Raw genomic sequence first — 53,150 nt, forward strand, 5'->3', positions numbered from 1 at the left:
TTTCAGCGTGACGTTGGCCACGCCGTTGCTCCAGCTGCCGCCGCTGGTGTTCGGCGACAACCGGCTGTTGGCGGTCTTGAACATCGTGCTGCCGGAGATGCCGGCAAGATTGAACTTGGCCGCCGTGCCGAGGTCCAGCAAGGCGAAGTTGCCGGTGTAGTTCTGCGTCGTGCCGCCGCTGGCGTTCTGTGCCGTCAGCGTGAAGCCGAGCGTGAAGTTCTCGTCGAGGTAGGTGAACGCGGACGCCGTGGCGCAGCCCTGGTCGGCGCGGTTGACGACGTTGGGTATGGCGGCCGTGGCGGCGAAGCCGGCCGGGATGAAGCGGCCGACGTTGCCGCTCGTCGCACCGATGACGTTGCCGGCACCGAGGTAGCTGCCGTCGGCTACCGCGGGCGTCAGCGTGATGATGCCGACCTCGGGCCACGCGAAGGTAGTGCCGGTCGCGACACCGTTGCTGAAGCCGCCAAACGCGCTCGGGTTGCTCAAGGCTGGCGCGTTGCCGCCAGCGGGCTGCACCAGCGTGGCGGTCAGCGTCACGCCTTCGGGCGTCGTCTCCCGGCCGTAGTTGGGCGTCGTGTTGCCGTTTGCATCCACCGCCGTCACGGTCGCCGAGAACGGTTTGCCGGCCGGCATGAAGGCACTGCCCGCCGCCGACGAGGCGCCGGGGTTGTTGCCCGGGCTGGCGATGGCCGCGGTTGCGCAGGAACCCGCGGCGTAGCTCGTACAGCGGATCGCCGACGTCACGAAGCCCGCCGGCTTCACGACGAAGGCATTGCTGGCGCCGTTCAGGGCCGCCAGCAGCGAGCCGCCCGCCGCCTTGCTTGCCAGGAGCGTGACCCGGCCGACGTCCGCGTAGTTGAAGCTGAAGTTCGCATTGCCATTGGCGTCGAACGTCATCGGCACCGCAGTGCTGGCACTGCTGCCGCCATTGGCGTTGCCGGCCACGGCGACAGCAGCATTGCCGGTCAGCGTCATGCGATTGCCGCTGGAACAGGTCGTCGGGTCGTTGCACTGCACGCCCCAGTTCACCGTGGTCGAGCCGCTCAACGCCGCTTCGCAGGCCTGGGTGGTCGTGTTCGTCTTGACGGCCCGCAGCACCCAGCCCCCGGAGGCTGTGCCCGCGGTCTGGCTGGGCACGGTGGCGCTGGCGCCGCCGGCAGTGGCCGCGATGATGAAGCCCGCAGAGTTGAACGTGGTGGTGCAGCTGTTGGCGGCACTGCAGCTGGTGCCGTCGACGCAGCATCTGCGTGCCGAGGTGGCCGGCAAGGTCTCTCCGGACAGGGTCACCGTCGCGGTACCGCCATTGCTCGCATTGGGGTAGGCCAGCGTGGTGGTTGCAGTGCCGCTGGCACCGAAGGTGACGGTGCCCGTGCCGAGCGTGCCGGCCGTCGTCGAGAGCGCCGCCGACTGACCACCGAAGCCGGTGACCGGATTCGTGCAGGGGCTCGAGGTGTCGGCGCAGGCGGTGACCGTCACGGTCGAGGCCTGGCACGCCACGCCGGCGCTCGGCGCCGAGAGCTCGTAGTGCTCGACCACGGGTGCCCAGCCGGGGCGGGGGTAGAAGGTCGCGCGGCCGTTGACGGTGGCGGTGCCGTCGGTGGTGGCCAGGATCATGCTCGTGTCGACCTGGTGCTGCAGGTAGTAGCCCGTGTAGTTCGTCGCCTCGAAGCTGATCGCCGATGCATTGGCGAGACCTGCGCGCAGGCAGAACGTGGCGTCGGCCGGGTAGGGGGCTGTCGCGCTATAGGCATTGAGCTTGAGGATGAAGTTGTTGTGGCGCAGGTAGTAGCCGGGGTAGTTCACCGACTCGAAGGACCAGCAGGCGGCGTTCGTGATGCCGGTGCGGGCGATGAAGGTGCTGTCGCTCTTTGTCAGTGAATCACTGCTGGCCGAAACCGGATTGATGTAGCCGAGGAAGTTGGAATGGCGGATGTAGGAGCCCGGCACGTCATAGGACTCGAAGCTGTAGCGGGTGCCCGCGACCAGCGTGGGGGCCGTGCCCGCGCACAGCGGCGGCATCGCGTAGGTGGAGTTGTTGGTGACGCAGCTGCTGGTGCAGCTGCTGCCGCAGCAGACGCTGTTGACGTTGCTCTGGTAGCCCAGCGTGATGCTGGCGCTGCCGGTGGACTTGGCGCACGACGACGCGACGGCGTTCTGTGCGAAGGTGATGGTGCCGGTGCTGGTGGTGATGGTGCCCGTGACGGCGGCGCCGTAGCCGACCGAGACGTTGCCCGCACCGCCCGTGATGTTGCCGCCGACGATGGAGCCTTGGCCCGTCGTGATCGTGCCGGTGCTGCTGACGTTGCCGTTGACCCGCGTCTGATAGCCGATGTCCACGGCACCGGAGCCGGCGCTGACGTTGCCGGCCACGACGGCGCTCTGCCCGACGGAGATGCTGCCGCTGCCAGTCACGCCGCCGGAGATCGTCGTGGACTGGCTGATGGTGATGGTGCCGCTGCCGGCCGACAGGTTGCCGCCGATGCTGCCGCTCTGCGGCGTCGTGATCGTGCCGGTGCCGCTGGTGGACAGGTTGCCGGAGACGGTCGTCTGGTAGGCCAGCGAAATGTTGCCGCCGTTGGCCGTCAGGTTGCCGGTGATGACGACGTTGCCGCCGCCCGCGTCGTTGACGCTGCCGGCCGTGATGTTGGCGGTGATCTTGGCCTGGTAGCCCAGCGTCAGCGTGCCGTTGACGACGAGGTTGAGGTCGCTGGCTGCGCCGGCTGTGTTGATCTGCGAGGTGTCGGTGCCGAAGTTGCCGGTGATGGTGATGGTGGCCGGCTTGGTGCCGTTGATGGCGACCGTGTCGCCGTAGGCAAGGTTGAACGCGGCGCAGCTGTAGCTGCCGTTGCTGCCGCTGCAGCCGGCCGGCATGCTGCCCGGAAAGGTGTAGGCAGTCGCGCCTGCCAGCGTGGGCACGAAGAACACGGCGAGGAATGCGTTCAGCCAGCGCTTCATTTGTTCACGCTCAGGTTGCGGCTGAGCTGGCGCTCGGCGTAGGTGGGCTCGGTCGTGCCCGTGTTCGGGCAGGCGCCGCTGGCGGTGATGTTGCAGGCCGTCGAGAGCAGCGTGTAGAAGGCCAGCACTTGGCCGTCGTCGGTGACCGTGCCGCTGGTTGGCGTGCGGGTGCAGGTGACGGTGACGGTGAAGTCGGCGAGCTTGTCGGGCAGCGCAAAGCTGCGCGTCGTGAACGGGCAGGCCGGCCAGCCGCTGGTGCGCAGAATCTGCTGGCTGCCCAGCTCCAGCCCGGCGAACGCCGCCTGGTAGGCCTTGGCCGCGGCCAGTTCGCCGGCCGAGCCCATCTGCTGGCGCTGGCTCAAGCTGGCCAGCGCCACGCCCAGGGCGGCCAGCGCCACCAGGATGAAGAGCATGGACATCATCGTGAAGCCGCGGTCTCTCATGGGTCAGGGCAGGTTGTCGACGTGGACGGTGTGGTACAGCGTGATGGTCTCGCCGTTGGCGCTGAGCTGGATGCTCAGCGTCACCAGCGCATAGCGGGCGGTGATGGTGGGCGTGCTGTAGCTGAAGCTGCAACTCTGCACGTGCTGGGCCAGCACGGCGGCGCTGCCGCCGCCCGGCGGCGGGTCGGGTTGGGTGCTGAGGAAGCCGTAGCCGGTGTAGCGCGTCAGCGTGCCGGCCGTCGTGTCGCAGCGGTAGGTGACCGGCTGCTCGATGGCGTAGACCCGGTAGGGCGGTGCCTGCAGCGAGTTGGGTAGAGCGGCGCCGGAGATGGCCACGCTGGTGGCGTTGCCGGCCGCCGTCGACGAGACGCGCACGTTGGCGAGCGTGTAGGCGTCGGCATCGGGCACGCCGTTGCCGAGGTTGTACCAGGCCAGACGCTGGTTGCCGCTGGCCAGGCGCAGCGCCGGGCCGACGATGGCGAAGCTGGTGTCGACCGTGCCGAACAGCAGCGGGTCGCCGGCCTCGGTGCCGACGGCGTAGCGCGCCGCGCCGCTGACGGGGATCAACTCCACGCTGTTGCCGGTGATGCGCACGCTGTTGGGCAGTGCGGCGGTCAGGTCGCGGCCGATGCGGCGCAGCGCTGTATCGGCCTCGTCGCCCAGCCGCGCCCGCGTGGCGGATGCGAAGTACGCCGTGATGGACGGCACGATGAAGATGGCCACCATCGCGATGACGACGCCGCTGATGGCGATCACCATGACCGCCTCGATCAGCGTGAAGCCGCGGGCGCTGGCCTGCCGGTGCGCCGGACCGGCTTCAGTACGGCGATTGCGGCGCATAGCGGGTTCGCCAGCCTTGCAGCACGGTGCTGCTGCTGTCGGGGCCGGAGACCGTGACGGTGATCTGCAGCGCGTCGCCGCTGGCGGCGTTCAGCGAGTCCAGCGTGGCGGCGGCCACGGTGACGCTGGCGGTGTAGCCCGACAGGCCGGTGACGGTTGCGTTGTTCAAGTCGCGGATGCCGGCCATCGAGAAGCCGTTGTAGTCGTTGACGTTGTCGAAGTAGGTCGGGCCGTAGCGCGTCTCGCCGGACTCGGGCCCGATGTTCTCGGCCAGCGAGGCGCAGCCGGCCGCCGAACCGGCCGTCTCGACGTTGGCATCGTCCGGGTCGCACCACGTGAACGGCATCAGCTGCACCTCGCGCAGCAGCGACTCGGCGATGGCGAGCTGCTGGCGGCGGATCATCGGGTCGGCGCTGGCGGTCGTGGCCGTGACGAAGACGCGCAGCATCGCGGCCAGCGCGATGCCGACGACGGCGATGAACATCAGCAGCTCGATCAGCGTGAGACCCTGGGCCCGGCGGTGGCGATGCATGCGTTTCATGCTAGCCCAGGGGCGCCGTCGTCAAAGGGTCAAGGAGCGGGGTGGATCAGGCCCGTGTCAGTCTCGATGACATAGGCCTGGCTGTAGCTGCCGCTGGCGACCGTGACGGTCAGGCTGGCTGCGGTGCTCGTCGCCGTCGCACCGCTGTTGCCGCTGTTGAACGTCACGGTGCGGCTGCCACCTTCGGCGATGCAGGGCGACTCGGTGGCCGGGCAGGGCAGGGAATCCAGGCTGGCACCGCCGCCGTAGGCCCAGCTGACGCCGGTGCCGGTGATGGTGGCGACGATGGGCCGGCGCTGCTGCAGGGACAGCCTCAGCATGGCCTGGTGGCGTGCCATCAGGTCGTCGCCAAAAGAACGCAGCCGCCACAGCGTCGTGTCCAGCACTTTCGGGAGGGCGAACACCGCCAGGGCGGCCGTGATCACGATGACGAGGATGAGCTCGATCAGCGTGAAGCCACGCGAGCTGCGTGGCAGGGGCATCAGGAGATGCCGGTCACGGTGAAGTTGGCGGTCTTGCCGTTGGCGGTCAACACGCAGGTGGAGACGGTGGTGTCGACTGCTGCGGCGGAGTCCGTCGTGACCGAATAGCCCGTCGGCAGCGCGCCGCCTTGCAGTGCGGGGACGATGTCCGAGCACTTAGCGACGGGCACGGTCTTGTTGGTTGCCGCCGTGCCAGTCTCGCCCTTGGCCTTGCGGCTGGCGTAGTTGATGGCAGAAGCAGAGCTCAGTGCGCCGGCCACGCCATTGACGGCCGCCTGCTTGGCGTCGTCGTCGACGTTGACGAACTTCGGCAGCGCCACGGCGGCCAGTACGCCCAGGATCACGATGACCATCACCAGCTCGATGAGCGTGAAACCAGCTTGTTGAGTCTTGTTCATGGAGAGTCCTTCCTGCGCTGAGCGCTGTCGTCCGGGAGTGCGCCAACTATCGGTCAGCCAGACCTCAAACGACAGTGAATTGCGCACGGCTTGACCCTCGCCCGCCCTGGCAGCCTGCAAACCGTTGCAAGCTTCACACGCCGTGCCTGTCAGCGGCCTTGCGCGGCCTGTCCGAGGTTCCACAGAGGCAGGAACACGCCCAGCGCCAGCACCAGCACCAGCGCCCCGATGATGGCCAGCAAGATCGGCTCGATGGCGGCGGAGAGGCCCTTGATGGCGTAGTCGGTCTCGCGTTCGTACATCTGCGCGATCTCGGTCATCAGCGTGTCCAGCTCGCCGGTTTCCTCGCCAACTGCAATCATTTGCAGCACGATGGGCGTGAAGACACCGGTTGCCGTCGCGCAACGCGAGATGCTCTCGCCGCGCTCCACACCGTCGCGCATCTGCTCGATGCGGGCCCCGATGTAGGCGTTGTCCACCGTCTGCGCCACGACCGTCATGGCCTGGCTGATGGGCACGCCCGAACTGCTCGCCAGTGCGAAGCTGCGCGCGAAGCGGGCCAGCGTCGCCTTTAGCACGATGTCGCCCGCGATGGGCAGGCGCAGCTTGAAACGGTCCCAGGCGTAGCGACCGCTGGCCGTGGCGATCCAGTTGCGCCAGGCCAGCGCCAGCCCGATGCCGGTGGCGGCGACCAGGGGCCACCAGGTCACCGTCCAGCCCGAGAAGCCTAGCAGGATGCGCGTCATCAGCGGCAGCTCGGCCTTGAAGTGGGCGAAGACGTCGGCGAACTTGGGCAGCACGAAGAGGTTGATGACGACCAGCGCGATGGCCATCGCGAAGATCACCATCGTGGGATAGCGCAGCGCCTGCTTGATGCGGGCGCGGATGTCGAGCTCGAACTCCAGGTGCGCGGCCAGGCGCTGGAAGACCTCGGTCAGCCGCCCGGTCAGCTCGCCGACGCGCGTCATCGCGATGTAGAAGGGGCTGAACACCGTCGGGTGGCGGGCGAAGGCCGTGGCCAGTTCGCGTCCCTGATCCAGGCTGGCGCGCACGTCCTGCAGCAGGCTGATGATGCCCGGGTGATCGGTCGACGCCTCCAGGCCGGCCAGCGAGCGCAGGATGGGCACGCCGGCCTTCTGCAGCGTGTAGAACTGGCGCGTCAGCACCAGTGCGTCTTCCTGCGTGACGGGCTTGGCCAGCAGCGCCTGCAGCCAGCCGCCGCCGGCGACGCTGACGGCGTCCTGCGTCGGCTCGATGCTGACGGGGATGACGCCGCCGGCCATCAACTGCGCCGCGACGGCGTCGCTGGTGGCGGCATCGACGATGCCTTCGACGAGCTCACCACGACCGTTGCGGCCCTTGAACGCGAAGTTGCTCATTCAGTGTCGACGCTGATGCGTACGGCTTCAGCCAGCGAGGTCTTGCCTTCGCACACGAGCGCCAGACTGCGATCGGCCAGTGTCTTGCCCCGCAGCGAGCGGCGCGCCGCGGCGAGGAAGGCGCCGGCATCGCTGCGCTGGATGGCCAGCGCCATGTCGGGGTCCAGCTCCAGCATCTCGTAGATGCCGCGGCGGCCCTGCGTGCCGGTGCCGTGGCATTCGGCGCAGCCGCGGCCCTTGACGCTCTGCACGGGGCCGAGCGGCTCGCCGTTCAGCGTCTGCACCTCGTTGACCCAGGCCTGCTCCTGCGGCGTGGCCTGGTGCGGCTCGGCGCAATGCCTGCAGACACCGCGCAGCAGCCGCTGTGCCAGCACGGCCTGCAGCGACGTGGCGACCATGAAGGGCGGGGCAGCCATGTCCAGCAGCCGGAACGGCGTGGAGACGGTGTCCTTGGTGTGCAGCGTGCTGAGCAGCAGGTGGCCGGTGATGGCCGCGCGCAGGCCGATCTCGGCCGTCTCGGCGTCGCGCATCTCGCCGACGAGGATGACATCGGGGTCCTGCCGCAGCGCGGCGCGCAGCACCTTGGCGAAGTCGAGGTCGATCTTGTCGTTGACCTGCACCTGCGTCAGGCCCGGCAGCCGGTACTCGATGGGGTCTTCGGCCGTGATGATCTTGAGCTTCTCGGCATCCAGCTCGGCCAGCGCCGCGTACAGCGTGGACGTCTTGCCGGAGCCGGTCGGGCCGGTGACGAGGATCATCCCGGAGTCGCGCGCCAGCAGCTCGCGGAAGCGTTTGAGCATGTCGTCGGGCATGCCGATCTGGTCCAGCCGGCGCAGCGCCGAGCCCTGGCCCAGCAGGCGCATGACGACGGACTCGCCGTACTGGCTGGGCATGGTGGACAGCCGGACGTCCAGCGTGCGGTCCGACAGTCGCAGCGTGAAGCGGCCGTCCTGCGGCAGGCGCTTCTCGGAGATGTCGAGGCCGGCCATGAGCTTGAGCCGCTGGGCCAGCGCGGGGGCGATGCGCTTGTCGGCCTGCGTCAGCGTCTGCAGGATGCCGTCGACACGGTTGCGGATCAGCAGCTCGCCTTCCTGCGGCTCGATGTGCACGTCGGACGCGCCGGCGCGCGTCGCGTCCTCGAACACCGACTGCAGCAGCCGCACGACCGGTGCGCCCTCCTGGCCGACGCTGGCCTGCAGCGTGCCGAAGTCCACCGCATCGCCGATGTCCTTCTCCAGTGCCTTCGCCAGGCCGGTGATCTCGTCGCTGCGGCGGTAATGCTTGTCGAAGACGGCGGCGAGCTGGCTGTCGGCGACCACGGCCATGGCCAGGCGGCGCTTCAGGATCTTGGCCAGCTCGTCGAAGCCGAACAGGTCGAGCGGGTCGGCCATCGCGACGAGCAGCGTGTCGCCGCGCTCTTCCAGCACCAGCGCACGGAAGCGCCGTGCCGGCGTCTCTGGCAACAGCCGCACCAGCTCGGTCTTCAGGGGGAAGGTCTTGAGGTTCACGAACGGCGCGCGCAGCTGGCGGGCCAGCACGTGGGCCAGCGCTTCCTCGGTGATGAGGTTGGCCTCGATGAGGATGCGGCCCAGCTTCTTGCCGGTGGCGCGCTGCAGTTCCAGCGCCTGGCCCAGCTGTTCGGCCGAGATCAGCTGCTGCTCGACGAGAACGTCGCCGAGGCGGAGCTTCGGGCGGGGAGCGGCGGCGGTCTCGGCGGGTTCGGTCATGTGTTGCTCGTGGCGTGCACTTCAGCGATGGTCGTGACGCCCTGCAGCACCTTGACGATGCCGTCCTGGCGCAGCGAGCGCAGGCCTTCGGCCAGCGCGGTGTTGAACAGTTCCTCCGCCCGCGCGCCGGTCTGGATCATGCGGCGCAGGTTGCGCGACACGGTCAGCAGCTCGTGCAGTCCGGCGCGGCCCTTGAAGCCAGTGTGGCCGCAGGTGGGGCAGCCCGCGCTGGTGAACTTCATGAGCCGGCCGTCCTTGCCGTGATTCTTGACCCACTCGGCCGCCAGCGCGGCGCGACCGGGCCGCGCGTCGTTGGGGAAAACGTGCAGATAGTCATCCAGCAGCTCGCCCAGTTCGGCCTCGCTCATCGGCTCGCTGGTCTGGCAGGCCGTGCACGAGCGCCGCACGAGTCGCTGCGCCAGCACGGCCAGCAGCGAGTCGGCGAAGTTGAACGGGTCCATGCCCATGTCCAGCAGCCGCGTGATGGTCTCGGCGGCGCTGTTGGTGTGCAGCGTGGACATCACCAGGTGGCCGGTCAGCGACGCCTCCACGGCGATCTCGGCGGTCTCCTGGTCGCGGATCTCGCCGACCATGATGACGTCCGGGTCGGCGCGCAGGAAGGCACGCAGCGCTTTGGCGAAGGTCCAGTCGATGCGCGGGTTGACCTGCACCTGGCGCAGGCCCGCCTGGGTGATTTCGACGGGGTCCTCGGCCGTCCAGATCTTGCGGTCGGGCGTGTTGATGTGGCTGAGCGCCGAGTGCAGCGTCGTCGTCTTGCCGGAGCCCGTCGGGCCCACGCACAGCACCATGCCGTAGGGGCGGGCAGCGGCGGCCTTGAGAGCCGCGAGGTTGGCCGGCGTCAGGCCCAGGCGCTCCAGCGGGATGGGGCGGCTGCTGGCCAGGATGCGCATGACGACGTCTTCCAGCCCATTGTTGGTCGGGATGGTGGCCACGCGCAGCTCCAGCCGGTGCTGGGCCGAGAAGCGCGCGAAGTTGATCTTGCCGTCCTGTGGCTTGCGGCGCTCGGAGATGTCGAGGTCGCACATGATCTTGATGCGCGCGATCATGGCGTTGCGGTAGGTGTGCGGCAGCTCCAGGTAGGGCTGCAGCACGCCGTCGCGGCGGAAGCGGATCTTGAGCTTCTCGCGCCCCGGGTAGGTCTCGATGTGGATGTCGGACACGCCCTGGTTGTGCGCCTCGATGATCATCGTGTTGATGAGCCGCACCAGGCTGTTGTCGCTCTGCTCGATGGCCGATTCTTCTTCCTTGGCCGAGCGCTCGCTGCTGTCGCGCTCCAGGCTCTCGATGAGCTTGTTGGAGCTCTCCAGCGCGAAGTCGGGCTGGAAGTCCGGCAGCGTGTCGGCCTTGCCACTGACGCCGCGGTGCAGCGATTCGGCGCCGAAGCGGTCGAAGGTGGTCGGGATCGCGAACTGCAGCGTGCCCACGCGGGTCAGCGTCGGCACGACCTTGAGCTGGGTGATGAACTCCACCTCGTCGATGGCCTCGCGGCGCGTCGGGTCCTCCATCGCGACGATGAGGCGGCCGTCTCGCAGCACCAGCGGCAGCATTTCCAGCCGCTTGGCCACGGCATAGGGCAGCTTGCGAACCGCATCGGGTTCGATGGCGAAGCGCTCCACGTCGACAACCGGATAGCCCATCTTGCGTGCCAGCGCCGACTGCAGCTGCGCGCGCGTGATGACGCCCTTGCGCACCAACAGCTCGCCCAGCGGCACGGAGCGATCGTCGCGCTGCTGCACGAGCGCCAGCTCCAACTGCTCGGGCGTGACCAGCTCCAGCGCCAGCAGCGCCTCGCCGATGCGCACCATCGGCATCCTGGCCTGCTGCTCGATCGCTTGCAGCAACTGCTCCGTCGTGACGATGTGCTGCTCGACAAGGATGTCACCCACGCGCCGCTGGCGCAGGCCCGTCTGCTCGACGGCGGCGGCAGCCAGTTGTTCCTGCGTGACGAGCTGCTCCTTCAGCAGCAGGTCGCCGATGCGTTCGCCGATCTCGAAATGGGACAGCACCTCGCGCGGGATGAAGACGCGGCGCACCGAGTCGTCACTGTCGGACAGCGGCGGAAACAGGAACAGCCCCAGTTTGTCGTGCTGGTAGCCGATGGTGACGCCCTTGAGCTCGTCACCCCCGTTGAAGACGAGGCGGAAGTCGCTGCGTGGCCGCTGGTCCACGCTCAACGGTGCGTTCAGGTCACTGTCGTCGCGTGGCGGCACGGCGATGGCGCGCATCAGCTTGATGGCGCGGAACTGGCTGAACTTCAGCGGCATGCTGTTGCGCGCCGGCGGCACATTGATGCGCACGATGCGCTCGCTCGCCTCGAGTTCCAGCAACTGCCCGTTGCTGCGACTGTTGTTCAGGCCGAGGATTTCGCAGGCCTCGGGGCCTTGCTGGACTTGCGGTTGCGGATAGGCCGCGTAGGGGGGGCTGGGCCACAGGAAGCCCGCGGGCGAGCCACCGCTGGCCTCGGCGTCGCCATGGGGCCAGGGCAATGGCTCGGACGTGTCGGTCATGGCCGCTGATTATGGAGGGCGGGCGCCGCATGCAAGCCCCAAAAACAGCCTGGTGCGGCGCCATTCCGGACAATGGCGGGATGAACATCCTGCTCACAGGTTTCGAGCCCTTCGGCGGCGAGGCGATCAACCCGTCCTGGGAGGTGGCGCGCGCGCTGGACGGCCAGGTCATCGCCAGCGCCACGGTGCAGGCGCGCTGCCTGCCGACAAGCTTTGGCGGAGCGCCCGAGGCGCTGGTCAGGGCGCTGGCGGAGCTCCGGCCGGTGCTGGTCGTCGCACTGGGCCAGGCCAGCGGTCGCAGCGAGGTTTCCATCGAGCGCGTGGCCGTCAACCTCATCGACGCGCGCATTGCCGACAACGATGGGCAGCGACCTCAGGACGTGCCTGTGCGTGCCGATGCGCCGGCCGCCTACTTCTCGACGCTGCCCATCAAGGCCATGCGCGACGCGCTGCGGGCCGCGGGCCACCCGGCCGGGTTGTCGCTGTCGGCCGGCGCCTTCGTCTGCAACCAGGTCTTCTACGAGCTTCAGCACCGGCTGGCCGGCCAGGGCGTGCCCAGTGGCTTCATCCACCTGCCGGCGCTGCCCGAGCAGGCGGCGCGCACGCAGCCCACCATGCCCAGCATGGGCCTGGCGGCGCAGATCGACGCGATCCGGTTGGCGCTGGCCGTCACGCTGGCGGGCGAGGGCGCTGTTGCGGCAAGGCCAGACGAGGGCGCGCCGACGAGCTGAATCAGTCTTCCGAGTAGTGGCGCCAGCGCGCGCTGGCCTGGCGCATCAACTCCACCTGGCGGGCGAAGCGGCGGCAGTTGCCACAGATGCGGTGATGCAGGCGAAGCGACAACCGCTCGGCCAGCGGCATGCTGCGGTCCTCGGCCTTCAGGATGATCTCGGTGGCCTCGCGGCAGGTGATCTTCAGCTTGATCAAGTCGCCCCTCCGGCGGCGGGCGCGCCAAACCAGCCCAACTGCAGACATTCCCGCAGCCGCAACCGGGCTCGGTGCAGTATGACCCACAGGTTGGTCGGCGTGATCGCGAGTTCCTTACAGATCTCGTCGGACTCCAGCTCCAGCCACTCGCGCATCATGAAGAGTCGCCCCTGCTGGCCCGGAAGCTTCTCGACGCAGGCCTCCAGCACCTTCATGAAATCCAGCTGGCGCAGCGCGTCCTCGGGGTTGCCCCAGTCGTGCTGCATCTCGCGCCAGTGGCCGTCGGCGGCGAACAGCAGGTCGTCGAGGTCCTCGCCATCGTCGCTGCTGGCCGTGGTGGACATCTCGCGGCTGTTCCTGCGGATCTGGTCGACCAGCTTGTGCTTGAGGATGCCGATGAGCCAGGTCTTGAGCTGGCTGTTGCCGGCGAAGGCCTGCGGCTTCTCGAGAGCGGCCAGCACCGTTTCGGATACCGCGTCCTCCGCCCAGGCCGGGTTGCGCAACTGCAGCCGCGCATACTTCAGCAGCACGGGGCGAAGGACTTCGATCTGGCTGCAGTAGTCCGCTGATGCGGTTTGAGCGGTCATGGCTAGAACAAAAAACGCGGTCAGTGTAAGGACCGGACGGTGTCTTGCGACTTCGATCTCGCCGCCGCATCATCGGCCGCCTTTCACCCCTCAACCTTTTGGAGACCTGTCTCATGAAGAACCAAGCCCTCGTGTCCTCCGCCCTCGCCGCCGCCCTGGCCATGGGCCTCGTCGCCCAGGCCCAGGCCGCCGATTCCGCCAAGGAAAAGTGCTACGGCGTCGCCAAGGCCGGCCAGAACGACTGTGCCACCGCCGCCCACTCCTGCGCCGGCCAGTCCAAGGCCGACAAGGACGCCACCGAGTGGAAGTACGTGGCCAAGGGCAGCTGCGAAAAGGAAGGCGGCTCGACCAAGGCGCCTGCCAAGAAGTAAGTCAGGATGGCGCCAGACCGGGACGCCTGCGTCGGCATCGGCTGGCGCCAGCCGCACTACGAGACCTTGCTGGCCGAGCGTCCGCCGCTCGGCTTCATCGAGGTCCACTCCGAGAACTTCTTCGCCGATGGTGGTATCGCGCTCGCCGTCCTGGACGCCGGCCGCGCGGCCTACGACGTCAGCCTGCACGGCGTGGGCCTGGCGCTGGGTTCGGCGGCCGGGCTGGATGCGGCGCACGTCGAGCGTCTGGCCCGCCTCGCCGAGCGCGTGCAGCCGCGCTGGGTGTCCGACCATGCCTGCTTCGCGCGCGTCGGTTCGGGGCTGCACGCGGCGGACCTGCTGCCCATCCCGTTCACGGAAGAATCCCTCGCGCTGATGACCCGCCATGTGCAGCAGGTGCAGGAGCGCCTGCGCCGGCCGATGCTGGTCGAGAACCTCAGTGCCTACGTCGGCTGGGCCGGTGACACGCTGGCCGAACCAGAGTTCTTCAACGAGTTGACGCGGCGCAGCGGCTGCGGCCTGCTGCTGGACGTCAACAACCTGTTCGTCAACGCGCGCAACGCCGGCCAAGCGCCGGACGCCGCCGCGCGCGAGGCCATGCGTTGGGTCGATGCGATTCGCCCGGGGAGCGTCGGCGAGATTCACCTTGCCGGCCACTGCGAGACCGACGGCGGCCTCGTCATCGACGATCACGGCAGCCGCGTGCGCGACGAGGTCTGGCAGATCTACGAGCACGCCATCCGCCGCTTCGGGCCGACGCCGACGCTCATCGAGTGGGACACCGCCGTGCCAGTGCTGGACGTGCTGCTGACCGAGGCCCATCGGGCGAGGGCGCTGCAGCGATGAAGGCCGAGCAACAGGCTTTCGTCGACACGCTGCTGGGTCGTGGTGACGCGCCGGCTGGCCTCATCGGCGGCGAGCGGGGCCTCGCGGCCTACCGGAACAACATGCGCGCGCTGGCCGCTCAGGCGCTGGCCGTACCGTTCAGTCGACTGCGCGAGGCGCTGGGCGACGACGAATTCGCGTCGCTGTCCTGGACCTTCTGGCGTGCCCACCCACCCGAGAGCGGTGACCTGGGCCGGTGGGGCGGGGCGCTTGAGGCCTTCCTCATCGAGCGCGCTGGCGAGGACTCGGGCCTGCCCGACCTGGCACGGCTGGACTGGGCTTCTCACCAGGCCGAGCGTGCTGCCGATGCCACGCTGGATGCCGAGTCGCTGGCGCTGCTCGGCACGACGGCGCCTGAACAGTTGTGGCTGGTGCTGAGGCCAGGCGTGGCGCTGCTGGCGCAGCGCAGCGGGCCGCTGCTCGTCTGGCGCGATGGCTGGCGCGCCGTGTCACAGGCCGTCTCAGACGCCGAAGCCGTGTTCCTGCGGGCGCTGCTCGACGGCGTGAATCTTTCCGAGGCTTTGGTGAAAGGTTCGGCCGCGGCAACCGACTTCGACTTCGGCGCCTGGCTGCAAGCCGCGCTGAAGAACGCCTGGCTGCAAGGAGTCAGGACGACACCACCGAACCGGACCGCGACACCATGAAAGCCCTGATCTCAGCCGCCCTGCGCACCTTCACCGACCCGGGCCTGCAGCCCACGCGCATGCCGGTGCTGCTGGACACGCTGGTCAATCGTCTGCAGTCGCTGGCGTTGCTGGCCGCACGGTTTTATGTCGCCAAGATCTTCTTCTTCTCGGGGCTGACCAAGCTGCGCGACTGGTCGTCCACGCTGGCCTTGTTCAACGATTACTACCAGGTGCCGTTGCTGCCGCCCGCGCTAGCCGCCTACATGGGCACTGCAGGCGAACTGGCGATTCCGGTTCTGTTGGTTCTGGGCCTGGCGGGCCGCTTCGCCGGCGCAGGGCTGTTCGTCGTGAACCTGATGGCGGCGCTGTCGTTGCCGGCCGACGATTTCTCCCCGGCCGCCGAGGCGCAGCACACGCTGTGGGGTGTGCTGGCCGTTGTCATCGCGCTGTGGGGCGCAGGTCGCTGGTCTGTCGACCGCTGGCTGGCTACTCGCGCAGCCTGAAGCTGAGGATGATGACCGGCGGCACGCGGCCGTCGGTATCGCGCGGCAGCGTTTCGGCCTTGTCGATGGCGCGCAGCACGGCACGGTCCCACTCGGCATCACCACTGGCCTTGATGATCTTGCTACCGAGGATGCGGCCGTCCGGCGCCAGCGCGACCTGCACGTCGGCGGTCGGGTTGGTAGCGCCGTCGTCCGAGTAAATGATCAGCGGCCGGACCTTGCCCTTCACGCGGCCCACCCAGCCGGCCGACGGTGCGGCGTTCTGAGCGGCGTTGCCGGTCGAGCCTGGCGTGCCGCCGGCCATGCCCAGGATGCGGCGCAGGTTCTCCTGACGCAGTGCCTCGCGCTTGGCATCGGCGTCCTTGGCGGCCTTCGCCTCCTTGGCATCCTTTGCGGTCTTCTCGTCCTTGAGCTTCTTGCGGTCTTGCTCTTCCTTGGCCGCCTTGTCCTTCGCGAGCTTGTCGGCCTTCTCCTTGGCCTCCTTTGCCGCCTTCTCGCGCTCAAGCTTGACCTGCTCTTCGCGGGCCTGCTCTTCCTTGCGCTTCTTGTCCTTGGCGATGGCGATCTCGGCCTCACGCTGCTGCTCGGCGGCTTCTTCCTCGGCGCGCTGCTGCTGGGCCTTCAGGTCAGGCTTGGGGGCTTCGGGTTCCGGCTGGGCCGGCGCTTCCTCGCGCGGCGCGGCAACCTGCGGCACGGTCGACCACAGCTCGGCCTCGAAGGCCGGCTCGGAGTCGCTGTGCCAGTGCAGGCCGTAACTGAGCGCGAGGATCAGCAGGCCGTGGGCGATCAGCGCGAAGACGAGGCCGCGGCCGATGCCTTCGACTTCAGGGGGACGCAGCGTCGCAGCGGTCATGTCGACGTCTTGTTCACTTCGCCGAGGCGCCGCTCTTCACGGCGAGGCCCACGCGCTGCACGCCGGCGCGTTGCAGCGTGTCCATGACCTGCACGACGGCCTCGTACTTGACGTTCTTGTCTGCCGAGATGACGACGGGGCTGGCCGCGTCGCCGTTCTGGGCCTTCTTCACGCGCTCGGCCAGCCGGTTCACCGGGATGGACTCCGGTTCCAGCTGGTCGACCTTGATCTTCAGCTTCTCGTCGGTGCCGACGATGACCTGGATGACGTGCTCGGGTTGCTGCTTGCTCTTGCCGACGCTGGGCAGCTCGACGAGGCCGGTCGTGATCAGCGGTGCGCTGACCATGAAGATGATGAGCAGCACCAGCATCACGTCGATGAACGGGACCATGTTGATCTCGTTCATCGTGCGGCGCTTGGCACCGCCACGGGGAGAGAGGGCGGCCATCAGTGCTGCGTCGCGTTGCGTTGCAGGATGTTGGAGAACTCGTCGATGAAGGTCTCCAGCGTGATGGCGCTGCGGTCGATCTGGCGCGCGAACCGGTTGTAGGCCAGCACGGCGGGGATTGCAGCGAACAGGCCGATGGCCGTGGCGACCAGCGCCTCGGCAATGCCTGGCGCGACGGTGGCCAGCGTGACCTGGGTCAGGTTGGACAGGCCGACGAAGGCGTGCATGATCCCCCAGATGGTGCCGAACAGGCCCACGTACGGCGACACGGAGCCGACCGATGCGAGGAAGGACAGGTTGCTTTCCATCGCATCGAGCTCGCGCTGGAAGCTGGCGCGCATCGCGCGGCGGGCGGCGTCCAGCAGCGAGTCGGCGTCGGTGACGCGCTTCTCGCGCAGCTTCATGAATTCGCGCATGCCGGACGCGAAGATGCGCTCCAGCGGTGCGCCGTCGGTGCGGTTTCCGACCGACTGGTAGAGGTCGTTGAGGTTCTTGCCGCTCCAGAACTCGGCCTCGAAGGCGTCGTTGCGGCGCTTGATCTGGCCCAGGCCGATCAGCTTGCCGAAGATGACGCTCCAGCTCGCGAGCGACACGAGCAGCAGGCCCGCGATGACGAGCTGCACGGCAAAGCTGGCGTGCAGGATCAGGGAGACGATGGACAGGTCTTGGTTCATGGAGCGATCGCTGAAATGACAGCGTCTGGGAGGCGTTGGGGTTTCAGGTCTTGGGCACGCACGCAGCCGATGCGGATCTCGCCTTCGGCCAACAACGTGTCACCCCGCAGTGCGCGTTGACGCACGACAAGGCTGGCACGGCCGGCGGGTTCGGGGTCGACGGTGATGGTCAGCAGGTCGTCCAGCCGAGCCGGCGCCAGGTAGCGCAGGCTGGTGGCGGCAACGACGAACATGACACCGGTCTCCTCGCGCAGCTGATGCTGCTCGACGCCGGCCGAGCGCAGCCACTCGGTGCGGGCGCGCTCGAAGAACTTCAGGTAGTTCGCGTAGAACACGATGCCGCCAGCGTCGGTGTCTTCCCAGTAGACGCGGACGGGGAATTCAAAGCCCGGCGCCGCACGGCCGCCCGAAGGCGCCGGAGCCCCCTTGGGGGGCAGGCAGCGAAGCGAACGTGGGGGCACTGGATTCATGACAGCACCTCGCGCAGGCGGGCGACGGCTTCGCGCAGGTCGTCGATGGATGACGCGAACGACAGGCGCATCCAGCGTTGCGGGTCGGCGAGGCCGAAGTCGCGGCCGGGCGTCAACGCGACTTGGGCCTGCTGCAGCAGTTCGTGGGCGAAGGTCCAGCTGTCGGCGTGATGGCGGCTGACGTCCATCCAAGCGTAGAAGGCGCCATCGGGTGCAACGGGCACGGTCAGGCCCAGTTCGTTGAGGGCCGGCACGATGTAGTCGCGGCGCTGCTTCAGCACGGCGCGACGGCGTTCGAACTCGACGATGGAGTCAGGCTCGAAGCAAGCGAGGGCGGCCATCTGCGACAGCGTGGACGGGCAGATGTACAAGTTCTGCGCCAGCCGCTCGATGGCCGGCACCAGGGCAGGGGGCAGCACAAGCCAGCCCAGACGCCAGCCGGTCATGCCGAAGTACTTGGAGAAGCTGTTGACGGAGACGATGTCGTCGCCGAGCGCGAGTGCCGTGTGGCCGAAGTGTTCTTCGTAGCTCAGCGGCAGGTAGATCTCGTCGACGACCGTGATGCCGCCGCGCTCGCGCACAAAGCCGGCGATGTCGGCCAACACCTCGGGTGCGATGGACGTGCCGGTGGGGTTGCTCGGCGAGGCCAGCAGCACGCCGCGCGTGGCCGGTGCCCAGGCGTCGCGGACTTGCGCCGCATCGAGCTGGAAGCGACCTGCTGCTGTGGTGGGCAGCAGCCGCGGCGTGGCGTCGGCCGCCGTCACGAAGTGGCGGTTGCACGGGTAGCAGGGGTCGGGCATCAGCACCTCGTCGCCCTGCTCGAAGAGCGCCAGGCAGGCGAGCTGCAGGCCGGCCGACGCACCGGCCGTGATGGCGATGCGCTCGGGCGAAACGATCAGGCCGAATCGCTGCAGGTACCAGCGCGAGATGGCCTCGCGCAGCGCCGGCAGGCCCAGTGCGTCGGTGTAGGGCGTGGGGCCTTGGGCGATGCGGGCAGCAGCCTCGCGCACGGCGGGTGCCGCGCCGAAGTCGGGCTCACCGATGTTCAACCGGATCATGCGCCGGCCGCCCTGGACCGGATCGCACAGCGGCCCGGCCGCGACGCGCGCCGCGGCCTTGGCCAGCTCCATCACGTAGAAAGGCTCGATGCGGTCGAGCCGACCTGCCAGCTTCATCAGCTCGTCGTCAGCGCTTGGTCGTCACCTCGAGCGGCCGGAGATCGCCGGCCGCACGGTCCAGCACGCCATTGACGTACTTGTGGCCGTCGGTGCCGCCGAAGGACTTGGCCAGCTCGACCGCCTCGTTGATCGCGACGCGATAGGGAATGTCGATGCAGTGCTTGAGCTCGTAGGCACCGATCATCAGGATGCCATGCTCGATGGGCGACAGCTCGGTGGTCTTGCGGTCGACGTGGCGGGCGAGGATGGCGTCCAGGTCGGCCGCCTCGTGTACGCAGCCACCCAGCAGCGCCTCGTAGTGCTTCAGGTCGAGCTTGGCGTAGCCTTCCTGCTCGCGACCCAGCGCGATGATGGCGCCGATGTCCTCGCCGGTCAGCAGCCACTGGTAGAGGCCTTGCAGCGCGGCCTCGCGCGAGCGACGGCGGGCTGACTTGACGGGCGCCTTCTTGCCGGCGGGTTTGTTGGCCGTCTTGGATGCGGTCTTCTGGGGGGCGTTCACTCGATTTCTTTCAGCAGGTTGGCCATCTCGACGGCGACGCGTGCGGCGTCGCGGCCCTTGGGCTCAGCACGGGCCCAGGCCTGGGCTTCGTTTTCGACGGTCAGGATCGCGTTGGCAATCGGGATGCCGTGGTCCAGGCCGACACGGGTCACGGCGGAGCCGCTCTCGTTGGCGACCAGCTCGAAGTGGTAGGTCTCGCCGCGGATGATGCAGCCCAGCGCGATGAGCGCGTCGTAGTCATTCGTTTCGGCCAGCGCCTGCAGCGCCAGCGGCACTTCCAGCGCGCCGGGCACGGTCACATGGCGGATGGCCTCGGCCGGCACGCCCAGCACGGACAGTTCGGCCAGACAGGCGCTGGCCAGCGCGCCGGTGATGGCGTCATTGAAACGCGCCTGGACGATGGCGATGGTCAGTTCGCTGCCATCGAGGGCGCCTTCGAAGCCGGGCAGGCCTTGGTCGGAGTCTTGCATCGCGGATTTCTCGTTTCAGCAGGAGGGGGGAGCGATGAAGCCGGTCACTTCCAGCCCGTAGCCGACCATGCTGGGCATGCGACGCGGGCTGCCCAGCAGCTTCATGTGGTGCACGCCCAGCGCCTTCAGGATCTGGGCGCCGACGCCGTAGGTGCGCAGGTCCATCGCGCTCTTGACCGGCGCGGCGGCGTTCTCGACGCGGGCACGCGCCAGCACGCTAGCCGCGTCCTCGCCGCAGTTGAGCAGCACGACGACGCCGGCGGCGCTGGCCTTCACGGCGGCGAGTGCCGCGGGAAGGCCCCATGAGTGCCCGCAGGAGCCGGCCTCGAGCAGGTCCATCACAGAGAGCGGCTCGTGCACGCGCACGAGGACTTCGTCGGTGGCCACCCAAGCGCCATGGCTCAGCGCAAGGTGCGTGCCACCGGTGCGATCAGTGAAGACGTGGCAGTCGAACTCGCCCTGCGCCGTGTTCAGCCGGCGTTCGGCGACGCGGGTGACCAAGCTTTCGTGGCGGCTGCGGTATTCAATGAGGTCGGCGATGGTGCCGATCTTCAGGCCGTGCTCGGCGGCGAAGACCTCCAGGTCCGGCAGGCGCGCCATCGTGCCGTCGTCCTTCATGATCTCGCAGATCACGGAGGTGGCGGACAGGCCAGCCATGCGGGCCAGGTCGCAGCCGGCCTCGGTATGGCCGGCGCGCATCAGCACGCCGCCGTCCTGCGCCTGCAGCGGGAAGATGTGGCCAGGCTGGACGAGGTCGCTGGCCTTGGCGTCAGGTGCGACGGCAGCCTGCACGGTGCGGGCGCGGTCGGCGGCGGAAATGCCGGTCGTGACGCCGGTGGCGGCCTCGATGGAGACGGTGAAGGCGGTGCCGTGTTGGGCGCCGTTGCGGCGCGTCATCGGCGGCAGCTGCAGGCGCTCGCAGTGCTCGCGTGGCAGCGTCAGGCAGATCAGGCCGCGGCCGTACTTGGCCATGAAGTTGATGGCTTCGGGCGTGACGAGATCCGCCGCCAGCACGAGATCACCTTCGTTCTCACGATCTTCCTCGTCGACGAGGATGACCATGCGGCCAGCGGCCAGTTCGGCGACCAGCTCGGGAATGGGAGAGATGGGCATAACCGAGGATTGTAGGTGGCGACCCTAGGTTGGGCGTAAGCGAAGGCGCAGATCCTGGCCGACGGGTGTGGCTTCGACGAGGCGCCAGCGCGGGGCGTCGCCCAGCTGTGCCAGCGGCGACAGCGCGGCGAGCGGCCGGCCTTCGCCGATCAGCATTGGAGCCTGGTAGACGAGCAGTTCGTCGACGAGGCCGGCGTCGAGAAAAGCGCCCGACAGCGTCGGGCCGGCTTCGACGTGCAGTTCATTGATGCCTTGCCGGCCCAGCTCAGCCAACAGCGCTGGCAGATCGGCGCGGCCAGGGCCGATGGCGCGGGCTTCCCCGGGCTGCTGCAGGATGCGCGCGTCGGCGGGCAGGCGGCCTTGCGGGTCGAGCACGAGGCGCAGCGGCTGCTTGTCGGTCGGCACGAGGCGGACGTCCAGCCGCGGGTCGTCTGCCAGCACGGTGCCGATGCCGGTCAGCACGGCGCCGGCACGCCGGCGCCAGGCATGGCCGTCGGTGCGCGCGGCTTCACCCGTGATCCATTGGCTGCGACCGTCGGGCAGCGCGGTGCGGCCGTCCAGCGAGATGGCCGACTTCAGCCGCACGAACGGCCGGCCGCGCTGCATGCGCGAGAAGAACCCGATGTTGAGTTCGCGGGCTGCGTCGGCCGTTGCGGTATCGGCCAGCTCGACGGCGATGCCGGCGGCACGCAGTCGCGTTAGCCCCTGTCCGGCCACCAGCGGGTTCGGGTCTTCTACGGCGACGACGACGCGGCCGATGCCGGCGGCGATCAGCGCGTCGCAGCATGGCGGCGTGCGACCGTGGTGAGAGCAGGGTTCCAACGTGACGATCGCGGTCGCACCTCGCACGTCGTGGCTGCGCATAGCTGCATCGCGCAGCGCCATGACCTCGGCGTGCGCCTGGCCAGCGGCCTGCGTGTGGCCGGCACCGAGTTCGCGGCCGTCTGGCGCGAGGATGACGCAGCCGACGCGCGGATTGGGGTCGCTGAGGCCAATGGCCTGCGCAGCCAGCGCCAGCGCGCGCTGCAGGGCTGCGGAGATGTCGGGAGCGGGCATCCGCCCAGTCTAGCTAGCGGGCAGCGGGGGCTGGAGCTGGTAGGTCGAATAGTCGACGAAGCGGCTCGCGGTGGTATCGGCTGGCAACAGCGGGCAGGCGGACTTGCCGGGGACGACGAGGAAGTTCTGCCGTGCCAGCGAGTAGGTGACAGCGCGGTAGGTCTCGGGGTGCTCCTCGTTGTCGATGAGGAAGCCAGGGTCGTTGAGGTTGACCACGGGGACGGTCTTGTAGGTGTAGCCGTTGCCGTTGTAGTCGCCGCTGTAGCGGCAGACCTTGTACTGCCCGTCGTCGGTGCCGATGCTCAACCCGCTGATCAGCACCTGTCCCCACCAGTTGCGCTGCGAGTTGGGGTAGACGACGCAGCTGTAGTTCACCATCGTCTGGTTGGGGGTGCTGACCGACGGCGAGTCGTTGAAACATTCGGGGCTCGGCGAATAGTCACTGCCGCCCGGCGCCAGCGATTTGCCATCGGCAGTCTTGAACTGGCTGGCGATCAGCGTCGGGGCGATCGTCAGCGACGGCAACGCGCTGGCTTCGGGATTCGATGGGTCGGGCGTGGCGAGTTGGGAGAAGCGGACCGTGCCGCTCACCAGATAGCCGATCGTGTTGTTGTCGCAGGAGTCCAGGCCGTTGGCGGTCTGCGTGCTCAGCTGGCACCTGCTGGTGATGACACCGGTCACGTTGTTGAAGATCCAGACCCGTGTGCTGTTGATGCTGGGTTGGAAGGCGCTGCTGCCGTTGCCCAGGTCCCTGGCGCCCTGCGGAATGACGGGATTGCGCTTGTCAGGCTGGCGCACGCCGTTGGTGGGAGGGGTGACGCCCAGCGCCAGGCCGTAGACCGGGTCGGTCTGGGAGATGATGGTGTCGAGAAAGATCGACTGGTCCGTGCCCGAGCGGTCCGTCCAGGCCACCGTGACCCTGACGGTCTTGGCCTGAGGTTCCGTCGAATCCTTGACCAGCGGCATCACCTGGCGCGTGATGGAGAACGTGGTGTTGCTGTTGTCCAGCGGCGCGTACCTCGACTCCAACGCGACAACGTCGTGGTCGTAGTCCTTGACGCCCGATGCTGCGTCGGCCGGCTTGTTCAAGATTGAGAAAGACCGCAGCTTGGCCACTTCTGTCTGGGCGATGCGCATGGCGTCGCCGCGCTGCTTGGCAAGGTCGCCGCTGCGGCGCAGGTTCCCCAGCAGGCCAACCAGCGCCACCATGCCGAAGGACATGACGAGCAGAGCCACCAGCGCTTCGATCAGCGTGACGCCACGCTGCGGCCGCTGGTTGCGTGGGGGGTAGGTTCGCAGAAACTTCATGGCCGTCAGTCGCTCCAGCCGCCAGGGATGCGCACATAGCTACCCATGTGATTGCGCAGCAGGTCGGCCACGGACTGCTGGTAGACGACATCCATGGTCCCTGAGGCCGTCATGTCGCCACCAACCAGCACCATGCCGTTGACCAGCGACGACATGGCGCCGGCATTGCTCCAGTTCAGCGTCCCCTTGGCAACCAGCATGCCGTTGATCTGCATGGGACCGCTCAGCGTGACATTGCCGTTGGCGATGATGAGCACGGGGTCCGCCAGACTGCCCAGGGTCATGTTGCTGCTGAGGGTCATGTCTCCCTCGATCCAGAGCATGCGGTGGCCCGCTTTATAGGCTGTATCGATGTCGCTGGTGCAGTCTCCGTCGCAGGTCACGGGGCGCGCGGCTGGATGCGACTTGTAGCGGCTGACGCTGGCGCCCATGAACATCTTGAACACGTCTTCAGCCGTCGCACCGTTCAAGGTGGCGTCATTCTCCAGAACGACCTGGCTGGGGGCCGTTCCGGGCACACTTTCGAGCCGGCTGCTGGCCTTGTCGGGCCATGTGCCTCCCAGCGTCGCCAGCAGCCCGGATGTGCGCGCATCGCTGTTGTGCAGTCCGAGGTTGGCGCCGGCGGATTGCAGATTGCCGCCGACAGTCAGCGCCGAAGCGGGCGGGTTGCGCACGGCACTCACGAGCCCCAGCTGAACGGTCAGCACAATTCGAGCCAGCTGGTTGTTGCTGATGGAGGCCCATGTAGTCATGCCGGTGTTGCAGCGATCGACCACGGCGTCCGTGCAGCCCGTTACCTGTAAAGGCACCGTGCCGCCGCGACTGCTGTGGCCGAAAGCGACGCCAAAGCTGGGTGTGAAGCCGGTGGCGTTCGTCCCTGGTTGCGTCGTGTGTACGGCATTGGATGCCGGGCAACGGCAGGCCCAGCCGTCGCTGGCAACGTCGCGTGCGCAATCGATGATGCCCCGGCTCTCCGTCGATATTGAGGAGATGCTGCGATCAGCGGCGCTGACCATCAGGTACTTGTCGGCGAACCGCTGCCCCCCGCTGGTGACAGGTTTGCAGGCGCTATCCACGGCGTTGCCATTGAGCTGGGCCAGTGTCCACTCGACACCTGCTTCCGCGGCTTCCTGAGACAGGCTGGCGCGGTAGTAGCTGCTCGCCATGCGTTGTTCGAACAGCAGGCTGCGGTTGGCGTAAGCCGCCAGCAACGCCATGACGAGAAACAACACCATCACGATGATCAGCGTCGCGGCCCCCTGCTGGCCTGCGGGCAATGGGCGGGTGATCGATTTCATGCCGGGCACGCCCCGATGATCTGGTCGGCCCGCAGGCGCTCGAATCCCGAGAGCGTGCGCTTGACGTTGCTGTCGTGGGCCGCCTCGGCAACGATCGTGAAGCTGACCTCGCGCACCACATGCTTGGGGCAGTCCGAGGCGCCGGCTGTTGGAGGGTTGCAGGGCTTGTCGCAGAAGTCGCCGACGCTGGTGGACTGCGAGTCATCGACGTCGATGGTGAAGTCAGTGATCTTGACGCTGTCGGGGTCAGTGATCGGCTGCCAGTTGGGCTGGCCAGCGGTCAGGCCGATCATGAGGTAAAGCACCTTGCTGGATTTGTCCCACTTGAAGCCGAAATGTTCGGCGTCGCGAAGCGTACCGGTGGGGCTGTAGGTTGCACGGGCATATTGATAGGTCAACGACCGAACTGCGTCGCTGTCCGTCTTGACCATGTCCAGGAACTGGTTGGGGGTCGCCATCGCCGCGGGTTGCTCGCCCAGCGTTCCGACCGCCGACGGCGGAGCCCAGACGCCCAGTGCGGCGTTGCCGCGGAAGCCGGCTCGCCTCAGGTCCTGCTGCAGCAGATCGGCCGCCGTGCGCAGATCCTGCTGGATCTGGGTTTCCAGCATCAGCCGCCGATGCTCGTTGATCTGGTTGACGGCCACGATAGAAGCGCCGGCCGCGACGATGAGGCCAACGGTGATGCCCACCATCAACTCGACAAGACCCAAGCCGCGCTGGCGCCGAATTGTCAGCCGCATGTTGGAAACCCGCTGATGGTGCCCCCGGGTGAGCAGATGCGCACACGGCCGGCATTGTTGTACTGGACGGCAAGCTGCGCGCCCGTTCGCGCGCCGGTCACGGTGACAGCCAGGTTCTGTACATCGGTCAAATGCTTCTGCCGAAGGAAGCTGACCACGCCGATCGTTCCCTGCCAGGTGGCGCTGGCGGCGAAACTCACCGAGTTGCTTCGTGGCAGCAACAACTGACGCAACACGACCCCGTCGCCGACCGGGCATGCCTTGGCGTAACTGCATCTACAGTTGTCGTTCGTGCCCGTGCTGAGACGGATGCAACTGCCAAAGTCAGCGATTCCCGACGGCACGGCCTCGACGTGGATGTTCAGCATCTGGTCAACGACGTTGGCTTCCGAACGCGCGTACGTAAAGATGTCAGCGATCTCGCCAGCCGTGGCGATGACGCGGCGGCGCTCCATGAAGCTGGTCATTGAAGGGACTGCCACTGCGAGGATGACCCCGAGCACAGCCACGCCGATGAGCATCTCGACCAGCGTGACGCCGGCGCGCGAACGAGAGGCGGCAAGGTGCTTCATCGTCAGCGTGGCCAGCAGACGGTGGAGGTGTCGCGGTTGTCCGAGCCGGTCGCCAAATAACTGAAGACCGAACCCTCCAGCTTGATGCTCAACGTGGCGCAGTCCTTGGCATCTGCCGCCTGCGCGCTGCCGGTCTTGGGCGCTACCGTGACCTGATAGCCGGTTGCCGAGGCGGCCAGCGCAGGTTGCGCGAAGTCGTAATAGTTGGAGCCGGTGGAGTTGATGTTCAACACATCAAGCGTGCTGGCGTAGGCCGCGTTATTGGAGCGATATCGCTCCTGAGCCTGCACAACCGATGTCAGCACGGCGACCGCGTCGGCGCGGCGACTGCGCTGGAGGAAGGACAGCAGGGACGGGTAGGCGATTGAAGCCAGGATGCCGGCGATCACGACGGCGATCATCAGCTCCATGAGCGTGAATCCCCTGATATGGCTTTGAGTCGTGGATCGCATTGCGGTCGAATTTTGAGTGGGCGCGCTCTGACGAAAAGTTACAACAATGCCGTTCGTCGCTTTGCGCCTACCGCTGGTCGCCATCCACCACGAACAAGGGGATCAGGCGCACTTGCTCATGCCGGAAAGCTTGACACCGGTGGAGCAATTCCGCACCCGGCCGGTGATGGCCACGACCTGGCGGATGCCGGCGCCGCTGTCGAGATTCAGCTCGATGCTGCCGGTCTGGGTGACGAGCCCCTGGCGGTGCTGGAACTGCAGCGTCTCGGCGTTGCTGCGCAGGCGCATCTGCTTGCCGGCCGGCAGCCATTCGGCCTTGATGATGTTGCTGCTCGGCACCTTGCAGACGGCCTGGCCACCGGCGCAGTCGCAGTCGTTGGCGGCGCCGGTGTGCAGCACGTAGCAGGATTCGGCACCCTTGCGGCTGATGCGGAAGTGGACCGACTCGCCCAGCCGCGCTGCCTCGCTGCGGGCAAAGCGCAGGTCGCTCGCCAGGGCCTCGGAGGTGGCGCGCAGCGTACGCTCCTGGCGCATCTTGCCGAGGCTGGGAATAGCCTGGCTCAGCAGGGCGGCCCCGATGCCGACGCAGACGCACAGTTCGACGAGCGTGAAGCCGAGGTTGCGACGGCGGCTGGTGGCGGTACGGTTCATGAAGGCTCCCTGCGGTTCGTTGGCGATGAACGAACTCTAGGAAGCGGGCCGCCGTAGGTCTCTCCCCCTTAGGGCGGAGCGAAGGGGGATGAGGAGGGGCGCATCCCCCGGGCCTCCCCCTGAAGAGGGATAGGGAAACCCCGGATCAGATCTCGCGGATCAGCTGGCGGAACTCGTCGACGTCCTCGAAGCTGCGATAGACGGACGCAAAGCGAACGTAGGCGACCTTGTCGATGCGCTTGAGCTCGCGCATGACCAGCTCACCCAGCCGCGTCGACGCGATCTCGCGCGCGCCGCTGGCGAGCAGTTTCTCCTCGATGCGGTTGATGGCCGCGTCGATCTGCTCGACGCTGACCGGCCGCTTGCGCAGCGCCAGCTGCATGGAGGCGCGCAGTTTGGTGGCATCGAAGTCGGCGCGCCGTCCGTCCTTCTTGACGACCGAGGGCAGGGCGATGTCGGCCCGCTCATAGGTCGTGAAGCGCTTGTCGCAGGACAGGCAGCGGCGCCGGCGCCGGACGACGTCGCCCTCGTCCGATTCCCGGGTCTCGGCGACCTGGGTCTCGGTGTGAGAGCAGAACGGGCAGCGCATCGGCCTGAATCAACCGCGGTAGACCGGGAAGGCGGCCGTCAGCGCAGCGACCTTCTCGCGCACGGCGGCCAGGTTGGCCTCGTCGTGCGGCTTGTCCAGCACGTCGGCGATCAGGTGAGCCGTGGCGCGGACCTGTTCTTCCTTGAAGCCACGCGTCGTCATGGCCGGCGTGCCCAGGCGGATGCCGCTGGTGACCATGGGCTTCTGCGGGTCGTTGGGAATGCCGTTCTTGTTACAGGTCATGTGGGCGGCGCCCAGGATGGCCTCGGCTTCTTTGCCGGTCAGGTTCTTGGGGCGCAGGTCCACAAGCATGACGTGGCTTTCGGTGCCGCCCGAGACGATGCGCAGGCCGCGCTCGATCAGCGTCTCGGCCAGCACCTTGGCGTTCTTGACGACCTGTTCCTGGTAGGCCTTGAACTCGGGCGTCAGCGCCTCTTTGAAGGCCACTGCCTTGCCGGCGATGACGTGCATCAGCGGGCCGCCCTGGATGCCGGGGAAGATGGCCGAGTTGATCTTCTTGGCGATGTCTTCCTTGTTCGTCAGGATGATGCCGCCGCGTGGGCCGCGCAGGCTCTTGTGCGTGGTGGACGTGACGACGTCGGCGTGGGGCAGGGGGTTGGGGTAGACGCCCGCGGCGATCAGGCCGGCGTAGTGGGCCATGTCGACCATGAAGTAGGCGCCGATCTCCTTGGCGATCCTGCCGAAGCGCTCGAAGTCGATGCGCAGCGAGTAGGCGGATGCGCCGGCGATGATGAGCTTGGGCTTCTTCTCGCGGGCCAGGGCTTCCATCGCGTCGTAGTCGATGGCCTCGTTGGCGTCCAGGCCGTAGCTGATGACGTTGAACCACTTGCCGCTCATGTTCAGCGACATGCCGTGCGTCAGGTGGCCACCTTCGGCCAGGCTCATGCCCATGATCGTGTCGCCCGGCTGCAGCAGCGCGAAGAACACGCCCTGGTTGGCCTGCGAGCCGCTGTTGGGCTGCACGTTGGCGAATTCGGCGCCGAACAGTTGCTTCACGCGGTCGATGGCCAGTTGCTCGGCGACATCAACGTACTCACAGCCACCGTAGTAGCGCTTGCCGGGATAGCCCTCGGCGTACTTGTTGGTCAGCTGGCTGCCCTGGGCTTCCATGACGGCCGGCGAGGTGTAGTTCTCGCTGGCAATCAGCTCGATATGGTCCTCCTGGCGACGCGTCTCGTTCTGGACGGCGGTCCAGAGTTCGGGGTCGACCAGGGCGAGGGTGGAGGTGGTGCGGTCAAACATGGCTCGTGTTCCGAAGGTCAGGCGGTAAATCCCGGGCGCTCACGAGCTGGCGTGACGAACCGGGCTGCCCAGGCGAACGGCTGAAAGCGGGGAGACATCGATCTCGACCGCCTCACGCTCCCCGGTGGTGGCCCACCTCGGGTCAGCTTGTGACCCTGATCGCCAGTCGCGTGAGCCGCCAGTGTAAGTCAGCGGAGCAGGGCCACCTGCGCAGATTCACCGCCGACGGGCGCCGAGGCCACTTCCCGTTGCGGGCGGACTGCAGTGCCGGCCGGCACCGCGCGACCGGCAGCGACGGCTTTCAGCAGATCCTGCTCGGCCAGCACGCGGTTGGCGTAGCCGGAGTCCTCCGCGAGGTTGGCGGCGCCGACGTAGTAGCGCAGGCCTTCCTCCAGGCTGCCGGCACGCTGGATGCATTCCTTCAGCACCTGGACGCCGACACGCAGGTTGGTCACCGGGTCGAATGCGGCGAGCGTGCCGCCGAAGGCTTCGTACTTGTCGTCATGGACGCGGGTCATCACCTGCATGAGCCCCTGAGCGCCGACATTGCTCTGGGCGAAAGGGTTGAAGCGCGACTCGATGGCCATGACGGCCAGGATCAGCGTCGGTTCCACCTTGGCGCGGTTGCCAACGGCCCAGGCTTCTTGCACCAGGCGGCTGATAGGTTCGGGCGCCACGCTGTAGCGGCGCGCCAGCCACAGCGCCACGGCCGCCTGCTGGCGACTGAGTTCCTTGGGGTCGGTGGCCGTCGCACGGGCGATGGCATCGGGCTCGGCAGCAGCCAGCAGCGTGTTGCCCTCAGCCTCGGCACGGGCTTCGTGGCGGGCGTTCAACCAGCCCAGCGCCGCTGTCTCCAACTGGGCGCGCAAGGCCGCCTGGCTGGTGAAGACCAGCAGCACCGACACCACCGCCAGCCCGACCAGGGCCAGCGTGTTGTGGCTGACCACGAGCAGACCGTTGCCGATGTCCCGGATGAACAGCGACGCCGAATCCCGCGTGAGGCGAGCCAGGCTGATGATGTCTTGACGTGTCGTCATGCGACTCCTTGGTGTCGCAGCCCGCCACAGGCTGCCGCAGGCGCGGCGGTCCGGGTGGAGCGACGGTGATAATTTCTGGCCGTCATTGCGAGGTCCGTGGCGTCTGCTCGCCCGGTGGACCCGGCCAGTTGGGCTTCCGTAGAAACCCGAAGCGGGCGGATTTTAGGGTTTGAAGATAACCCGTCAAGGCTATTTTGGCCGATCAAAACTACTTTTAGTTATGAAATACAGCGACCTGCGGGACTTCATTGCCGGCTTGGAAGGCCTCGGCGAGCTCAAGCGTGTCCGTGAAAAAGTCTCGCCCGTGCTGGAGATGACGGCTCTCAGCGACCGCGTGCTGCGGGCTGGCGGGCCGGCGCTGCTGTTCGAGGCGCCGGAGGGCTATTCCACCCCGGCCTTGACCAATCTTTTCGGGACAACGCGTCGCGTCGCACTCGGCATGGGCGCTGAGTCTCTGGCCGATTTGAGGGATGTGGGCCGGGTGCTGGCCAGCCTCAAGGAACCCGAGCCGCCCAAGAGCCTGAAGGACGCCGGCAAGCTGCTGCAGATGGCCAAGGCGCTGTGGGACATGAAACCCGCCGTGCAGCGGCGCGCGGCCTGCCAGGAGGAGGTGTTCGAGGGCGCCGACATCGACCTCGGCCGCCTGCCCATCCAGAAATGCTGGCCGGACGACGCTTCCCCCCTGATCACGTGGGGTCTGGTCATCACCCGGGGCCCGACGCGCACGCGCCAGAACCTGGGCATCTACCGCCAGCAACTGATCGGCCCGCGCCAGGTCATCATGCGCTGGCTGGCCCACCGGGGGGGGGCGCTGGATTTCCGCGACTTCGCGCTGGCGAATCCCGGCCAGCCGTTTCCCATCGCCGTCGCGCTGGGCGCCGACCCGGCGACCATCCTCGGCGCCGTGACGCCGGTGCCGGACAGCCTGTCCGAATATCAGTTCGCCGGTCTGCTGCGCGGCTCGCGGACGGAACTGGTCAACACCGGTGTCAGCAAGGATCAGCCGCTGCAGGCGCCGGCCTCGGCTGAGATCGTGCTGGAAGGTCACATCCCCGCGGCGCCCGCCGGCTTCACCGGCGTCAGCGCCCACGGCGTGCCGCTGAAGGAGAAAGGCGGCTACCTGCACGCGCTGGAGGGCCCATTCGGGGACCACACCGGCTATTACAACGAGCAGGACTGGTTCCCCGTCTTCGAGATCACGCGCCAGACCCAGCGCGCCAACCCGATCTACCACTCCACCTACACCGGCAAGCCGCCCGACGAGCCGGCCATCCTGGGCGTGGCGCTGAACGAAGTCTTCGTGCCCATCCTGCAGAAGCAGTTCCCGGAGATCGTCGACTTCTACCTGCCGCCGGAGGGCTGCAGCTACCGGATGGCGGTCGTTTCCATCAAGAAGTCCTACCCCGGCCACGCCAAGCGGCTGATGTTCGGCATCTGGAGCTTCCTGCGCCAGTTCATGTACACGAAGTTCATCGTGGTCGTGGACGACGACATCGACACGCGCAACTGGCAGGAAGTGATCTGGGCCATCACGACGCGCATGGACCCGGTGCGGGACACGACGCTGGTGGACAACACGCCCATCGACTACCTCGACTTCGCGTCGCCCGTCAGCGGCCTGGGCGGCAAGATGGGGCTGGACGCGACCAACAAGTGGCCCGGCGAGACCGACCGCGAATGGGGCCGCGGCATCACGCTGCCGCCCGAGGTCACGGCCCGCGCTGAAGCGCTATTCGGGCAACTCTTCTTGAAGGCCTGAGAGCGCTCGCCTATCGTTGAATTGCCTTTTCAGGCACAACCTCTGGCGCAATCCCTTGCGCGCCAGGAGCCCGGCGGCAGATACCCGCTGAGCCCCAAGGTGGCCTCGCCACCCACCCCGCCCGGCCGTTCAAGCCCGGCGGGGTTTCTATTTTTACTAGCGCCCGGCCCACCAGGCCAGCGTCTCGTAGACGACGTAGCGCACGCGCTCGAACCCGCCCGTCGACGGGCACCAGTCGTCAAAGCTGATCGCGCCCTCCGGGCGCAGCCCCACCGGCGCCGGGCGCACGCTGATGCCCAGCGGCACGGCTTCGGCCTCGAAGGCCCGCATCGCCCGGCCCATGTGCTCCTCGTGGGTCACGAGCAGGATGTGCCTGACGCCGGCCTTGGCCAGCAGCGGCAGCGTGTTGGCAGCGTTCTCCCGCGTGTCCCGCGACTGCCCCTCGGCCCAGCGCAGCGGCATGCCGTAGTCCGTGGCAACCACGCGGGCAACGATGCTGGCCTCGGACTGGTGCAGGTCGGTGGCCGTCCAGCCGATTCCTCCTGAAAACCCCAGCGGCCAGCCGCTGCGCCGGGCCAGCCACACGCCATAGGCCAGCCGCTCGCCGGTGATCTCGTTGGCGCGCGCATAGCCGAACTCGGGGACCTGGCGGCGCACGCCGCCGCCCAGCACCAGCACGGCGCCATCGCCTTGGCCGCGCAAGGCGTCGACCTCGGCCGGCTTCAGCAGCGGCGGCTGGCCGGCTGCCCGGCTCAGCCATTCGCCCGCCACCTCCGTGGCCGACAGCCACACCAGCGCCAGCGCCATACCCAGCATCCAGCCGCCGCCGCGCCGTCCTCGCTTCAGGCGCCAGCCGCCCCAGGCGGCCAGCAACAGCATGGGTGCCGGCGGCAGCATGGCCGCGAGCAGCAGGGTCTTGAATCCGGAGTAGTCAAAGGCGAGGCTCACGCTTGCATCATCGTCGACATCAATAATGCATCCGCTGTGATGACCTCTTCCCGCTCCCCCGTTCGCATCGCCCTTTGGACCCTCGTGGGTCTATCGGCGCTGATTTCCCTGTTGCTGCTGATCGTGACCCTGGCCCTGCCAGGCTGGGTCGCCGACCGCGGCGTGGCGCTGGCCAGCGAGGCGCTGGGTCGGCCGGTCAAGGTCGGGCAGGCGCATTTCCAGCCCTGGCGCTTGGCCGTGGTCGTGGACGACCTGAGCATCGGCAGCCCTGCGGCCGGCCAGCCGCCGCTGTTCACGCTCGGCAGGCTGGACGCGGCCTTGTCGCTGCGTTCGCTGTTGCGCGGCCACGCCGTCGTCGAATCACTGACGCTGACCAAGCCCGAACTGCGGCTGGCACGCGTATCGGAAGGCCACTACGACATCGACGACCTGCTGCAGCGCTTCGCCGCCAAGCCGGGCGCACCCGAGGGCGAAAGCCCCGAGTTCGCCGTCTACAACATCGAGCTGACCGAGGGCCGCCTGCTGTTCGACGACCGGCCCGTGCAGCGCAAGCACGAGCTCGCCGCGCTGCACCTGGCCCTGCCGTTCGTGTCGACGCTGGAAGCCGACGTCAAGGTCAAGGTGCTGCCCCACCTGAGCGGCAAGCTCGACGGCGTCGCCTTCGACAGCCGCGCCGAGGCGCTGCCCTTCGAGGACGATGCCAGCGGCCGGCTGTCGTTCAAGCTGGCTGGCCTGGACCTGGCGCCGCTGGCGGCCTATCTGCCCGCGAGCCTGCCGCTGCGGCTTGCCGGCGGCACGCTGGATGTCGACCTGGCGCTGGACTTTGCCGAGCAGCCCAAGCAGCCGCCCGGCGTCAAGCTCAGCGGCGGCTTGCAGCTGCATGAGCTGTCGCTGACCCAGCCCGACGGCCAGCCACTGTTCAATCTCAAGCGTCTGAGCCTGCCGCTGGCCGACGTGCAACCGTTGCGCCGCCAGCTGAGCTTTGGCCTCATCCAGCTTGAGGAGCCCAGCGCCTGGCTGCGGCCGCTGCCGGCGTCCGGGCAGGGCAGCAATGGTGGCGGGGCTGCAGCGCCTTGGCAGGTCAACCTCGCCGGCGTCGAGGTGACGGACGGCCGCTTGTCGGCCCGAGAGCTTGGGCTGGAAGCCATCCAGCTCAAGCTCGGCCCCGCGGCCTGGCCGCTGAAGGGGGCGGCCCAGCTGGACGCCAGCCTGCGCCTGGCTGAAAACGGGGGGGCGCTGAGCACGCAGGCCAAGCTGTCGCCGGACGCACTGGACGCCCAGGCCGACCTGCAGGGCCTGGCCGTCGAGCGCCTGTCCGCCTGGCTGCCGCTGCCCGGCGGAGCCAGGCTCGCCGCCAGCCTGTCTGGCAAGGCCGAGCTCCGCGTGAAGGACCCGCTGGCCAGCGGCGCCGCCGACCGCGCGAAGCTGACGCTGCGGGAGCTGCAGGTCAGCGACGGCAAGCTGAGCCTGGCCGCCAAGCCGGTGCTGACGCTGGCTGGCGCCCAGCTTGACCAGGCCGACGTCGACCCCGCCGCCCGCACGCTCCGTCTGAGCGTGCTCAAGCTCGACACGCCGCGCGCCCAGCTGGCCCGCGCCGGCGATGGCAGGCTCAACATCGACGCACTGCGGTCGCCTGAGACCCCGGCATCGACCGCCGCCCCAACCTGGAAGATCCAGCTCGCCGGCCTGCAGGTCGACCGCGGCGGCCTGCGCTGGCGCGACGCCGCCGTGCCCGCCGGTGTGGCGCCGGTTGCGCTGGCCGTCGAGCCGCTGAAGCTGCAGCTCGGCGCGCTCGCCTGGCCGGCCACGGCGCCGGTGCAGGCCCAGATGACGATGCAGCTCGCCGCGCTGGGCGCCAACGACCAGCCCGTGCCGGCCAGTGCCGGCAGCCTGCAGTGGACGGGCCGCGTGGGCCTGGCGCCGTTGTCGGCCACCGGCAACCTGCAGGCGCAGGCATTGCCGCTGCAACTGCTGAACGCCTACCTCGACCCCGCCTGGGGATTGCATCTGCAGCGCGCCGAGCTGGGGCTGAAGGCCGAGCTGAACACCAGCCAGCAGGCCGACGGTGCCTGGCAGGCCACGCTGGGCGGCGATGTGCGCGTGGGGCCGCTGGCGCTGCTGCAGACCCGTGTCGTCGACGGCCAGCGCGTTGTCGGCGAAGACCTGCTGAGCTGGCAGGCGCTGCAGCTTGCCGGCCTCAAGGTTGCGCTGGCACCCGGCGCGCCGCCGCGCATGAGCGCGAAAGAGGCGGCGCTGGATGACGCCTACGCCCGCCTCATCGTCAACGAGCAGGGGCGCTTCAATCTGCGTGACATCGGGCCGGCCGAGGCCGCATCCGCGGCAGCCGCAGCGGCGTCAGCACCCGCGCCGGCGGCCTCGGCGCCACAGCCCGAGTTCGCCGTGGAGAGCATCCGCGTCAACCGCGGCACGGTGGACTTCAACGACCACTTCGTGAAGCCCAACTACAGCGCCCGGCTGACCGACCTGCAAGGCTCGCTCGGCGCCTTCTCGTCCGTCGGCACCGCGATGGCGCCGCTGACCGTGCGCGGCAAGGTCGCCGGCACGGGCCTGCTGGAGATCGACGGCCAGCTCAAGCCCGGCGCGCCGCTGGCCATGGACGTGCAGGCCAACGCGACCGACATCGAGCTGGCGCCCCTGTCCACCTACGCAGGCAAGTACGCCGGCTATGCGATCGAGCGCGGCAAGCTGTCGGCCAAGCTGAACTACAAGGTCGAGCCCGGCGGCCAGCTGGTGGCCAGCAACCAGATCATCCTGAACCAGCTGACCTTCGGCGACCGCGTCGAAAGCCCGGACGCGACCAGCCTGCCGGTGCGCTTTGCCGTCGCGCTGCTGAAGGACCGTAACGGCGTCATCGACGTGAACCTGCCGGTCAGCGGCTCGCTGAACGACCCCGAGTTCAGCGTCGGCGGCCTGGTCTGGAAGCTGTTCCTGAACCTGATCGGCAAGGCGCTGACGTCGCCGTTCTCGCTGTTCACCGGCAGCGATTCACCCGAGGAGGCGCAGATCGCCTTCGCACCCGGCACTGCCGAGCTGGCCGCGACCGACAAGCTCGATCGCCTCGCGAAGACGCTGGCCGACAAGCCCGGTGTGCAGCTGACGCTGACCGGCTGGGCCGACGCCGAGACCGAGGTGCCCGCCGTGCGCGAGCTGCGCCTGGCCGCGGCGCTGAAGGCCGAGAACGCTGCCACGCCCGATGCCGCGCTGAAGCGCCTCTACGCCGCCACCAAGTTGCCCAACAAACCTCGCAACGTGCTGGGCCTCGCCAAGGATCTGCCGCCAGCCGAGATGCGCGGCCTGCTGATGGCCAGCTACGACGTGGACGACGAGGCCCTGCGCCAGCTCGCCGTGGCGCGCGCCGTGGCCGTGCGCGACGCGTTGCTGGCCCGCGGGGCGCCCAACGCCCGCGTGTTCCTTGCTGCCCCCAAGCTTTGCAACGGGGCTTGCGAGAGCGGTTGGCGCCCCCACGTCGAGCTGTCCCTCGGCGCCCAATGAAAGTCAACCCATGAATCTCGAACGCATCACCCTTGCCGGCGGCTGCTTCTGGTGCCTGGAAGCCGTCTACGAGCGCGTGCGCGGCGTGCACCGCGTCGAAAGCGGCTACAGCAACGGTCAGGGCCCGGCGCCCAGCTACGAGCAGGTCTGCAGCGGCCACACTGGTTTCGCCGAAGTCGTGCGCCTGGACTTCGACCCCGCCGAGGTGTCGTTGCGCGAGTTGCTGGAGGTCTTCTTCACCATCCACGACCCGACGACGCTGAACCGCCAGGGCGCGGACGTCGGCACGCAATACCGCTCGGCCATCTACTGGCATACCGAGACGCAGCGCCAGCTGGTGCAAGAGGTTCTGAAAGAGGCCGACGACCATCACGTCGGCCGAGTCGTTACCGAGCTGCAGCCCGAGGCCAACTACCACGCGGCCGAGGCCTACCACCAGCACTACTACGCCCGCAACCCGGACCAGGGCTACTGCGCCTTCGTCGTCGCCGGCAAGGTGGACAAGTTCCTGTCCAGCTTCAAGCGGCTGGTCAAGTGATGCTGGCCTGGGGGGGGCTGGTTCATCAGTACGCGGGGACGGCGGAGCCCATCCGCTATGCCGATTTCGCGCTGGGACCGGGCCGACACCTGCTGCTGCGCGGCGCGTCGGGCTCGGGCAAGTCGACGCTGCTGGCTCTGCTGTCCGGCCTGCTTCGCGTGCAGCAAGGCGAGTTGGAGGTCGCCGGCACGTCCCTGTCGGGTCTGAGCCCGCGCGCGCTGGATGCTTGGCGCGGCGCGACGCTGGGCGTCGTGCCGCAGCGGCTGCACCTCAGCGAGGCGCTGACCGTGGCCGAGAACCTGGCGCTGCCGGCATTGGCGGCAGGGCAGGGGGCCGACATCGCCCGCGCAGAAGAGCTGCTGACGGCGCTCGACATCGCCGAACTGGCCGGCCGACGCCCCCACCAGCTCAGCGTCGGCCAGGCGCAACGCGTGGCGCTGGCCCGCGCACTGATGCGCCGCCCCAAACTGCTGCTGGCCGACGAACCCAGCGCCAGCCTCGACGACGAGCACGCGCTGCACATGCTGGCACTGCTGCTGGACACGGCCGAGCGCGAGGGCTGCACGCTGATCATCGCCAGCCATGACGGCCGCGTCATCGAGGCGCTGGGCGCGCGGGAGGACGTGGCCGAGGTCGTGCTGCGCGGCAAGCTGCCGGCCGACCGACCGGCCCTGCCGACAGGCAATCGGACGACGTTCTGGCTGGACGAGGGCTCGCGATGATCCGCCTCGCCTGGCGCTATCTGTGGTCCAGCCCGCTGACGACCGCGCTGAACCTGCTGCTGTTGACATTGGGCCTCGCGGCCGTGACCTTCGTGCTGCGCGCCAGCGCCCAGGTCGAGGCGGGGCTCAAGCGCGACCTGGCCGGCATCGACCTCGTCGTCGGCGCCAAGGGCAGCCCGATACAGATCATGCTGGCGGGTGTCTTCCACCTGGATTCGCCGACCGGGAACATCCCGCTCGCGACGCTGGACGCGTTGAAGCGGCAGCCCCTCGTCGCCCAGGCTGTGCCGCTCTCGCTGGGGGACTCATTCCACGGCTACCGCATCGCCGGCACCACGCCTGACTACCTGGACCTTTATGGCGGCCTGATCTCCGCAGGAGCGCTCTGGACGAAACCGATGCAGGCGGTGCTGGGCGCGGAGGTTGCGCGCACGAGCGGACTGAAGGTCGGGGATCATTTCGCCGGCAGCCACGGCCTCGCAGAAGGGGGGGGCGCGCATGGCGAGCACCAGTTCGAGGTCGTTGGCCTGTTGGCGGAGTCGGGCAGCGTCCTGGACCGGCTGGTGCTGACCGACATCGCGTCGGTGTGGGAGGTCCATGGCGACCACCATGACGCCCACGACGAAGACGGGCCTCAAGAGATCACGCTGGCGCTGGTGCGTTACCGCAGCCCGCTGGCCGCGGTCATGCTGCCGCGCTGGGTCAATGCGCAGGACGGCCTGCAGTCCGCCGCGCCGGCGCTGGAAACGGCCCGCCTGATGCGCATGGTGGGTGCGGGCACGGAGGTGCTGCGCGGCTTCGGCATCGTGCTGCTGGTGGCGGCCGGGCTGTCGGTGTGGGTTGCGCTGCTGCATGCGGTGCGCGCGCGGCAGGGTGACCTGGCGATGCTGCGCATGCTGGGCGCACCGGCCTCCCGCGTTGCGACGCTGATCGCGCTGGAGGCGCTGTTGCTGGCCGGCCTGGCGACCGTGCTGGGGCTCGCTGCCGGGCATGGCCTCGTCGCGCTGCTGGAAAGGTTGCTGGCCGAGCGGCAGTCGCTTCGATTGGGGCCGCTGGGTGTCAGCGAGGCCGAATGGCTGGTGCCGCTGCTGGCCGGCGGCATGGCACTGATCGCGTCGGCTTGGCCGGCCTGGCGGGCTTATCGCCTGGATGTCACGACGCTGCTGCAAGCTCCGCGCTGAACCCCGACAATCCGCCCACCATGAAGTACACGCCTGTCCTCGCCCTTTGCCTGGCTGCCGCCGCGGCCTTCGCGCAGACCCCGCCCGTCCTCGGCCAGGGCCCCGGCTATCACGATCCGCGCAGCCCCTTCAAGCCGCTGGAGGAGCGCGCCGACATCGTGTCGTGGAAGCTGTTGTCCCAGGTCACGGCCAAGGCCGAGAAGAAGAAAATCGTGCCGACCTTCCCGGCCGCCGTTCAGGCGCTGGACCGCAAGACGGTCAAGGTGCAGGGCTTCATGATGCCGCTGGAGGCGGGCGACAAGCAGCAGCATTTCCTGCTGTCTTCCGTGCCGACGACCTGCTCGTTCTGCGTGCCGGCCGGGCCCGAAGGCCTGGTCGAGGTGCGCACGAAGAAACCGGTGCGCTACACGCTGGAACCGGTCGTCGTCGAGGGCCAGTTGGCCGTGCTGATGGACGATCCCTACGGCCTCTACTACCGCGTGGAAGACGGCAACGCCGTCAACTGACCTCGGCGCTCAGGGCGCCAGGCGTTCTCGCAACCAACGGTCGCCATCCGCCGTGAACACCAGCCGGTCGTGCAGCCGCGAGCGGCGCCCCTGCCAGAACTCGAAACGTTCCGGTACCAGGCGGTAACCGCCCCAGTGCGGCGGCCGCTCGGGGTTGAGTCCATGCTGGACGGCCGCCTTGGCCGCATTGGCCACCAGCACGGCGCGCGAGCTGATGACGCGGCTCTGCGGCGAGGCCCAGGCGCCCAGGCGCGAGTCCAGCGGGCGGCTCTTGAAGTAATCGTCCGATTCCTGCGCCGACGTCTTCTCGACCTTGCCCTCGATGCGCACGACGCGCTCCATCTCCACCCAGTGGAACTGCAGCGCCGCGAAAGGCAGATGTGCTAACTCTTCGCCCTTGCGGCTTTCGTAGTTCGTGAACCAGACGAAGCCGCGCGCGTCGCAGCCCTTCAGCAGCACGACGCGCGTTGACGGCCGGCCGTTGGCGCCGACGGTGGCCACCGTCATCGCCGTGGGTTCGGACACGTCGTGCGCGATGGCCTCGTCCATCCAGCGGTTGAACAGCGCCAGCGGACCGTCCGCGGCCTCGGCCTCGTCCAGTTCCCCCAATTCGTAGCTCTTTCGGAAATCACTCAGCTTGCTCATGACCCGAAGTATGCAGACCTTCCCTTAGGTGAACGTCCCAGTTTCTCAATGGCTGACCCGACCGGCATGCTTGTGGCACTGCAGCATGATGAACAGGCCCTCCTGATGATCAAACGACGCCCCGCCGTCGTGGTGCTGGCCGCAGGACGAGGTTCACGCTTTCGTGGCCCTGGCCACAAGCTGGAACAGACGCTGGCCGGTACGCCTGGCGCAGACACCTTGCTGGCGCGCACGCTGCGCCATGCCATCTCCACGCAACTTCCGGTTGTCGTCGTGACGACACCTGCGCTCGCGCCCTCCGTGCACAAGCTCATCGCCGCGCGCGACGTCGTGACGCTGCCCGAGCGCGACGCCGACGGCCGACCGAACCCCATCGGCATGGGGCATTCCATCGTCGCCGGCGTCAGCGCCACGGGCGACGCCGACGGCTGGCTCATCCTGCCGGCCGACATGCCGCTGGTGCAGCCAGCCACGATCTCGGCTGTCGCCGCGGGGCTGGCGCGCTATCCCGTCTGCTACGCGCAATACCGCGGCATGCAGGGGCACCCCGTCGGCTTCAGCACCGAGCTGTACTCCGAGCTGATGGCCTTGCAGGGTGACGAAGGCGCGCGGCGCATCGTCGCGCGCTATCCGGCCCAGCCGATCGATGTCGACGATCCCGGCGTGCACATCGACGTGGATACCGCGGAAGACCTCGCGCGGCTGCTCAGCTGAGCGCTACAGCGGCGCGCACAGCCCGTGCTGTGCCGCCAGATGCGCCTGGCGCTCAAGTTCCAGGTCCCGGATGCCATGTTCGCGCAAACCCTGGACGGTTCGCAGCAGATAGTCCAGCGTCGTGCCATAGCGGCCTCGGGCGTGCTGGAAGATGTGCAGCAGTTCCGGCTCGCGCAGCGGTCCGGTCCAGTTGGGGCTCTGGCGTGACAGCGTGAAAGCCAGCGCGCGCAGCCGGCCTGCTGCCGTCTCGCAGTTCAGCCAGCGCGGCTCGTAGACGCCGTTGGGCATCTCACGTGCCCACAGGCGGGGCAGCACATCCTCGCCGAGGGCGCGGGGGATGCGGTAGACCAACCCACGGCAGCTGCCGCCCGAGATCAGTGCCAGCACCAGCCCCGGTTCCTGCGGCGATCCGCGGTTCACACGCGAGCGCATCCGCAGTACGCGGTGGTAGCCCAGCACCTTGGCCTGCACGGCCTGGGCATACTCGAACTCAGGCCGCCAGATCAGCGACCCGTAGGCGAACAGCAGCAGGTCGTCGCCGCTGGCTCGCCACTCGGTGGTCGTTCGCTGCAGCAGATGGGCGCTGCGCGCCGGACCGTGAGGAATGTGGATTGCCTGTGAAGCCATCGCCGATCATCTTGTCACGGAGAACGGTCGACAAAGCGTGAAAGCGCTTGCCCGATGTTGCTCTGGTACCCAGGCCGTAACCCGCGAGTCCTTGTGGGCAAGTAATATGGTTACCTAAATTTCCAAGGGCCGGTTACGAGAGTCCCAGGAGACCCAGCATGAAATCCACACTGAACGAAGTCACCCAGCGCATCCGCGAGCGCAGCGCCAAGCTGCGCGGCGACTACCTGGCCCGCATCGCCCAGCTCAACAACCGCCAGCGCGGTTTCGAGCGCATGGGTTGCGCCAACGTCGCCCACGCCGTCGCGGCATTGCCCACCAACGACAAGCTGCGCATCGTTGCCGAGAAGGCGCCGCACCTCGGCGTCGTCACGGCCTACAACGACATGTTGTCGGCCCACCAGCCGTACGAGAACTATCCGGCGCAGATCCGCGCCGAAGCCCATCGCCTGGGCGCCACCGTGCAGGTTGCTGGCGGCGTGCCGGCCATGTGCGACGGCGTCACGCAAGGCCTGCCCGGCATGGAGCTGAGCCTGTTCTCGCGCGACACCATCGCCATGGCCACCGCCATCGCGCTGACGCACGACGTTTTCGACGCAGCGCTGCTGCTGGGCATCTGCGACAAGATCGTGCCGGGCTTGCTGATCGGTGCGCTGCACTTCGGTCATCTGCCCTGCGTTTTCGTGCCGGCTGGCCCCATGGGTACCGGCATTTCCAACAGCGACAAGGCCAAGGTCCGCGAGCTGTACGCCCAGGGCAAGGTCGGCCGCGACGAGCTGCTGAAGAGCGAATCCGCGGCCTATCACAGCGCCGGCACCTGCACCTTCTACGGCACGGCCAACAGCAACCAGATGCTGCTGGAGGCCATGGGCCTGCATGTGCCCGGCAGCGCCTTCGTGCATCCGCACGACGACCTCCGCACCGCACTGACGCGCGAGGCCGTCGGCACGGCGCTGAAGATCAGTGGCCGCCTGGCCGGACACGCTGCCAAGCCGATCGGCCACATCGTCGACGAGCGCTGCATCGTCAACGCGATGGTCGCGCTGCTGGCAACGGGCGGGTCGACCAACCACCTAATCCACTGGGTGGCTGTTGCTCGTTCAGCGGGCATCCTCATCGACTGGACGGACTTCTCGGACCTCTCCGGCGTCGTGCCGCTGCTGGCCCGCGTCTACCCGAACGGTAGCGCCGACGTGAACCAGTTCCAGGCCGCTGGCGGCCCGAGCTTCGTCATCCGCGAGCTGCTGGACGCCGGCCTCATGCACGAGGACGTCCTCTCGGTCGGTGGCGACAACCTGCGCCCCTACGGCACCGTACCGCGCGCCGTGGGGCAGGGCGGCGAGGTCATCCGAGAAGCTTTGCCGGCCACGAGTGCCGACGACAGCGTCGTCCGGGGTGCTGCCGCGCCGTTCAGCGCCACGGGTGGTCTGAAGCTTCTGGCCGGCAACCTGGGCCGGGCCGTCATCAAGTCCTCGGCCGTGCCGGAGGACCGCCACACCATCGAGGCGCCCTGCCGCATCTTCACGACGCAGGAAGCCATGCTGGCCGCTTTCAAGAACGGCGAGCTGGAGAAGGATGTCGTCGTCGTCGTGCGTTTCCAGGGGCCGCATGCCAACGGCATGCCCGAGCTGCACAAGCTGACGCCGCCGCTGGCCGTGCTGCAGGGCAAGGGCTTCCGCGTTGCACTGGTGACGGACGGCCGCATGAGCGGCGCGTCGGGCAAGGTGCCGGCGGCCATCCACGTCAGCCCCGAGGCGCTGGCCGGCGGCCCGCTGGCCAAGCTGCGCGACGGCGACGTCGTGCGCGTCTGCGCCGTCAATGGCGTGCTGGCGGCGCTGGTCGATGAGGCGGAATGGAATGCCCGTGACAACGTCAAGCTCGACCCTGCGGAAGCCGATGTCAACGCCCACGGTCTGGGCCGCGAACTCTTCGCGGGTCTGCGACGCAACGTGCTGAGTGCCGAAGAGGGCGCCATCACTTGGTTGTGAGAATTGAAGAATGCTTGAAACCCTGAGCCTGGCCAGCCACGGCCCCGTCATCCCCGTCATCGTCATCCAGCGCCTGGAAGACGCCGTGCCGCTGGCCGAAGCGCTGGTCGCCGGCGGCGTCAAGGTGCTCGAAGTGACGCTGCGTACCCCCGTCGCGCTGCAGGCCATGGAACTCATGGCCAAGGTGCCCGGCGCCATCGTTGGCGCCGGCACGCTGCGCACGCCGCAGGACGTGACCAACGCGAAGAACGCCGGCTGCGTTTTCGGCGTCAGCCCTGGCTACACCGACGCGCTGGCCTCAGCCTGCAAGGCCGAGGGCCTGCCCCTGCTGCCGGGCGTGTCCACTGCTTCTGAAGTCATGCAGGCCAACTCGGCCGGCTTCAACTTCCTGAAGCTGTTCCCGGCGACTGCCGTAGGCGGCGTGAATCTGCTGAAGGCGCTGGCCGGCCCGTTCCCGGACGTGGCCTTCTGCCCCACCGGTGGCATCTCGCTGCAGACGGCGCCCGACTTCCTGAAGCTGCCCAACGTCAAGGTCTGCGGTGGCTCCTGGCTCACGCCGCAGGACGCCATCGACGCCAAGGACTGGGCGCGCATCACGCAGTTGGCGGCCGAGGCCTCAGCCCTGCGGTAGGTCGAACAGCAGGCAGGTCGTGCTCGCGTGCGCGTACAGCCTGCCGTCATGGCCGACGAGCTCGGCCTCCGACGTCGTCACCTGCCGGCCGCGGTGCACCACGCGGCCGATGGCGCGCACAAGCGGTACCTGGTCGTTCAGCGCGCGCACGAGGTTGACCTTGAACTCCAGCGTCGTGTAGCCGCGCCCCACGGGCAGCGTCGTATGCACGGCGCAGCCCAGCGCGGAGTCCAGCAGCGTCGCGAACCAGCCGCCATGCACGCTGCCCAGCGGGTTGTAGTGCTTGAACTGCGGGCGCCCCTGGAAGACGGCTTCGCCATCGGCAACCGAGATCAGCAGGAAGTCCATCGTCCCGCTGATCGGTGCGCGCGGTGCCAGGCCGTCCACCATGGCCTGCATCTGCTGCAGCCCGGTCTTGCCAGCCAGCATGGCGCGTGAGGCGAGCCCGGTCTCGCGTTGCACGCGCTTCAGCACGGCGGCCTCGTCGGCGCGCCAGCGGGCGAGGATGTCGTCGGGAGAGTCGGCAGAGGTCATTGTGGCTCAGCGGGAGTTGAGCCGTCGATTCTGCGCAAGAGCGCCAACCGGCGCTGTCGCCTGGGTTCAGGCAGCCAGGCGCATCGGGTGGCTGGCCGCACGCCGCTGCGGCGCTGCGCGACGCAACTCGTCCAGCACCGGCCCCTGCCATGGCAGCAGGTAGACCAGCGTGGCCAGTGTTGCGCGCCGGCGCGACGACAGCAGCGGCCGGCCGCGGTCGTCCAGCAGCAGCACGTTGGAGCGCACGCTGAGCGGGTCGGCCTGTGCGACCGTGCCTTCGCCGAGTTCGACCCAGTCCCACTCCAGCCAGGCGCTGACGTCGGCATAGCGCCTTTCCCAGCGCGTCGTGCCCCCCACAGCAGGCTCGCCGCCGGCCGTGCGGACCACGCGGGTCTGGGCATGATGAACATCTGCAGCGGCGCTGGACAGCGCGGCCACGGGCCAGCAGACGCTGCCTTCGGGCAGCCGGATCAGGGTCGACATGGGTAATACCTCACGGTCGTGCGATTCGAACGGGAGTGCAGTCTGTGTTCACCGGGCAGGCGCAACAAGCTGGCAGACTTGGCAGGTATGGGCGCTCCGGAAATGAACTATCAACAGCTGATCGATGTCGGCTTGAGCGAGGACTTTGAGAGCTTCGAGAGGCGCCTCGTGGCCACGGCCGATGCGATGGGGTTCCCGATGATTTCCGGCGCCCTCATGCGGGGTGGGTTGAGTAGCGAAGGTGTCGAGGGCCGTACATTCGGCAACATCCCCGAAGGCCATGCGAACGCGGCAAAGGACATGGGTGACGCCCTGCGCGATCCCGTGCTAGATCGGCTGATGTCCCAGCCGCTGCCAGTCGTCTATGACCAGAACACATATGTCGCCGCGGGCGTCGGCGAGCTGTGGGAGACCCAGGCGCCTTACGGCTACAAGACCGGCATCGCCGTGAAGCTGCATTTGCCGGAGAACAAGACCTTCCTGCTCGGCGTCGATCGCGACGAGGCGCTGCCCAACGCAGCCGGCGGGTTGATGCAGGTGATCGGCGGGCTGCAGTTGCTGGCCTCGCATGCGATGGTGGCGGCGGATCGGCTGTTGAGTCGTAGATTGAACGAACGCGCGGTGATCCCGCTGCCGAAGCTAACCAAGCGAGAAATGGACGTGCTGAGCTGGACGGCCCAAGGCAAAACGGCCTGGGAGGTCAGCGTCATCCTCAGCATGAGCGAGAAGACAGTGAACTTCCATCTTGGCAACACGATGCGCAAGTTGGGCGTGAATTCCAAGCACCAGGCGGTGATCAAGTGCATGGCAGCTGGCATTCTTTGAGGCGCGCAACCTAGCAGGGTTGCCAGGTTTCTAGGGGGGCAAAAACAGGGACAGTCCGGGTCAGCGATTACCCGTCAACGTCCTTGCTGGAGCCCCAAATGAGCCTGATCGACATCGTCCTCGAAGCCCTCGCAATTCCCCGCTTCGGCTTTTAAATGTTGTGCGTGGCTCTCTCACTTTCCGATGAGGCTGCGCAACCTGAAATCCTTTCAGAGTCCGCCCGTCTGACCCAAAGCAAGCCGTCCGGACTCGACGACACCGTGTCCATCTCCTCCGAAACTTACGCCCGTCTTTTGAGCCTCGCCGACCAGGCGCCGCTCGAATGCCTGCCGCTGACCTCGCGGACGCTCGATCGGGCAAAGACTCTCGGCTACAACCAGATCGGCCAGATCCGCACGACGCCCACCAGCCGGCTCGTGGGTGATCTGGGTGAAGAGCGCGCCGAGGAACTGCAGCGCGCGCTGCATGACTTCGGCATGCGCCAGCCCGGCGCGGTCGACGCTCCGGTCTGAGTTGAATCGTGGCCTCAGGCCCGCTTGGCGGCGCGCCTGAGTTCCACCGCCTCCGGCAGCGCCCGCGTCTCGTTCGCGGCCAGCCGGAAGATGCGCAGCGCGGCGCTGACTTGTTCAGTGTCGTCCAGCATCTGCGTCGCGGCGCGCGCCAACTGTTCCACCATGCTGGCGTTCTGCTGCGTGATGCCGTCGAGCTGACGGATGGCGCCGTGCACCTCGGCCACGCCGCGCATCTGAGCATGTGCCCCCTGGTCGATGTGTGCGATGAGCGCCGTGAAGGCGTCGACTTGCGCCAGCGTCGCGTCGATGCTCTCGCGCGCAGCGCGCGTCTGTGCCTCTCCGGCCTGCACGCGCCTCGTGGAGTCGTCGATCAACGATTTGATCTCGCGCGCGGCCGTCGAGCTGCGTTGTGCCAGCGCGCGCACCTCGCCGGCCACGACGGCGAAGCCCTTGCCATGCTCGCCGGCGCGAGCGGCCTCGACGGCCGCGTTCAGCGCCAGCAGGTTGGTCTGGAAGGCGATGCTGTCGATCAGCTGCACGATCTCGCCGATGCGTCCTGACGATCCGGCGATGCCACCCATCGTGTCGGTCACCGAGTGCACGACGTCGGCGCTGCGGCGCGACACCTCGTGCAGCTCGCCGGCCACGCCGCTGGCCGCAGCGGTTTCCGACGTCGTGCCCCGCACCGTCTCGGCGATCTGCTCCATGCTGGCCGCCGTCTGCTGCAGGTTGCTGGCCTGCGCCTCCGTGCGCTGGGCCAGGTCGCGGTTGCCCTGTGCGATCTCGTCGCTGACGTTGCGGATACGGTCCACCTCGTGCCGTGTGTCGATGACCATCGCGCACAGGTTGACGGACACCTGGGCCAGCGCGGTCTCCAGGTCGCGTGTCAGCGCACTGCCGCTGGCTTGCAGCTTCGTGGAAAGATCCCCGGCCGCCAGCGCGTGCGCAAAGTCAAGCGCGGGCTGAAATGCGGCCTGCAGTCGCGCGTGACGCAGCTTGGCGAGCACGGTTGCCGTGATGGCGGCAGCACCTGCCGCAGCCCATGGACCGCCGAATGCGAAAGCGGCAACTGCCACGCCGGCCGACACCAGCGGCGCCGCTACGCCCACCAGCCACGGCAGGCGCCGCCCCAGTCGATGCGAAACACCGGCCAGGCCGGGGCGGATCAGCTCGCCGCCCTCGAGCCGATGGCGCAACTGGCCGTCGGCCTTCTCCTGCCGCATGACGGCGTAGAGGCCCTCGGCCTGCTCGATCTGTGTCCGCGTTGGCTGCGAACGCACGGACAGATAGGCCACCGGCTGGCCGCCGTCCAGCAATGGCGTCACGTTGGCCATGACCCAGTAGTGGTCACCGTTCTTGCGGCGGTTCTTGACGACGCCCGACCACGGGCGCCCGGCCTGGATCGTGGCCCACATGTCGCGAAAGGCTTCCTCCGGCACGTCCGGGTGGCGCAGGATGTTGTGCGGCTGGCCCAGCAGTTCCTCCAGCGCGTAGCCACTCGTTTCGACGAAGACGGCGTTGGCGTGCAGGATGCGGCCCTTGAGATCGGTCGTCGAGACCAGTGTGCGGCCCGCAGGGAAGGAATATTCGCGTTGGGTGACGGCTTGATGTCGCATGTTTCGGTCCTCTGACATGCGAGCATCGGGGGCTTGCGCCGCTGACCCGTTGATCTGGCGCAAGCGCGCCGCCGCTGCCCCGTGCCACCCATGCAAGACCGTGACATCCCTCTCGAAACCTGGCCGCGCCGCGCCGCGTTGGAACACTTCCGCCGCATGGCGCAGCCGGCCTTCAGCGTCACCGTGCCGGTGGATGTGACCGGCCTGCGCGAGCGCGCCGCCGCCCACGGCGCGACACCCTGGCTGGCCTACCACCACGCCGCGCTGGAGGCGGCCAACGGCGTCGATAGCATGCGCCAGACGCTGATCGCCGACGGCCGCGGCGTGCGCGAGTTCGCGACCATCCATGCCAGCACGACCGTGCTGCGCGACGACGGCAGCTTTGGCTTCCTGACGCTGCCACGCGAGGCGTCGCTGGTCGCCTTCGCTGCGCGCGCCCGGCCCAACATCGAGCGCGTGCGCCGTGCCAGCGGCGACCTGTTCGCCGCCGACGATCCCGGCGACGTCCGCGAGGAGACGCTGGTCCACATGACCGCGCTGCCGTGGATGGCCTTCACGGCCTTCACGCACGCCCGCGGCCAGGGCGACGACCGGCCCAAGGTGGCATTCGGCCGCTTCACCGAGCAGGGCGGCCGGCTGCTGATGCCGGTGGCCGTCGACGTGCACCACGCGCTGTGCGATGGCCTGCACGTGGGCCGCTTCTTCGAGCGGTTCCAGGCGAATCTGGACGCGATTTAGGCGACGCTGTCGAAACCGTCGCCCGCCAGTCGTCGTGGATGGCAACCGCCCGGAAGGAAATCACATGGCAACCGCCCGGAAGGAAATCACATGGCAACCGACGACAAGGTCAAAGGCCCGGCCTCCTATTTCCCGTCCATCGAGAAGGCCTACGGCCAGCCCATTGCCCACTGGCAGCAGGTCATCAAGGACGCAGGCCCGCTCAAGCACATGGAGCTGGTCAACAAGCTCAAGGCCGAGCACGCGATGGGCCACGGCCACGCCAACGCGCTGGTGGCGTACTTCGTGGCGAAGAAGTAGGGGCGGTGGCTCAGCCGTCGATCGTGACGATCACCGGCGCGTGATCGCTAGGGCGCTCGTTCTTGCGCGGCAGCTTGTCGATCTCGCAGGCGGTCACGCGGGCCTTGAGCGCCGGGCTGACGAGGATGTGGTCGATGCGCAGCCCCTGGTTCTTGCGGAAGGCCAGGTTGCGGTAGTCCCACCAGCTCCAGCTCTTGGCCGGCTGCTCGAACAGGCGGAAGGCGTCAGTCAGCCCCAGCGCGAGGAGCTGCTGGAAGTGTTCGCGCTCCTCGGGCGTGCAGTGGATCTGGCCGGCCCAGGCGACCGGGTCGTAGACGTCGCGGTCTTCCGGGGCGATGTTGAAGTCGCCCATCAGCACCAGCTCCGGATGCCGCTTCATTTCCTCGGCGAGCCAGGTGCGCAGGCCAGTCAGCCAGTTCATCTTGTAGGTGAACTTGTCGCTGTCCGGCGCCTGGCCGTTGGGGAAATAGCCGCCGATGACGCGCACGCCGCCCACCGTGCCGGCGATGACGCGGGCCTGCTCGTCGGCAAAGCCGGCAATGTTCTTGACGACGTCATCGGCGCGCTCGCGGCTGATCAGCGCGACGCCGTTGTAGGTCTTCTGGCCGAACCACTGCACCTGCCAGCCGGCGGCGCCGAAGTCGGCGGTGGGGAACTTGTCGTCGGTGAGCTTGGTCTCCTGCAGCACCAGCGCGTCGACGGGATGGGCGGCCAGCCAGTCCAGCACCTGGGGCAGGCGGACGGCGAGGGAATTGACGTTCCAGGTGGCGAACTTCTTCATCGCGGGCATTTCAAGGCTTCGGGTTGGCCGGCATTGTGACGGGCACGAGCTCCGCCACCACGTGCGCCAGCAGGCGCTGCAGCCGGCCGAGGCGGCGCAGGTCGCGGTGGTAGCCGACGAAGACGTCCCGTCCCGGCGGCGGGTCGGCGTCGAAATCGGCACGCACCAGGCCGGGGTGGCGGTCGCCCAGCAGCCGCGGCAGCACGGCCCAGCCGCAGCCTGCGGCGCACAGCGCGGCCTGCACCGTGCGGTTGTTGCTGCGCATCGCCACCTGGGCATGGGGCAGCACGCGCTGCAGCCACTGCACGTCCGGCATCTGGCCGAAGGCCGTGTCCATCGTCACGAGGTTCAGCCCCGTGCCGTGGCCCCAGTTCGGCGTCGGCAGGCCCGGGGCGCCGTAGAGCGCGTACTGCAGCGTCATCAAGCGCCGCTGCACGACGTCGGCACCCTCGAAAGCGCGGATGCGGAACACCAGGTCGGCCTCGCGGCGAGCCAGGTTGTAGAGCCGCGCGTCAGTGATCAGCTCGATGCAGACGCGCGGATGCCGCTCGCGAAAGCGCGCGAACACTGGCGCCAGCACGTGCAGGCCGAACCAGTCCGACGACGACACGCGCAGCAGCCCTTCGGGTTCGTCGCCCTGGCCGGCCAGTCGGCGCGCGAAGCCCAGGGCCTCGTCCTCCATGCGCTCGGCATGCGCCAGCACCTGCTCGCCGAGGTCGGTCAGCACGAAACCGTCGGCGCTGCGCTGGAACAGCGGCGTGCCCAGACGGTCCTCGAAGGCCTTGAGCCGCCGTCCCATCGTCGGCTGCGTCTGCCCGAGCGCGCGCGCAGCGCCGCCCAGTGAGCCGGCGCGGGCGACGGCGAGAAAGACCTTGATGTCGTCCCAGTCCATCCGCATGAGCATACGAAATTGCATGATCAGCGTGCAATTTCTTTGGTTTCCATTCGACATCGCATGAACAAAACTGCTGTTCATCCCTTCCCCGAACAGGAGTTCCAGATGCAAGCCACTCCCACCCTGATGCGCGCCCTGCGGGTCGACGAAGCCAACGGCGCTTTCAACCCCGTTGACCTGCCTGTGCCGACACCCGGCCCCGGTGAGGTGCTGGTGCGCGTGCACGCCAGCGGCGTGAACCCGCTGGACACCAAGATCCGCGCCGGCCAGGCCGGCCACGCCCGTCAGCCGCTGCCCGCCGTGCTGGGCATCGACATGGCCGGCGTCATTGCAGCCGTCGGCACCGGTGTGACCGGCTGGCAGGTCGGCGACGCTGTGTACGCCATGGCCGGCGGCATCGGCGGCCTGCAGGGTTCGCTGGCCGACTACATGGCCGTTGACGCCCGACTGCTGGCGGCCAAGCCTGCGCGACTTCCGATGCGCGAGGCGGCGGCGCTGCCGCTGGCGGCCATCACCGCCTGGGAAGGGTTGGTGGACCGGGCCGCCGTGCGCCCCGGCCAGACCGTGCTGGTGCAGGGCGGCGCCGGCGGCGTTGGCCACATCGCCGTGCAACTGGCGCAGGCGCTGGGCGCGCGCGTATTCGCCACGGCCGGCGTGGCTGACTTCGACGCCATCCGCGCCTGGGGAGCCACGCCCATCGACCGCCACCAGCCGCTGGACGCTGCCGTGGCCGCGCACACGGCCGGGCAGGGCTTCGACGTCGTCTTCGACGCGGTCGGCGGCGCCGTGCTGGACGCGTCCTTCACCGCCGCACGCCGCCACGGCGGGCATGTCGTCAGCATCCTCGGCTGGGGCACCCACAGCCTGGCGCCGCTGTCGTTCCGTGCGGCGACCTACTCGGGCGTCTTCACACTGCTGCCGCTGCTGACCGGTGAAGGCCGCGAACGCCACGGCCACATCCTGCGCGAGACGGCTGCGCTGGTGAACGCCGGCGCCATCACGCCGCGCCTGGACGCCGGCCGCTTCACGCTCGCAACGGCCGGCGACGCGCACGCGAGAGTGGCTGCCGGAGCGGCGCGGGGCAAGGTCGTCGTGGACGTGGCCGCCTGAGCCGGCGTCAGTTGCCCGCCTCGGCCGAGGTGTCGCAGTCCAGGCAGCTCTCGATGGGCGGGGAGGGCAGATGCAGGTCGCTGCTCAGCTGGCGCAGCGCGGTGCGCAGGCCCTCTTCGACGACCGGGTGGTAGAACGGGCTGTCCAACATCTGCTGCACCGTGTCGCCGCGCTGCACGCTCCAGGCCAGCAGGTGGCCGATGTGCTCCGCCGCCGGGCCGATCATCTCGGCCCCCAGCAGCCGGCCCGTGCCGCGTTCGGCATAGACGTGCAGGCCGCCGCGGTTGACGAGCATGACCCGGCTGCGTCCCTGGTCGGAGAAGCTGACGCGGCCGGTGTCGAAGGCGACGCCTGCCGCCATCAGCTCGGCGTAGCTGGCACCGGCGATGGCGATCTGCGGGTCGCTGAAGACGACGGCCAGCGGCGCGCGGCGCGGACGATGGTGAACGTCGGGCCAGCGTGCCGCGTTGTCGCCGGCAATGCGGCCGGCGTCAGCGGCCTCGTGCAGCAGCGGCCGGTCGTCGGTCGCATCGCCGGCCACGAACAACGCCCCGTTGCCCCACTGGGCGGTGTGGCGGTCGACGAGCGCGCGGCCATCGGCGTCCCGCGGCAAGGGCAGGGCGTCCAGCCCCAGGCCGTCGAGGTTGGGCATGCGGCCCGAGGCGCACAACAGCAGGTCGAAGCACTCGTCGCCGATGCGCACCTGCTCGCCGTCCAGCACCGGGTCCAGTGAGCCGGCGTTCAGCGTCAGCGGCAGTTCCTCGGCGAACAGGCGCTGCGCCAGCAGTTGCAGCTCGGGATCGGTCAGCGGGCCGACGCGGGAGCTGCGTGCGAACAGGCGCACGCGCACGCCCAGCCGGTGCAGCGCCATGGCCAGCTCCAGGCCGATGACGCCGGCCCCGACAACGGCCACCGAGCGCGGCAGGTCGGTCCAGTCGAACACGTCGTCGTTGACGATCAGCCGCGCCCCCAGCCGCTCGCGCCAGCCCGGCGGGATGCGTGGCCGCGATCCGGTGGCGATGACGACGGCCCCGGCCTCGACGCGCTGGCCGGCCACGTCCAGCGTGTGGGCGTCGATGAAGCATGCCCGGCCGGACAGCCGCGTCGCTTCGGGCCAGCCGTGCACCGTCTCCAGCACGAAGCCGACGAAGCGGTCGCGCTCGCTGCGCACCCGCTGCATGACGGCCCGCCCGTCGACGCGCGGCGGCTCTGCCTGCACGCCGAAGCGGTGCGCCTCGCGCACGGCCTGCGCCGCGTCGGCTGCGGCGATGAGCAGCTTGCTGGGCATGCAACCCACGCGCGCGCAGGTCGTTCCGTAGGCATCGGCCTCGATGAGCAGCACGCGTCCGGTGTGCACGCGTGCGGCACGGTAAGCCGCCATGCCGGCGGTGCCGGCGCCGATGATGGCCACGTCGCAGGAGAGGGTCATGGTGCGTGTGCGGAAGCGGTGACCGGGGCAGGATAGCCGCGCGGCCGACCGGCTGCGGGCGTCGGCTTGGCGAAGTGCGGGCGCCTCGCGGCGCCACGGGAGTGAGCCACGGAAGGGGGCGTCCGCACCGCCTTTGACTGGTTTTCCCTCCAATGCCGGGTGTTCCCTCACGGATATCATCAAACCGGTCTCCATAGCCCCCCATTTGTCCACCCCGCCTTCCGCCGGCGCGAGGTGCGAGCCGCTACCGACGCATGCGTGAAGCCATCCTGCTGTTCCTCCGCGCGAACCG

Annotated in this window: 58 protein-coding genes and 1 riboswitch (2 of these 59 cut by a window edge); of the genes, 20 read left to right on the plus strand and 38 right to left on the minus strand. The window is 68.4% G+C overall.

Annotated features, from left to right (window positions below; genetic code table 11):
• The 9 genes from ACG04R_RS13485 to ACG04R_RS13525 all read right to left on the minus strand — a co-directional run.
• Nucleotides 1–2,955 carry the 5' portion of a DUF6701 domain-containing protein gene (locus ACG04R_RS13485; protein WP_394411070.1) on the minus strand. 654 nt of this gene lie to the left of the window's left edge, so the window shows 2,955 of its 3,609 coding nt (coding positions 1–2,955); the start codon lies at nt 2,953–2,955; its stop codon lies off the left edge, out of view.
• Entirely contained in the window at nt 2,952–3,398 is a 447-nt protein-coding gene (locus ACG04R_RS13490; RefSeq protein WP_394411073.1) for an agglutinin biogenesis protein MshP, read from the minus strand. Before ACG04R_RS13490 ends, ACG04R_RS13485 begins: the two co-directional genes overlap by 4 nt.
• Nucleotides 3,399–3,401: 3 nt before the next feature.
• A complete protein-coding gene (locus ACG04R_RS13495) occupies nt 3,402–4,238 on the minus strand; it encodes a PulJ/GspJ family protein (RefSeq protein WP_394411076.1) in 837 nt (278 codons plus the stop codon).
• Nucleotides 4,216–4,770, minus strand: coding sequence for a prepilin-type N-terminal cleavage/methylation domain-containing protein (locus ACG04R_RS13500; RefSeq protein ID WP_394411079.1), 555 nt, complete (start codon nt 4,768–4,770; stop codon nt 4,216–4,218). Before ACG04R_RS13500 ends, ACG04R_RS13495 begins: the two co-directional genes overlap by 23 nt.
• Nucleotides 4,771–4,808: 38 nt before the next feature.
• The gene (locus tag ACG04R_RS13505; protein WP_394411082.1) at nt 4,809–5,261 is read right to left on the minus strand and encodes a Tfp pilus assembly protein FimT/FimU; all 453 of its coding nucleotides are present in this window, start codon (nt 5,259–5,261) and stop codon (nt 4,809–4,811) included.
• Nucleotides 5,261–5,659: a type II secretion system protein gene (locus ACG04R_RS13510; protein WP_394411085.1), complete on the minus strand. Its 399-nt coding sequence runs from the start codon at nt 5,657–5,659 to the stop codon at nt 5,261–5,263. The genes ACG04R_RS13505 and ACG04R_RS13510 overlap by 1 nt, the downstream gene beginning before the upstream one ends.
• Nucleotides 5,660–5,808: 149 nt before the next feature.
• Nucleotides 5,809–7,038: a type II secretion system F family protein gene (locus ACG04R_RS13515; protein ID WP_394411088.1), complete on the minus strand. Its 1,230-nt coding sequence runs from the start codon at nt 7,036–7,038 to the stop codon at nt 5,809–5,811.
• Entirely contained in the window at nt 7,035–8,765 is a 1,731-nt protein-coding gene (locus ACG04R_RS13520) for a GspE/PulE family protein (RefSeq protein ID WP_394411091.1), read from the minus strand. The genes ACG04R_RS13515 and ACG04R_RS13520 overlap by 4 nt, the downstream gene beginning before the upstream one ends.
• Entirely contained in the window at nt 8,762–11,293 is a 2,532-nt protein-coding gene (locus ACG04R_RS13525; RefSeq protein WP_394411094.1) for a GspE/PulE family protein, read from the minus strand. The genes ACG04R_RS13520 and ACG04R_RS13525 overlap by 4 nt, the downstream gene beginning before the upstream one ends.
• A gap of 80 nt (nt 11,294–11,373) precedes the next feature.
• Between ACG04R_RS13525 and pcp the strand changes: the two genes are divergently transcribed.
• Nucleotides 11,374–12,024: a pyroglutamyl-peptidase I gene (gene pcp / locus ACG04R_RS13530; protein ID WP_394411097.1), complete on the plus strand. Its 651-nt coding sequence runs from the start codon at nt 11,374–11,376 to the stop codon at nt 12,022–12,024.
• Between the two features lies 1 nt (nt 12,025).
• On the opposite strand, the gene ACG04R_RS13535 is transcribed toward pcp, so the two are convergent.
• Both ACG04R_RS13535 and ACG04R_RS13540 read right to left on the minus strand, forming a co-directional pair.
• Nucleotides 12,026–12,220, minus strand: coding sequence for an anti-sigma factor family protein (locus ACG04R_RS13535; RefSeq protein WP_394411100.1), 195 nt, complete (start codon nt 12,218–12,220; stop codon nt 12,026–12,028).
• Nucleotides 12,217–12,807 carry a sigma-70 family RNA polymerase sigma factor gene (locus ACG04R_RS13540; RefSeq protein ID WP_394411103.1) on the minus strand — a complete coding sequence of 197 codons (591 nt, stop codon included), beginning with the start codon at nt 12,805–12,807 and terminating at the stop codon, nt 12,217–12,219. The genes ACG04R_RS13535 and ACG04R_RS13540 overlap by 4 nt, the downstream gene beginning before the upstream one ends.
• A 113-nt stretch (nt 12,808–12,920) precedes the next feature.
• Between ACG04R_RS13540 and ACG04R_RS13545 the strand changes: the two genes are divergently transcribed.
• From ACG04R_RS13545 to ACG04R_RS13560, 4 genes are read left to right on the plus strand one after another with little or no spacing between them, the layout of a single operon-like run.
• Nucleotides 12,921–13,178, plus strand: a complete 258-nt coding sequence (locus ACG04R_RS13545) for a BufA1 family periplasmic bufferin-type metallophore (protein WP_394411106.1) — start codon at nt 12,921–12,923, stop codon at nt 13,176–13,178.
• Nucleotides 13,179–13,184: 6 nt separating this feature from the next.
• The gene (gene bufB, locus ACG04R_RS13550) at nt 13,185–14,024 is read left to right on the plus strand and encodes an MNIO family bufferin maturase (RefSeq protein WP_394411110.1); all 840 of its coding nucleotides are present in this window, start codon (nt 13,185–13,187) and stop codon (nt 14,022–14,024) included.
• The gene (locus tag ACG04R_RS13555) at nt 14,021–14,707 is read left to right on the plus strand and encodes an HvfC/BufC family peptide modification chaperone (protein WP_394411113.1); all 687 of its coding nucleotides are present in this window, start codon (nt 14,021–14,023) and stop codon (nt 14,705–14,707) included. The genes bufB and ACG04R_RS13555 overlap by 4 nt, the downstream gene beginning before the upstream one ends.
• Nucleotides 14,704–15,192 carry a DoxX family protein gene (locus tag ACG04R_RS13560; protein ID WP_394411118.1) on the plus strand — a complete coding sequence of 163 codons (489 nt, stop codon included), beginning with the start codon at nt 14,704–14,706 and terminating at the stop codon, nt 15,190–15,192. The genes ACG04R_RS13555 and ACG04R_RS13560 overlap by 4 nt, the downstream gene beginning before the upstream one ends.
• Here the strand turns inward: ACG04R_RS13560 and tolA are convergent.
• From tolA to ACG04R_RS13650, 18 genes are all read right to left on the minus strand, one after another.
• Nucleotides 15,176–16,045: a cell envelope integrity protein TolA gene (gene tolA / locus ACG04R_RS13565; RefSeq protein ID WP_394411121.1), complete on the minus strand. Its 870-nt coding sequence runs from the start codon at nt 16,043–16,045 to the stop codon at nt 15,176–15,178. The two genes, ACG04R_RS13560 and tolA, sit on opposite strands and share 17 nt — an antisense overlap.
• Nucleotides 16,046–16,058: 13 nt before the next feature.
• A complete protein-coding gene (gene tolR, locus ACG04R_RS13570) occupies nt 16,059–16,493 on the minus strand; it encodes a protein TolR (protein ID WP_394411124.1) in 435 nt (144 codons plus the stop codon).
• Nucleotides 16,493–17,167: a protein TolQ gene (gene tolQ, locus ACG04R_RS13575; protein WP_394411127.1), complete on the minus strand. Its 675-nt coding sequence runs from the start codon at nt 17,165–17,167 to the stop codon at nt 16,493–16,495. The genes tolR and tolQ overlap by 1 nt, the downstream gene beginning before the upstream one ends.
• Complete coding sequence (gene ybgC, locus ACG04R_RS13580; RefSeq protein WP_394411130.1) at nt 17,164–17,637, minus strand: tol-pal system-associated acyl-CoA thioesterase; 474 nt, start codon at nt 17,635–17,637, stop codon at nt 17,164–17,166. The genes tolQ and ybgC overlap by 4 nt, the downstream gene beginning before the upstream one ends.
• Nucleotides 17,634–18,812 carry a pyridoxal phosphate-dependent aminotransferase gene (locus ACG04R_RS13585; RefSeq protein WP_394411133.1) on the minus strand — a complete coding sequence of 393 codons (1,179 nt, stop codon included), beginning with the start codon at nt 18,810–18,812 and terminating at the stop codon, nt 17,634–17,636. The genes ybgC and ACG04R_RS13585 overlap by 4 nt, the downstream gene beginning before the upstream one ends.
• 10 nt (nt 18,813–18,822) lie before the next feature.
• Entirely contained in the window at nt 18,823–19,314 is a 492-nt protein-coding gene (nusB, locus tag ACG04R_RS13590; RefSeq protein ID WP_394411135.1) for a transcription antitermination factor NusB, read from the minus strand.
• Nucleotides 19,311–19,784 carry a 6,7-dimethyl-8-ribityllumazine synthase gene (gene ribH / locus ACG04R_RS13595; RefSeq protein ID WP_394411138.1) on the minus strand — a complete coding sequence of 158 codons (474 nt, stop codon included), beginning with the start codon at nt 19,782–19,784 and terminating at the stop codon, nt 19,311–19,313. The genes nusB and ribH overlap by 4 nt, the downstream gene beginning before the upstream one ends.
• A gap of 15 nt (nt 19,785–19,799) precedes the next feature.
• On the minus strand, nt 19,800–20,897 hold the full coding sequence (ribBA, locus tag ACG04R_RS13600) for a bifunctional 3,4-dihydroxy-2-butanone-4-phosphate synthase/GTP cyclohydrolase II (RefSeq protein ID WP_394411142.1): 1,098 nt from the start codon (nt 20,895–20,897) through the stop codon (nt 19,800–19,802).
• Between the two features lie 24 nt (nt 20,898–20,921).
• Nucleotides 20,922–21,953 (minus strand): bifunctional diaminohydroxyphosphoribosylaminopyrimidine deaminase/5-amino-6-(5-phosphoribosylamino)uracil reductase RibD, encoded by a 1,032-nt coding sequence (ribD, locus tag ACG04R_RS13605; RefSeq protein WP_394411145.1) that lies wholly within the window; start codon nt 21,951–21,953, stop codon nt 20,922–20,924.
• A 9-nt stretch (nt 21,954–21,962) separates the two neighbouring features.
• The gene (locus ACG04R_RS13610) at nt 21,963–23,261 is read right to left on the minus strand and encodes a type IV pilus modification PilV family protein (protein ID WP_394411148.1); all 1,299 of its coding nucleotides are present in this window, start codon (nt 23,259–23,261) and stop codon (nt 21,963–21,965) included.
• A gap of 5 nt (nt 23,262–23,266) precedes the next feature.
• On the minus strand, nt 23,267–24,559 hold the full coding sequence (locus ACG04R_RS13615) for a pilus assembly PilX family protein (RefSeq protein WP_394411151.1): 1,293 nt from the start codon (nt 24,557–24,559) through the stop codon (nt 23,267–23,269).
• Nucleotides 24,556–25,299 (minus strand): prepilin-type N-terminal cleavage/methylation domain-containing protein, encoded by a 744-nt coding sequence (locus ACG04R_RS13620; protein WP_394411154.1) that lies wholly within the window; start codon nt 25,297–25,299, stop codon nt 24,556–24,558. The genes ACG04R_RS13615 and ACG04R_RS13620 overlap by 4 nt, the downstream gene beginning before the upstream one ends.
• Nucleotides 25,290–25,871, minus strand: a complete 582-nt coding sequence (locus ACG04R_RS13625; protein WP_394411157.1) for a pilus assembly FimT family protein — start codon at nt 25,869–25,871, stop codon at nt 25,290–25,292. Before ACG04R_RS13625 ends, ACG04R_RS13620 begins: the two co-directional genes overlap by 10 nt.
• 2 nt (nt 25,872–25,873) lie before the next feature.
• Nucleotides 25,874–26,407 carry a type IV pilin protein gene (locus tag ACG04R_RS13630; RefSeq protein ID WP_394411160.1) on the minus strand — a complete coding sequence of 178 codons (534 nt, stop codon included), beginning with the start codon at nt 26,405–26,407 and terminating at the stop codon, nt 25,874–25,876.
• Between the two features lie 18 nt (nt 26,408–26,425).
• A complete protein-coding gene (locus ACG04R_RS13635) occupies nt 26,426–26,974 on the minus strand; it encodes a GspH/FimT family pseudopilin (RefSeq protein ID WP_394411163.1) in 549 nt (182 codons plus the stop codon).
• A gap of 145 nt (nt 26,975–27,119) precedes the next feature.
• Entirely contained in the window at nt 27,120–27,563 is a 444-nt protein-coding gene (gene nrdR, locus ACG04R_RS13640) for a transcriptional regulator NrdR (protein ID WP_268153736.1), read from the minus strand.
• Nucleotides 27,564–27,572: 9 nt separating this feature from the next.
• The gene (gene glyA / locus ACG04R_RS13645; protein ID WP_394411168.1) at nt 27,573–28,826 is read right to left on the minus strand and encodes a serine hydroxymethyltransferase; all 1,254 of its coding nucleotides are present in this window, start codon (nt 28,824–28,826) and stop codon (nt 27,573–27,575) included.
• A 59-nt stretch (nt 28,827–28,885) separates the two neighbouring features.
• Nucleotides 28,886–29,006: riboswitch (ZMP/ZTP riboswitch) on the minus strand.
• A gap of 8 nt (nt 29,007–29,014) precedes the next feature.
• Nucleotides 29,015–29,863 (minus strand): lytic transglycosylase domain-containing protein, encoded by an 849-nt coding sequence (locus tag ACG04R_RS13650; RefSeq protein ID WP_394411171.1) that lies wholly within the window; start codon nt 29,861–29,863, stop codon nt 29,015–29,017.
• 220 nt (nt 29,864–30,083) lie between these two features.
• Here ACG04R_RS13650 and ubiD point away from each other — a divergent pair, with 220 nt between their 5' ends.
• Entirely contained in the window at nt 30,084–31,622 is a 1,539-nt protein-coding gene (gene ubiD, locus ACG04R_RS13655) for a 4-hydroxy-3-polyprenylbenzoate decarboxylase (protein WP_394411174.1), read from the plus strand.
• Nucleotides 31,623–31,778: 156 nt separating this feature from the next.
• On the opposite strand, the gene ACG04R_RS13660 is transcribed toward ubiD, so the two are convergent.
• Entirely contained in the window at nt 31,779–32,570 is a 792-nt protein-coding gene (locus ACG04R_RS13660) for a YdcF family protein (protein WP_394411177.1), read from the minus strand.
• A 39-nt stretch (nt 32,571–32,609) separates the two neighbouring features.
• Between ACG04R_RS13660 and ACG04R_RS13665 the strand changes: the two genes are divergently transcribed.
• Genes ACG04R_RS13665 through ACG04R_RS13685 form a run of 5 tightly spaced genes read left to right on the plus strand, consistent with a single transcriptional unit; the run spans nt 32,610 to nt 39,030 of the window.
• The gene (locus ACG04R_RS13665; RefSeq protein WP_394411180.1) at nt 32,610–36,083 is read left to right on the plus strand and encodes a DUF748 domain-containing protein; all 3,474 of its coding nucleotides are present in this window, start codon (nt 32,610–32,612) and stop codon (nt 36,081–36,083) included.
• Between the two features lie 10 nt (nt 36,084–36,093).
• Entirely contained in the window at nt 36,094–36,621 is a 528-nt protein-coding gene (gene msrA / locus ACG04R_RS13670) for a peptide-methionine (S)-S-oxide reductase MsrA (protein ID WP_394411183.1), read from the plus strand.
• On the plus strand, nt 36,621–37,343 hold the full coding sequence (locus ACG04R_RS13675) for an ATP-binding cassette domain-containing protein (RefSeq protein ID WP_394411186.1): 723 nt from the start codon (nt 36,621–36,623) through the stop codon (nt 37,341–37,343). The genes msrA and ACG04R_RS13675 overlap by 1 nt, the downstream gene beginning before the upstream one ends.
• Entirely contained in the window at nt 37,340–38,524 is a 1,185-nt protein-coding gene (locus ACG04R_RS13680; RefSeq protein WP_394411189.1) for an ABC transporter permease, read from the plus strand. The genes ACG04R_RS13675 and ACG04R_RS13680 overlap by 4 nt, the downstream gene beginning before the upstream one ends.
• Nucleotides 38,525–38,544: 20 nt before the next feature.
• Nucleotides 38,545–39,030, plus strand: coding sequence for a DUF3299 domain-containing protein (locus tag ACG04R_RS13685; RefSeq protein ID WP_394411192.1), 486 nt, complete (start codon nt 38,545–38,547; stop codon nt 39,028–39,030).
• A gap of 9 nt (nt 39,031–39,039) precedes the next feature.
• Here the strand turns inward: ACG04R_RS13685 and pdxH are convergent, their stop codons facing one another.
• Nucleotides 39,040–39,675, minus strand: coding sequence for a pyridoxamine 5'-phosphate oxidase (gene pdxH, locus ACG04R_RS13690; RefSeq protein ID WP_394411195.1), 636 nt, complete (start codon nt 39,673–39,675; stop codon nt 39,040–39,042).
• 105 nt (nt 39,676–39,780) lie between these two features.
• On the opposite strand from pdxH, the gene ACG04R_RS13695 reads away from it, so the two are divergent.
• Nucleotides 39,781–40,389, plus strand: a complete 609-nt coding sequence (locus tag ACG04R_RS13695; RefSeq protein WP_394411198.1) for a nucleotidyltransferase family protein — start codon at nt 39,781–39,783, stop codon at nt 40,387–40,389.
• Nucleotides 40,390–40,392: 3 nt separating this feature from the next.
• Here the strand turns inward: ACG04R_RS13695 and ACG04R_RS13700 are convergent, their stop codons facing one another.
• Nucleotides 40,393–41,016: a gamma-glutamylcyclotransferase gene (locus ACG04R_RS13700; protein ID WP_394411199.1), complete on the minus strand. Its 624-nt coding sequence runs from the start codon at nt 41,014–41,016 to the stop codon at nt 40,393–40,395.
• A 158-nt stretch (nt 41,017–41,174) separates the two neighbouring features.
• On the opposite strand from ACG04R_RS13700, the gene edd reads away from it, so the two are divergent.
• Together edd and eda are read left to right on the plus strand one after the other, a co-directional pair.
• A complete protein-coding gene (gene edd, locus ACG04R_RS13705) occupies nt 41,175–43,004 on the plus strand; it encodes a phosphogluconate dehydratase (RefSeq protein ID WP_394411202.1) in 1,830 nt (609 codons plus the stop codon).
• Nucleotides 43,005–43,014: 10 nt separating this feature from the next.
• The gene (gene eda / locus ACG04R_RS13710; protein WP_394411205.1) at nt 43,015–43,635 is read left to right on the plus strand and encodes a bifunctional 4-hydroxy-2-oxoglutarate aldolase/2-dehydro-3-deoxy-phosphogluconate aldolase; all 621 of its coding nucleotides are present in this window, start codon (nt 43,015–43,017) and stop codon (nt 43,633–43,635) included.
• Here eda and ACG04R_RS13715 read toward each other — a convergent pair.
• Nucleotides 43,621–44,169, minus strand: coding sequence for a PaaI family thioesterase (locus ACG04R_RS13715; protein ID WP_394411208.1), 549 nt, complete (start codon nt 44,167–44,169; stop codon nt 43,621–43,623). The genes eda and ACG04R_RS13715 overlap by 15 nt on opposite strands.
• A gap of 66 nt (nt 44,170–44,235) precedes the next feature.
• On the minus strand, nt 44,236–44,652 hold the full coding sequence (locus ACG04R_RS13720) for a hypothetical protein (protein WP_394411211.1): 417 nt from the start codon (nt 44,650–44,652) through the stop codon (nt 44,236–44,238).
• A 102-nt stretch (nt 44,653–44,754) separates the two neighbouring features.
• On the opposite strand from ACG04R_RS13720, the gene ACG04R_RS13725 reads away from it, so the two are divergent.
• Together ACG04R_RS13725 and ACG04R_RS13730 are read left to right on the plus strand one after the other, a co-directional pair.
• Entirely contained in the window at nt 44,755–45,477 is a 723-nt protein-coding gene (locus ACG04R_RS13725; RefSeq protein WP_394411214.1) for a LuxR C-terminal-related transcriptional regulator, read from the plus strand.
• A 164-nt stretch (nt 45,478–45,641) separates the two neighbouring features.
• A complete protein-coding gene (locus ACG04R_RS13730; RefSeq protein WP_394411217.1) occupies nt 45,642–45,989 on the plus strand; it encodes a hypothetical protein in 348 nt (115 codons plus the stop codon).
• 14 nt (nt 45,990–46,003) lie between these two features.
• Here ACG04R_RS13730 and ACG04R_RS13735 read toward each other — a convergent pair whose 3' ends face one another.
• Entirely contained in the window at nt 46,004–47,605 is a 1,602-nt protein-coding gene (locus tag ACG04R_RS13735; protein WP_394411220.1) for a methyl-accepting chemotaxis protein, read from the minus strand.
• A gap of 90 nt (nt 47,606–47,695) precedes the next feature.
• On the opposite strand from ACG04R_RS13735, the gene ACG04R_RS13740 reads away from it, so the two are divergent.
• Both ACG04R_RS13740 and ACG04R_RS13745 read left to right on the plus strand, forming a co-directional pair.
• Complete coding sequence (locus ACG04R_RS13740) at nt 47,696–48,343, plus strand: CatA-like O-acetyltransferase (RefSeq protein ID WP_394411223.1); 648 nt, start codon at nt 47,696–47,698, stop codon at nt 48,341–48,343.
• A 90-nt stretch (nt 48,344–48,433) separates the two neighbouring features.
• Nucleotides 48,434–48,643: a DUF4287 domain-containing protein gene (locus tag ACG04R_RS13745; RefSeq protein WP_394411226.1), complete on the plus strand. Its 210-nt coding sequence runs from the start codon at nt 48,434–48,436 to the stop codon at nt 48,641–48,643.
• A gap of 10 nt (nt 48,644–48,653) precedes the next feature.
• Here the strand turns inward: ACG04R_RS13745 and xth are convergent, their stop codons facing one another.
• Entirely contained in the window at nt 48,654–49,424 is a 771-nt protein-coding gene (gene xth / locus ACG04R_RS13750) for an exodeoxyribonuclease III (protein WP_394411229.1), read from the minus strand.
• Nucleotides 49,425–49,434: 10 nt separating this feature from the next.
• The gene (locus tag ACG04R_RS13755; protein ID WP_394411232.1) at nt 49,435–50,328 is read right to left on the minus strand and encodes a LysR family transcriptional regulator; all 894 of its coding nucleotides are present in this window, start codon (nt 50,326–50,328) and stop codon (nt 49,435–49,437) included.
• 96 nt (nt 50,329–50,424) lie between these two features.
• Between ACG04R_RS13755 and ACG04R_RS13760 the strand changes: the two genes are divergently transcribed.
• Entirely contained in the window at nt 50,425–51,429 is a 1,005-nt protein-coding gene (locus ACG04R_RS13760; RefSeq protein ID WP_394411235.1) for a zinc-dependent alcohol dehydrogenase family protein, read from the plus strand.
• Between the two features lie 7 nt (nt 51,430–51,436).
• Here ACG04R_RS13760 and ACG04R_RS13765 read toward each other — a convergent pair whose 3' ends face one another.
• Nucleotides 51,437–52,858, minus strand: a complete 1,422-nt coding sequence (locus ACG04R_RS13765; protein ID WP_394411238.1) for a dihydrolipoyl dehydrogenase — start codon at nt 52,856–52,858, stop codon at nt 51,437–51,439.
• A 254-nt stretch (nt 52,859–53,112) separates the two neighbouring features.
• On the opposite strand from ACG04R_RS13765, the gene ACG04R_RS13770 reads away from it, so the two are divergent.
• A protein-coding gene (locus ACG04R_RS13770; protein ID WP_394411241.1) for an ATP-binding cassette domain-containing protein crosses the window boundary here: on the plus strand, nt 53,113–53,150 show its beginning. The gene runs 1,681 nt beyond the window's last position; the window shows 38 of its 1,719 coding nt (coding positions 1–38); the start codon lies at nt 53,113–53,115; its stop codon lies off the right edge, out of view.

It is taken from the genome of Pelomonas candidula, assembly GCF_043555985.1.
GTDB classification, from domain to species: domain Bacteria; phylum Pseudomonadota; class Gammaproteobacteria; order Burkholderiales; family Burkholderiaceae_C; genus Pelomonas; species Pelomonas candidula.

What these genes read in the sequence shown, in the direction of transcription:
- ACG04R_RS13740 (WP_394411223.1), top strand. Translation starts at nt 47,696, where the DNA reads ATGCAAGACCGTGACATCCCTCTCGAAACCTGGCCGCGCCGCGCCGCG.
- ACG04R_RS13490 (WP_394411073.1), bottom strand. Translation starts at nt 3,398, where the DNA reads ATGAGAGACCGCGGCTTCACGATGATGTCCATGCTCTTCATCCTGGTG.
- ACG04R_RS13610 (WP_394411148.1), bottom strand. Translation starts at nt 23,261, where the DNA reads ATGAAGTTTCTGCGAACCTACCCCCCACGCAACCAGCGGCCGCAGCGT.
- ACG04R_RS13720 (WP_394411211.1), bottom strand. Translation starts at nt 44,652, where the DNA reads ATGTCGACCCTGATCCGGCTGCCCGAAGGCAGCGTCTGCTGGCCCGTG.
- bufB (WP_394411110.1), top strand. Translation starts at nt 13,185, where the DNA reads ATGGCGCCAGACCGGGACGCCTGCGTCGGCATCGGCTGGCGCCAGCCG.
- ACG04R_RS13510 (WP_394411085.1), bottom strand. Translation starts at nt 5,659, where the DNA reads ATGAACAAGACTCAACAAGCTGGTTTCACGCTCATCGAGCTGGTGATG.
- ACG04R_RS13760 (WP_394411235.1), top strand. Translation starts at nt 50,425, where the DNA reads ATGCAAGCCACTCCCACCCTGATGCGCGCCCTGCGGGTCGACGAAGCC.
- ACG04R_RS13635 (WP_394411163.1), bottom strand. Translation starts at nt 26,974, where the DNA reads ATGAACCGTACCGCCACCAGCCGCCGTCGCAACCTCGGCTTCACGCTC.
- ACG04R_RS13650 (WP_394411171.1), bottom strand. Translation starts at nt 29,863, where the DNA reads ATGACGACACGTCAAGACATCATCAGCCTGGCTCGCCTCACGCGGGAT.
- ACG04R_RS13735 (WP_394411220.1), bottom strand. Translation starts at nt 47,605, where the DNA reads ATGCGACATCAAGCCGTCACCCAACGCGAATATTCCTTCCCTGCGGGC.
- pcp (WP_394411097.1), top strand. Translation starts at nt 11,374, where the DNA reads ATGAACATCCTGCTCACAGGTTTCGAGCCCTTCGGCGGCGAGGCGATC.
- tolA (WP_394411121.1), bottom strand. Translation starts at nt 16,045, where the DNA reads ATGACCGCTGCGACGCTGCGTCCCCCTGAAGTCGAAGGCATCGGCCGC.
- ACG04R_RS13715 (WP_394411208.1), bottom strand. Translation starts at nt 44,169, where the DNA reads ATGACCTCTGCCGACTCTCCCGACGACATCCTCGCCCGCTGGCGCGCC.
- ACG04R_RS13700 (WP_394411199.1), bottom strand. Translation starts at nt 41,016, where the DNA reads ATGGCTTCACAGGCAATCCACATTCCTCACGGTCCGGCGCGCAGCGCC.
- ACG04R_RS13555 (WP_394411113.1), top strand. Translation starts at nt 14,021, where the DNA reads ATGAAGGCCGAGCAACAGGCTTTCGTCGACACGCTGCTGGGTCGTGGT.
- glyA (WP_394411168.1), bottom strand. Translation starts at nt 28,826, where the DNA reads ATGTTTGACCGCACCACCTCCACCCTCGCCCTGGTCGACCCCGAACTC.
- ACG04R_RS13515 (WP_394411088.1), bottom strand. Translation starts at nt 7,038, where the DNA reads ATGAGCAACTTCGCGTTCAAGGGCCGCAACGGTCGTGGTGAGCTCGTC.
- ACG04R_RS13630 (WP_394411160.1), bottom strand. Translation starts at nt 26,407, where the DNA reads ATGGCGACCAGCGGTAGGCGCAAAGCGACGAACGGCATTGTTGTAACT.
- ACG04R_RS13765 (WP_394411238.1), bottom strand. Translation starts at nt 52,858, where the DNA reads ATGACCCTCTCCTGCGACGTGGCCATCATCGGCGCCGGCACCGCCGGC.
- ACG04R_RS13500 (WP_394411079.1), bottom strand. Translation starts at nt 4,770, where the DNA reads ATGCATCGCCACCGCCGGGCCCAGGGTCTCACGCTGATCGAGCTGCTG.
- ACG04R_RS13545 (WP_394411106.1), top strand. Translation starts at nt 12,921, where the DNA reads ATGAAGAACCAAGCCCTCGTGTCCTCCGCCCTCGCCGCCGCCCTGGCC.
- ACG04R_RS13695 (WP_394411198.1), top strand. Translation starts at nt 39,781, where the DNA reads ATGATCAAACGACGCCCCGCCGTCGTGGTGCTGGCCGCAGGACGAGGT.
- ACG04R_RS13540 (WP_394411103.1), bottom strand. Translation starts at nt 12,807, where the DNA reads ATGACCGCTCAAACCGCATCAGCGGACTACTGCAGCCAGATCGAAGTC.
- ACG04R_RS13665 (WP_394411180.1), top strand. Translation starts at nt 32,610, where the DNA reads ATGACCTCTTCCCGCTCCCCCGTTCGCATCGCCCTTTGGACCCTCGTG.
- ACG04R_RS13725 (WP_394411214.1), top strand. Translation starts at nt 44,755, where the DNA reads ATGAACTATCAACAGCTGATCGATGTCGGCTTGAGCGAGGACTTTGAG.
- ACG04R_RS13615 (WP_394411151.1), bottom strand. Translation starts at nt 24,559, where the DNA reads ATGAAATCGATCACCCGCCCATTGCCCGCAGGCCAGCAGGGGGCCGCG.
- ACG04R_RS13680 (WP_394411189.1), top strand. Translation starts at nt 37,340, where the DNA reads ATGATCCGCCTCGCCTGGCGCTATCTGTGGTCCAGCCCGCTGACGACC.
- pdxH (WP_394411195.1), bottom strand. Translation starts at nt 39,675, where the DNA reads ATGAGCAAGCTGAGTGATTTCCGAAAGAGCTACGAATTGGGGGAACTG.
- tolQ (WP_394411127.1), bottom strand. Translation starts at nt 17,167, where the DNA reads ATGAACCAAGACCTGTCCATCGTCTCCCTGATCCTGCACGCCAGCTTT.
- ACG04R_RS13495 (WP_394411076.1), bottom strand. Translation starts at nt 4,238, where the DNA reads ATGCGCCGCAATCGCCGTACTGAAGCCGGTCCGGCGCACCGGCAGGCC.
- ACG04R_RS13525 (WP_394411094.1), bottom strand. Translation starts at nt 11,293, where the DNA reads ATGACCGACACGTCCGAGCCATTGCCCTGGCCCCATGGCGACGCCGAG.
- tolR (WP_394411124.1), bottom strand. Translation starts at nt 16,493, where the DNA reads ATGGCCGCCCTCTCTCCCCGTGGCGGTGCCAAGCGCCGCACGATGAAC.
- eda (WP_394411205.1), top strand. Translation starts at nt 43,015, where the DNA reads ATGCTTGAAACCCTGAGCCTGGCCAGCCACGGCCCCGTCATCCCCGTC.
- ACG04R_RS13585 (WP_394411133.1), bottom strand. Translation starts at nt 18,812, where the DNA reads ATGAAGCTGGCAGGTCGGCTCGACCGCATCGAGCCTTTCTACGTGATG.
- ACG04R_RS13505 (WP_394411082.1), bottom strand. Translation starts at nt 5,261, where the DNA reads ATGCCCCTGCCACGCAGCTCGCGTGGCTTCACGCTGATCGAGCTCATC.
- ACG04R_RS13625 (WP_394411157.1), bottom strand. Translation starts at nt 25,871, where the DNA reads ATGAAGCACCTTGCCGCCTCTCGTTCGCGCGCCGGCGTCACGCTGGTC.
- ACG04R_RS13685 (WP_394411192.1), top strand. Translation starts at nt 38,545, where the DNA reads ATGAAGTACACGCCTGTCCTCGCCCTTTGCCTGGCTGCCGCCGCGGCC.
- ACG04R_RS13755 (WP_394411232.1), bottom strand. Translation starts at nt 50,328, where the DNA reads ATGCTCATGCGGATGGACTGGGACGACATCAAGGTCTTTCTCGCCGTC.
- msrA (WP_394411183.1), top strand. Translation starts at nt 36,094, where the DNA reads ATGAATCTCGAACGCATCACCCTTGCCGGCGGCTGCTTCTGGTGCCTG.
- ACG04R_RS13560 (WP_394411118.1), top strand. Translation starts at nt 14,704, where the DNA reads ATGAAAGCCCTGATCTCAGCCGCCCTGCGCACCTTCACCGACCCGGGC.
- ACG04R_RS13520 (WP_394411091.1), bottom strand. Translation starts at nt 8,765, where the DNA reads ATGACCGAACCCGCCGAGACCGCCGCCGCTCCCCGCCCGAAGCTCCGC.
- nrdR (WP_268153736.1), bottom strand. Translation starts at nt 27,563, where the DNA reads ATGCGCTGCCCGTTCTGCTCTCACACCGAGACCCAGGTCGCCGAGACC.
- ACG04R_RS13675 (WP_394411186.1), top strand. Translation starts at nt 36,621, where the DNA reads ATGCTGGCCTGGGGGGGGCTGGTTCATCAGTACGCGGGGACGGCGGAG.
- ybgC (WP_394411130.1), bottom strand. Translation starts at nt 17,637, where the DNA reads ATGAATCCAGTGCCCCCACGTTCGCTTCGCTGCCTGCCCCCCAAGGGG.
- edd (WP_394411202.1), top strand. Translation starts at nt 41,175, where the DNA reads ATGAAATCCACACTGAACGAAGTCACCCAGCGCATCCGCGAGCGCAGC.
- ribH (WP_394411138.1), bottom strand. Translation starts at nt 19,784, where the DNA reads ATGCAAGACTCCGACCAAGGCCTGCCCGGCTTCGAAGGCGCCCTCGAT.
- ribD (WP_394411145.1), bottom strand. Translation starts at nt 21,953, where the DNA reads ATGCCCGCTCCCGACATCTCCGCAGCCCTGCAGCGCGCGCTGGCGCTG.
- ubiD (WP_394411174.1), top strand. Translation starts at nt 30,084, where the DNA reads ATGAAATACAGCGACCTGCGGGACTTCATTGCCGGCTTGGAAGGCCTC.
- ACG04R_RS13620 (WP_394411154.1), bottom strand. Translation starts at nt 25,299, where the DNA reads ATGCGGCTGACAATTCGGCGCCAGCGCGGCTTGGGTCTTGTCGAGTTG.
- ACG04R_RS13745 (WP_394411226.1), top strand. Translation starts at nt 48,434, where the DNA reads ATGGCAACCGACGACAAGGTCAAAGGCCCGGCCTCCTATTTCCCGTCC.
- xth (WP_394411229.1), bottom strand. Translation starts at nt 49,424, where the DNA reads ATGAAGAAGTTCGCCACCTGGAACGTCAATTCCCTCGCCGTCCGCCTG.
- ribBA (WP_394411142.1), bottom strand. Translation starts at nt 20,897, where the DNA reads ATGCCCATCTCTCCCATTCCCGAGCTGGTCGCCGAACTGGCCGCTGGC.